The organism is Methylobacterium sp. 285MFTsu5.1 (assembly GCF_000383455.1).
Classification (GTDB): Bacteria; Pseudomonadota; Alphaproteobacteria; order Rhizobiales; family Beijerinckiaceae; genus Methylobacterium.
On the sequence record NZ_KB911299.1, the window covers coordinates 1 to 47151 of the forward strand.

Annotated in this window: 51 protein-coding genes and 1 tRNA gene; 29 read left to right on the top strand and 23 right to left on the bottom strand. The window is 72.8% G+C overall.

Translation table 11 applies throughout. The annotated features are described in order from the left end of the window. The 4 genes from H288_RS0127570 to H288_RS0127585 form a co-directional block, all read left to right on the top strand. Window positions 1–601 (top strand): methyl-accepting chemotaxis protein (locus tag H288_RS0127570; protein WP_020095804.1); only part of this gene is annotated, 601 nt, incomplete at its 5' end. 143 nt (window positions 602–744) lie between these two features. Continuing rightward, complete coding sequence (locus tag H288_RS0127575; RefSeq protein ID WP_026605341.1) at window positions 745–1161, top strand: FKBP-type peptidyl-prolyl cis-trans isomerase; 417 nt, start codon at window positions 745–747, stop codon at window positions 1159–1161. 36 nt (window positions 1162–1197) lie between these two features. Continuing rightward, window positions 1198–2568: a Wadjet anti-phage system protein JetA family protein gene (locus tag H288_RS0127580; RefSeq protein ID WP_020095806.1), complete on the top strand. Its 1371-nt coding sequence runs from the start codon at window positions 1198–1200 to the stop codon at window positions 2566–2568. Continuing rightward, complete coding sequence (locus tag H288_RS0127585; protein WP_020095807.1) at window positions 2561–3187, top strand: DUF4194 domain-containing protein; 627 nt, start codon at window positions 2561–2563, stop codon at window positions 3185–3187. The genes H288_RS0127580 and H288_RS0127585 overlap by 8 nt, the downstream gene beginning before the upstream one ends. Window positions 3188–3356: 169 nt before the next feature. On the opposite strand, the gene H288_RS0127590 is transcribed toward H288_RS0127585, so the two are convergent. Next, window positions 3357–5033, bottom strand: coding sequence for a methyl-accepting chemotaxis protein (locus tag H288_RS0127590; RefSeq protein WP_020095808.1), 1677 nt, complete (start codon window positions 5031–5033; stop codon window positions 3357–3359). Window positions 5034–5209: 176 nt separating this feature from the next. On the opposite strand from H288_RS0127590, the gene H288_RS0127595 reads away from it, so the two are divergent. After that, entirely contained in the window at window positions 5210–8647 is a 3438-nt protein-coding gene (locus H288_RS0127595) for an SbcC/MukB-like Walker B domain-containing protein (RefSeq protein WP_020095809.1), read from the top strand. Window positions 8648–8717: 70 nt separating this feature from the next. Here the strand turns inward: H288_RS0127595 and H288_RS0127600 are convergent, their stop codons facing one another. Continuing rightward, complete coding sequence (locus H288_RS0127600; RefSeq protein WP_020095810.1) at window positions 8718–8933, bottom strand: hypothetical protein; 216 nt, start codon at window positions 8931–8933, stop codon at window positions 8718–8720. A gap of 411 nt (window positions 8934–9344) precedes the next feature. Between H288_RS0127600 and H288_RS0127605 the strand changes: the two genes are divergently transcribed. From H288_RS0127605 to H288_RS0127615, 3 genes are read left to right on the top strand one after another with little or no spacing between them, the layout of a single operon-like run. Continuing rightward, a complete protein-coding gene (locus H288_RS0127605) occupies window positions 9345–10475 on the top strand; it encodes a trypsin-like peptidase domain-containing protein (RefSeq protein WP_026605342.1) in 1131 nt (376 codons plus the stop codon). Next, complete coding sequence (locus H288_RS0127610; protein WP_020095812.1) at window positions 10472–10720, top strand: hypothetical protein; 249 nt, start codon at window positions 10472–10474, stop codon at window positions 10718–10720. Before H288_RS0127605 ends, H288_RS0127610 begins: the two co-directional genes overlap by 4 nt. 3 nt (window positions 10721–10723) lie before the next feature. Beyond that, window positions 10724–11485, top strand: coding sequence for a DnaJ domain-containing protein (locus H288_RS0127615; RefSeq protein WP_020095813.1), 762 nt, complete (start codon window positions 10724–10726; stop codon window positions 11483–11485). Window positions 11486–11623: 138 nt separating this feature from the next. Here H288_RS0127615 and H288_RS0127620 read toward each other — a convergent pair whose 3' ends face one another. Next, the gene (locus H288_RS0127620; protein WP_026605343.1) at window positions 11624–13090 is read right to left on the bottom strand and encodes a D-alanyl-D-alanine carboxypeptidase; all 1467 of its coding nucleotides are present in this window, start codon (window positions 13088–13090) and stop codon (window positions 11624–11626) included. 338 nt (window positions 13091–13428) lie between these two features. Here H288_RS0127620 and H288_RS0127625 point away from each other — a divergent pair, with 338 nt between their 5' ends. From H288_RS0127625 to H288_RS0127645, 5 genes are all read left to right on the top strand, one after another. Continuing rightward, complete coding sequence (locus tag H288_RS0127625; RefSeq protein ID WP_020095815.1) at window positions 13429–13773, top strand: phasin family protein; 345 nt, start codon at window positions 13429–13431, stop codon at window positions 13771–13773. 205 nt (window positions 13774–13978) lie between these two features. Then, window positions 13979–14365: an ATP-dependent Clp protease adapter ClpS gene (clpS, locus tag H288_RS0127630; RefSeq protein ID WP_026605344.1), complete on the top strand. Its 387-nt coding sequence runs from the start codon at window positions 13979–13981 to the stop codon at window positions 14363–14365. Between the two features lie 38 nt (window positions 14366–14403). Continuing rightward, on the top strand, window positions 14404–16890 hold the full coding sequence (gene clpA, locus H288_RS0127635) for an ATP-dependent Clp protease ATP-binding subunit ClpA (protein ID WP_026605345.1): 2487 nt from the start codon (window positions 14404–14406) through the stop codon (window positions 16888–16890). Between the two features lie 92 nt (window positions 16891–16982). After that, window positions 16983–17267 carry a hypothetical protein gene (locus H288_RS0127640; RefSeq protein ID WP_020095819.1) on the top strand — a complete coding sequence of 95 codons (285 nt, stop codon included), beginning with the start codon at window positions 16983–16985 and terminating at the stop codon, window positions 17265–17267. Window positions 17268–17332: 65 nt separating this feature from the next. Continuing rightward, window positions 17333–18631 (top strand): FAD-dependent oxidoreductase, encoded by a 1299-nt coding sequence (locus tag H288_RS0127645; RefSeq protein WP_020095820.1) that lies wholly within the window; start codon window positions 17333–17335, stop codon window positions 18629–18631. A gap of 21 nt (window positions 18632–18652) precedes the next feature. On the opposite strand, the gene H288_RS0127650 is transcribed toward H288_RS0127645, so the two are convergent. Genes H288_RS0127650 through egtB form a run of 3 tightly spaced genes read right to left on the bottom strand, consistent with a single transcriptional unit; the run spans window position 18653 to window position 22006 of the window. Then, the gene (locus H288_RS0127650; protein ID WP_020095821.1) at window positions 18653–19717 is read right to left on the bottom strand and encodes an adenylate/guanylate cyclase domain-containing protein; all 1065 of its coding nucleotides are present in this window, start codon (window positions 19715–19717) and stop codon (window positions 18653–18655) included. A 27-nt stretch (window positions 19718–19744) separates the two neighbouring features. Next, window positions 19745–20719 carry an L-histidine N(alpha)-methyltransferase gene (gene egtD / locus H288_RS0127655; RefSeq protein WP_020095822.1) on the bottom strand — a complete coding sequence of 325 codons (975 nt, stop codon included), beginning with the start codon at window positions 20717–20719 and terminating at the stop codon, window positions 19745–19747. A gap of 18 nt (window positions 20720–20737) precedes the next feature. Then, window positions 20738–22006: an ergothioneine biosynthesis protein EgtB gene (gene egtB / locus H288_RS0127660; protein ID WP_020095823.1), complete on the bottom strand. Its 1269-nt coding sequence runs from the start codon at window positions 22004–22006 to the stop codon at window positions 20738–20740. A 294-nt stretch (window positions 22007–22300) separates the two neighbouring features. On the opposite strand from egtB, the gene murI reads away from it, so the two are divergent. Further along, window positions 22301–23176 carry a glutamate racemase gene (gene murI / locus H288_RS0127665; RefSeq protein WP_020095824.1) on the top strand — a complete coding sequence of 292 codons (876 nt, stop codon included), beginning with the start codon at window positions 22301–22303 and terminating at the stop codon, window positions 23174–23176. Window positions 23177–23289: 113 nt separating this feature from the next. Next, window positions 23290–24006 carry a cache domain-containing protein gene (locus H288_RS0127670; protein ID WP_020095825.1) on the top strand — a complete coding sequence of 239 codons (717 nt, stop codon included), beginning with the start codon at window positions 23290–23292 and terminating at the stop codon, window positions 24004–24006. A gap of 59 nt (window positions 24007–24065) precedes the next feature. Here H288_RS0127670 and H288_RS0127675 read toward each other — a convergent pair whose 3' ends face one another. Both H288_RS0127675 and H288_RS0127680 read right to left on the bottom strand, forming a co-directional pair. Further along, window positions 24066–24257: a hypothetical protein gene (locus tag H288_RS0127675; protein ID WP_020095826.1), complete on the bottom strand. Its 192-nt coding sequence runs from the start codon at window positions 24255–24257 to the stop codon at window positions 24066–24068. A gap of 425 nt (window positions 24258–24682) precedes the next feature. Next, window positions 24683–24895 (bottom strand): hypothetical protein, encoded by a 213-nt coding sequence (locus tag H288_RS0127680; RefSeq protein WP_020095827.1) that lies wholly within the window; start codon window positions 24893–24895, stop codon window positions 24683–24685. Between the two features lie 242 nt (window positions 24896–25137). Between H288_RS0127680 and H288_RS0127685 the strand changes: the two genes are divergently transcribed. The 4 genes from H288_RS0127685 (at window position 25138) to H288_RS0127700 (ending at window position 27491) form a co-directional block, all read left to right on the top strand. Continuing rightward, window positions 25138–25350 carry a hypothetical protein gene (locus H288_RS0127685; protein ID WP_020095828.1) on the top strand — a complete coding sequence of 71 codons (213 nt, stop codon included), beginning with the start codon at window positions 25138–25140 and terminating at the stop codon, window positions 25348–25350. A 106-nt stretch (window positions 25351–25456) separates the two neighbouring features. Beyond that, the gene (locus H288_RS0127690) at window positions 25457–25714 is read left to right on the top strand and encodes a hypothetical protein (RefSeq protein ID WP_020095829.1); all 258 of its coding nucleotides are present in this window, start codon (window positions 25457–25459) and stop codon (window positions 25712–25714) included. A 133-nt stretch (window positions 25715–25847) separates the two neighbouring features. Further along, window positions 25848–26489, top strand: a complete 642-nt coding sequence (locus H288_RS0127695; protein WP_020095830.1) for a DUF47 family protein — start codon at window positions 25848–25850, stop codon at window positions 26487–26489. A 15-nt stretch (window positions 26490–26504) separates the two neighbouring features. Beyond that, window positions 26505–27491 (top strand): inorganic phosphate transporter, encoded by a 987-nt coding sequence (locus H288_RS0127700; protein WP_020095831.1) that lies wholly within the window; start codon window positions 26505–26507, stop codon window positions 27489–27491. A gap of 30 nt (window positions 27492–27521) precedes the next feature. On the opposite strand, the gene H288_RS0127705 is transcribed toward H288_RS0127700, so the two are convergent. The 4 genes from H288_RS0127705 to H288_RS0127720 all read right to left on the bottom strand — a co-directional run bounded on the left by H288_RS0127705 (window position 27522) and on the right by H288_RS0127720 (window position 30512). Continuing rightward, window positions 27522–27875, bottom strand: a complete 354-nt coding sequence (locus tag H288_RS0127705; RefSeq protein WP_020095832.1) for a hypothetical protein — start codon at window positions 27873–27875, stop codon at window positions 27522–27524. Window positions 27876–27959: 84 nt separating this feature from the next. Further along, window positions 27960–28223, bottom strand: a complete 264-nt coding sequence (locus H288_RS0127710; protein WP_020095833.1) for a hypothetical protein — start codon at window positions 28221–28223, stop codon at window positions 27960–27962. A 181-nt stretch (window positions 28224–28404) separates the two neighbouring features. Beyond that, complete coding sequence (locus H288_RS0127715; protein WP_020095834.1) at window positions 28405–29778, bottom strand: HAMP domain-containing sensor histidine kinase; 1374 nt, start codon at window positions 29776–29778, stop codon at window positions 28405–28407. Next, on the bottom strand, window positions 29778–30512 hold the full coding sequence (locus H288_RS0127720; protein ID WP_020095835.1) for a response regulator transcription factor: 735 nt from the start codon (window positions 30510–30512) through the stop codon (window positions 29778–29780). The genes H288_RS0127715 and H288_RS0127720 overlap by 1 nt, the downstream gene beginning before the upstream one ends. Window positions 30513–30663: 151 nt before the next feature. On the opposite strand from H288_RS0127720, the gene H288_RS0127725 reads away from it, so the two are divergent. After that, a complete protein-coding gene (locus H288_RS0127725; protein ID WP_020095836.1) occupies window positions 30664–31743 on the top strand; it encodes a tartrate dehydrogenase in 1080 nt (359 codons plus the stop codon). 25 nt (window positions 31744–31768) lie between these two features. Here the strand turns inward: H288_RS0127725 and H288_RS0127730 are convergent, their stop codons facing one another. Continuing rightward, entirely contained in the window at window positions 31769–32824 is a 1056-nt protein-coding gene (locus H288_RS0127730; protein ID WP_020095837.1) for a zinc ribbon domain-containing protein, read from the bottom strand. A gap of 210 nt (window positions 32825–33034) precedes the next feature. Between H288_RS0127730 and H288_RS0127735 the strand changes: the two genes are divergently transcribed. The 4 genes from H288_RS0127735 (at window position 33035) to H288_RS36320 (ending at window position 34433) form a co-directional block, all read left to right on the top strand. Then, complete coding sequence (locus H288_RS0127735) at window positions 33035–33496, top strand: anaerobic typically selenocysteine-containing protein (RefSeq protein WP_020095838.1); 462 nt, start codon at window positions 33035–33037, stop codon at window positions 33494–33496. 22 nt (window positions 33497–33518) lie between these two features. Then, window positions 33519–33920, top strand: a complete 402-nt coding sequence (locus H288_RS0127740) for a DUF393 domain-containing protein (RefSeq protein WP_020095839.1) — start codon at window positions 33519–33521, stop codon at window positions 33918–33920. Between the two features lie 4 nt (window positions 33921–33924). Next, window positions 33925–34140, top strand: coding sequence for a hypothetical protein (locus tag H288_RS0127745; protein ID WP_012317770.1), 216 nt, complete (start codon window positions 33925–33927; stop codon window positions 34138–34140). A gap of 158 nt (window positions 34141–34298) precedes the next feature. Further along, window positions 34299–34433 carry a hypothetical protein gene (locus H288_RS36320; RefSeq protein ID WP_267965754.1) on the top strand — a complete coding sequence of 45 codons (135 nt, stop codon included), beginning with the start codon at window positions 34299–34301 and terminating at the stop codon, window positions 34431–34433. 467 nt (window positions 34434–34900) lie between these two features. Here the strand turns inward: H288_RS36320 and H288_RS0127755 are convergent. Together H288_RS0127755 and leuC are read right to left on the bottom strand one after the other, a co-directional pair. Further along, window positions 34901–34985 (bottom strand) — tRNA-Leu (locus tag H288_RS0127755). Between the two features lie 67 nt (window positions 34986–35052). Further along, window positions 35053–36465: a 3-isopropylmalate dehydratase large subunit gene (leuC, locus tag H288_RS0127760; protein ID WP_020095841.1), complete on the bottom strand. Its 1413-nt coding sequence runs from the start codon at window positions 36463–36465 to the stop codon at window positions 35053–35055. Window positions 36466–36709: 244 nt separating this feature from the next. Here leuC and H288_RS0127765 point away from each other — a divergent pair, with 244 nt between their 5' ends. Then, window positions 36710–37675 carry a 2-hydroxyacid dehydrogenase gene (locus H288_RS0127765; protein WP_020095842.1) on the top strand — a complete coding sequence of 322 codons (966 nt, stop codon included), beginning with the start codon at window positions 36710–36712 and terminating at the stop codon, window positions 37673–37675. Next, window positions 37672–38577 carry an AprI/Inh family metalloprotease inhibitor gene (locus H288_RS0127770; protein WP_020095843.1) on the top strand — a complete coding sequence of 302 codons (906 nt, stop codon included), beginning with the start codon at window positions 37672–37674 and terminating at the stop codon, window positions 38575–38577. The genes H288_RS0127765 and H288_RS0127770 overlap by 4 nt, the downstream gene beginning before the upstream one ends. Window positions 38578–38619: 42 nt before the next feature. Here the strand turns inward: H288_RS0127770 and H288_RS0127775 are convergent, their stop codons facing one another. From H288_RS0127775 to H288_RS0127790, 4 genes are all read right to left on the bottom strand, one after another. Next, the gene (locus H288_RS0127775; protein WP_020095844.1) at window positions 38620–39234 is read right to left on the bottom strand and encodes a cytochrome b; all 615 of its coding nucleotides are present in this window, start codon (window positions 39232–39234) and stop codon (window positions 38620–38622) included. Window positions 39235–39301: 67 nt separating this feature from the next. Beyond that, window positions 39302–39868, bottom strand: a complete 567-nt coding sequence (locus H288_RS0127780) for an NAD(P)H-dependent oxidoreductase (protein ID WP_020095845.1) — start codon at window positions 39866–39868, stop codon at window positions 39302–39304. 184 nt (window positions 39869–40052) lie between these two features. Continuing rightward, on the bottom strand, window positions 40053–40712 hold the full coding sequence (locus H288_RS0127785; protein WP_020095846.1) for a methyltransferase: 660 nt from the start codon (window positions 40710–40712) through the stop codon (window positions 40053–40055). A gap of 2 nt (window positions 40713–40714) precedes the next feature. Continuing rightward, window positions 40715–41878 (bottom strand): glycosyltransferase, encoded by a 1164-nt coding sequence (locus H288_RS0127790; RefSeq protein WP_020095847.1) that lies wholly within the window; start codon window positions 41876–41878, stop codon window positions 40715–40717. A gap of 137 nt (window positions 41879–42015) precedes the next feature. Here H288_RS0127790 and H288_RS0127795 point away from each other — a divergent pair, with 137 nt between their 5' ends. Continuing rightward, entirely contained in the window at window positions 42016–43227 is a 1212-nt protein-coding gene (locus tag H288_RS0127795) for a DNA topoisomerase IB (protein ID WP_043713252.1), read from the top strand. 35 nt (window positions 43228–43262) lie between these two features. On the opposite strand, the gene H288_RS0127800 is transcribed toward H288_RS0127795, so the two are convergent. Both H288_RS0127800 and H288_RS0127805 read right to left on the bottom strand, forming a co-directional pair. Further along, entirely contained in the window at window positions 43263–43949 is a 687-nt protein-coding gene (locus H288_RS0127800; RefSeq protein WP_020095849.1) for a response regulator transcription factor, read from the bottom strand. 212 nt (window positions 43950–44161) lie between these two features. Continuing rightward, window positions 44162–45058 carry a diguanylate cyclase gene (locus H288_RS0127805; RefSeq protein ID WP_020095850.1) on the bottom strand — a complete coding sequence of 299 codons (897 nt, stop codon included), beginning with the start codon at window positions 45056–45058 and terminating at the stop codon, window positions 44162–44164. Between the two features lie 74 nt (window positions 45059–45132). On the opposite strand from H288_RS0127805, the gene H288_RS0127810 reads away from it, so the two are divergent. Then, window positions 45133–45489: a hypothetical protein gene (locus H288_RS0127810; protein ID WP_026605347.1), complete on the top strand. Its 357-nt coding sequence runs from the start codon at window positions 45133–45135 to the stop codon at window positions 45487–45489. On the opposite strand, the gene H288_RS0127815 is transcribed toward H288_RS0127810, so the two are convergent. Together H288_RS0127815 and H288_RS0127820 are read right to left on the bottom strand one after the other, a co-directional pair. Further along, the gene (locus H288_RS0127815) at window positions 45461–45850 is read right to left on the bottom strand and encodes a hypothetical protein (RefSeq protein ID WP_020095852.1); all 390 of its coding nucleotides are present in this window, start codon (window positions 45848–45850) and stop codon (window positions 45461–45463) included. The two genes, H288_RS0127810 and H288_RS0127815, sit on opposite strands and share 29 nt — an antisense overlap. Window positions 45851–45999: 149 nt before the next feature. Further along, window positions 46000–46230: a hypothetical protein gene (locus H288_RS0127820; protein ID WP_026605348.1), complete on the bottom strand. Its 231-nt coding sequence runs from the start codon at window positions 46228–46230 to the stop codon at window positions 46000–46002. Between the two features lie 306 nt (window positions 46231–46536). Between H288_RS0127820 and ruvB the strand changes: the two genes are divergently transcribed. Further along, window positions 46537–47151 (top strand): Holliday junction branch migration DNA helicase RuvB (gene ruvB / locus H288_RS32945; RefSeq protein ID WP_020095854.1); only part of this gene is annotated, 615 nt, incomplete at its 3' end.

Below are 47151 nucleotides of genomic sequence, written 5' to 3' on the forward strand. Positions count from 1 at the left end.
CGACGGCTCGGCCGGCCTCGCGCGGGCGGCGGTCGCGGAGGCCGACCGGACCGGCGCGCTGGTCCGGGACCTGAGCGAGGCCGTGGCGCGGATCGGCGACGTGGTCGGGCTGATCTCGACCATCGCGGGCCAGACCAACCTCCTGGCGCTCAACGCCACGATCGAGGCGGCGCGCGCGGGCGCGGCCGGCCGCGGCTTCGCGGTGGTGGCCACGGAGGTGAAGGCGCTGGCCGAGCAGACCGCCCGGGCCACGGAAGAGATCGCGGGCCAGATCGGGCGGGTGCAGGCCTCGACCGGGCAGGCCGTCGCGGCGATCGGGACGATCACGGCCCGGATCCGGGACATCGACGGCGTGGCGACGACGATCGCGGCGGCGGTGGAGCAGCAGGGCGCGGCGACCCGCGAGATCGTCCGCAACGTCGGCCAGGCGGCGCAGGGCGCGGCTGCGGTCACCGGCCACGTCGCCGGCGTCGCCGCGGCCTCCGGCGCGACCGAGGCGGCGGCGGGCGAGGTTCTGGGTGCCGCCGCCGCCCTGTCGGCCCAGGCCGCGCACCTGACCGAAGAGGTCGGCCGCTTCCTCGACGGCGTCCGGGCCGCCTGAGCGCGCCCCCAAGCGCGCCTCCAAACGCGCCGTGGGGCGCCCTTTGGGGGCGCCGCCGGCCGCCTCCCTGGCCTGGACGGGTCCGAGGCGATAGAAGGCCTCCCGACGGCCGGCGCGCACGGCGCCGGCTCCAGGGAGAAACCATGCCTCGCCTGTCCCCCCTTTTCGGAGCCGCGTTGATCGCCATGACCACAGCCGCCAATGCCGAGACCGTGACCACCCCGTCGGGCCTCAAGTATCAGGACGAGGTCGTCGGCACCGGGCCCGAGCCGAAGGCCGGCCAGACGGTCACCGTCCAGTACACCGGCTGGCTCGACGAGGGCGGCAAGAAGGGCAAGAAGTTCGACTCGTCCCGCGACCGCAACCAGCCCTTCAGCTTCCCCCTCGGCGCCGGCCAGGTGATCAAGGGCTGGGACGAGGGCGTCGCCACCATGAAGACCGGCGGCAAGCGCACCCTGATCATCCCGCCGCAGCTCGGCTACGGCGCCCGCGGCGCCGGCGGCGTGATCCCGCCGAACGCCACGCTGATCTTCGACGTCGAGCTCCTCGGCGCGAAGTAAGCGGCACGGCTGCGCGACGGCAGGAATTTCGACACGATGCTGTTCGCGCAGCTGTCCGACGAGCTGTTCAAGCCGCTGGCCTCGCCGAGCCGCGGCTTCAACGCGGCCCTGCTCCTGCACCTGCACCGGCGCGTCCTCGGGGCCGAGCCGGTGCGCAAGGCCGAGCTCCTGGCCGAGATCGGCGACTTCGCCGCCGGCTGGAGCGACCCCGAGGTCAGCGGCGACGAGCCGATCTCGGCCGACCCGGCCGAGCGCCGCACGGCGCTCTACCGGCGCCTCCTCGACACCGGCTGGCTGATCGAGCGCCGCGAGCGCTACGTCCCGGTCGCGGAGTTCGACCCCGAGGCCCGCCTCCTCCTGGAGGAGCTGTCGCGGCTGGAACGGGGCGAGACCCGCTCCTACGGGGGCGCCGTCCTGGAGGTGCTGGGCGGGCTCGAGAGCGCCCTGTCGGACCCGGCGAACCGATCCGAGGCGCTGTCCAACGCCGCGCGGGGCGCGGCCGCCTTCCTGTCCCACGTGCGCGGCCTCGCGGCCGGCATGCGCAAGGTCGAGGAGCGCATCCTGCGCGAGCCCGACCGCGCCAAGACCTTCCGGCTGTTCTTCGAGGATTTCGTCGAGCGCCACCTGATCAGCGACTACCGGACGCTGCACACCCGCTTCAACCCGTTCCGCTTCCGCGCCAGCGTGGTGCGCGAGGCCGGCCGGGCGCTGCGCGACGCCCTCACGGTCCGGGCCCTGGCCGAGGGCCTGATCCGCGAGGGGCGGAGCGCCGATCTCGACACGGCGCAGCGGGCCGTCCGGGCGGATCTCGCCCAGATCCTCGCGGTCTTCGAGGGCCTCGACAACCACCTCGACGCCGTCGACGCCGTGGTGGCGCGCCTGGAGCGCCGGATCGCCTCCGCGCTGCACGTGATGGACCGCCCGGACCCGAGCGGCGTCGAGCGCGTCGCCGCGATGCTGCGCGCCGTCGGCGGGTCGGAGATCGCCCCCGAGGTGCCGGGCGACGTCTCGCTGCTGCGGCCGCCGATCGGGCACGCGCATCTCCAGGCGCCGCGCGCCCGCAAGTCGGCCATCGACATGGAGCCGCTGCCCGACATCGAGGACGACCCCGTGGTCGACGCCTTCGCGGCCGCCAAGGCGGAGTTCCGGCGCCGCACCACCGTGACGCCCGAGAGCATGAGCGCCTTCGTGGAGGCCCGGCTCGGCAAGGCGGTGCGGCTGCGCGGGTCGCAGATCGCCATCGCGGGCGTCGACGACTTCATCGTGTTCCAGCGCCTGCGCGAGATCGACGTGCTGTTCGACGCCAAGCTCGGCGCGCGCTACGCCCTGACCCGGCTGCCCGAGCGCGTGGTCAACGGCTGGCTGGACTGCCCGGATTTCCTGCTGGAGCGCCGTCCCCGTGCTTGAGGGCTTCCGCGCGATCATCGACGGCGACGAGCCGCCGCCGCCCGGCGCCCGGGCGCCGGACGCCGAGGAGCTGTGCCGCGCCCTCCAGGTGCTGCTGAAGGGGCAGGTGATCTACGCCGAGACGCAGGGCATCGGCCGCTCCTACGAGCTCGCCCGGCACTACGCGCCGTTCTTCACCGACTACTTCGCCTGCCTCGGCTACGCGCTGACCGTGTCGCACCGCGACCAGATGGTCTCGCTGAGCCCGGCCGCCGACGCCCCGCGCCACGACATCGTCTCGGAGCGCCTGCGCAAGGACGAGACCCTGGTGCTGCTGGCGCTCCGGCTCCTCTACGAGGAGGGCCTGCGCGACCACCGGGCCGGAACGGACGGGATCGTCGACTGCACCACCGACGAGATCGTCGAGAAGATCCGCGCCGTGGCGCGCAACGAGCCCCCCGAGGAGGGCCGGCTCGCCGACATCCTGCGCCTCTACGCCAAGCGCGGCGGCCTGCGCCTCGGCGAGCGCGACCGGGTCGAGCGGGTCACGCCGCTGTCGCTCCTGCCGGGGCTGACGGTGCTGGCCTCCGACGCCTGGATGGAGCGCCTGCGGGCGTGGTCCGAGGCCGGCGAGGCCTGATTCCGTCGTTCGGTCGACCAGTTCGGCGCCGTCTTTGCGAGCGGAGCGAAGCAATCCAGCCGGCGCCACGATTGCCGGCGTCGTGCTGCCCTGGGTCACTTCGCTGCGCTCGCGATGACGGGGTGAGATACGTCAACCGCGACGTGCGGCCGAACCCACGTGACCGCGCTCAGGCCGCCCGGACCGTCGCCAGGAAGTGCTCGACCTCGCTGCCGAGATGGGCCGCCTGGCGGGCCATCTCGGAGGCCGAGGCCAGGACCTGCGCGGCGGCCGCGCCGGTCTCCTCGGCGGCGCCGGCGACGCCGCTGACATTGACAGTCACCGACTCGGTCCCGGTCGCGGCCTCGGCGACGTTGCGGACGATCTCCTGCGTGGCCGCGCCCTGCTCCTCCACCGCCGCCGCGATGGAGTTGGCCATGCCGCTGATCTCGCGGATGCGGCCGGCGATGCCGTCGATGGCCTGGACGGCCTGGCCGGTCGAGCCCTGGATCTGCGCGATCTGGGCCGAGATCTCGGCCGTCGCCTTGGCGGTCTGGTCGGCCAGCGCCTTCACCTCGGTGGCGACGACCGCGAAGCCGCGGCCGGCGACGCCAGCCCGGGCCGCCTCGATCGTGGCGTTCAGCGCCAGCAGGTTGGTCTGGCTGGCGATCGCCGAGATGAGGTCGACCACCTCGCCGACCCGGCGCGCGCCGGTGCTCAGGGCCTGGACGAGGTCGGCCGTGGCGGCGGCCTCGCGGACGGCGGCCTGCGCCAGGTCCGCCGAGGAGCCGACCTGGCGGCCGATCTCGTTGACCGAGGAGCCGAGCTCCTCGGCCGCCGCCGCGACCGTGGTGACGTTGGAGGAGGCCTCCTCGGCCGCCGCCGCCGCGCTGGTGGACTGGCCGGCCGTCTGCGTCGCCGTCGCGGTGAGGCTCTGGGCCGTGGACTGGAGCTGCGTCGCCGCCGACGTCACCGAGCCGACGATGCCGCCGATGGCGGATTCGAACCGGTCGGCGAGTTCGCGCGTCGCCTGCCGGCGCTGCGCCTCGGCGCCGGCACGGGCCTGCGCGGTCTCGGCCTCGAGGGCGCGGGCGTGCAGCAGGTTCTCCCGGAACACCGCGACGGTCGCCGACATGGCGCCGATCTCGTCCCGCCGCGCCGCGTAGGGGATCTCGGCCTGGGTGTCGCCGTCGGCGAGCCGCCGCATGGACAGCGTCATCCCGGAAAGCGGCCGCGACACGCCCGTGAAGGCGTACAGCATGGCGCCGAGCGCGATGACGAGGCTGACGAGCAGGCTCACGACGGTCGTCCGGACCGCGTCGGCCTGGCTGTCGCGGGCCGCGCGTCCGGCCGCCTCGCCGTTCCGGATGTTCAGGTCGGCGAGGGCGCGGGTCGCGCTGGATGCCGCGAGGTAGTTGGCGTTCATCGGCCCGCGGAAATAGGCGAGCGCCTGGTCGTGCTGGTCGGCCGGGAAGGCGCGCAGACGGGTCCAGTCGGCCTGCTGCACCGCCAGCTTGGCGAGCAGGTCGTCGTAGATCCCCTGCTCCTCCTTCGACGCCACCAGGCTGCGGTACGCCTCGGCCTTGGCCTGGCGGTTCCGCATCATCTCGTCGGCGTTCTTCAGGCTGGTCTCGCGCTCGGCGTCGGTATCCGCCGTCACGTAGCGGAACTGCCACAGTCGCGAGCGCATCACGAGGGCGTTGATCGCCTGGGCCTCGTTGATCGACGGCACGGCGTTGTCGATCAGCTCCGCGAGCCGCTGGTCGACCGCCTGCATCTTGTAGAGGGTCACGCCGCCCTGAACGATCGCCGCCAGGAGCAGGAGGGCGAAGAGGCCGCTGAGTTTTGCTTTGAGACTGAGACGCATCGGTCGGTTCCGGTCGTGCAGGCGAGACCCGCAGGACATGAACGGGTTGTGCTAACAGGGTTATAACCTGAGGTAGGATCAGGCTTCACGGGTTCGCGTGTGTCGGCTTGCATACGCGGCCGAGTCCGGCCAACTGGGCCGCTCATTCCCCGCCACCGACCCGACCCACCGACACCGTGTACGTCCTCACCGACATCGCCATCTCGAACTGGTACCTGATCCGCCGCGAGCAGATCCGCCTGCGCGGCGCCGCGGCGCTGGTCGGGCCGACCGGCGCCGGGAAGTCGACGATCTTCGACGCGGTCGGCACGGTGCTGGCCGGCAACAACGCCAGCCGCCTCGCCCTCAACGCCTCGGCCTCCGGCCGCAGCGCCCGCACCGTGCGCGACTACTGCCTGGGCTGGATCAGCGACCCGGCGGAGGGCGGCCGCCCGACGCGGGAATCCTGCGAGACCGTGCTGGTGCTGGTCTTCGAGAACCCCGATTCCGGCCGCGTGGTCTCGGTCGGCCTCGCCCTGGCGGCCCGGGCCGCCGAGCCGAAGGAGACCGTGCTGTCGCGCTTCATCGCGGTCGGGCACAGGTTCGAGGTCTCCGACTACGCCCGCACCGCCCCCGGCGGCACCTACACGGCGCCCTGGAGCGAGATCGCCGCGGAGCTGCGCGCCCGCGCGTCGAGCTTCACCGAGTACCGCACCTCCGGCGAGCGCTTCACGGCCGACGTGCTGGCGACCCTGCGCGAGGGCGCGCCGGCGCCGGAGCCGCGCCACTTCCTGCGCAGCTTCGCCAACGCGGTGGCGTTCAAGCCGATCTTCGACACCAGCGCCTTCGTGCGCGCCTTCGTGCTCGAGCCGGAGCCCCTCGACGTCGAGCGCGTGCGCCACTCCATCGCCAACTGGCGGCGCCTCCGGGAGACCATCGCCGAGCTGGAGACCCGGCTCGGGCGCCTGCGGCGCCTGCGCGACCGCTACGAGGCCTGGGGCGAGGCGGTCCTCGCCGCCGCGACGCACGAGCTGCGGGCGGCCAGCGCCGATCTGCGCCGCCGCAGCCTCGACCTCATCGCCGTCCGGGGCCGCCTCCGCGAGGGCGCCGACACCCTGCGCATCGCCCGCGAGCGCGTCGCGGCGAGCCGCGGCTACGTCCGCGAGATCGACGGCGAGATCGCCGAGAAGAAGGCGCTGGCCGCCGCGGGCGCCGCCGAGGGCCGGCTCGCGGCCTCGACGCTCGGCCTGTCCATGCTGGAGCGCGACCGCAAGGAGCTGATCGGCCGGATCGGCGACCTCGTCGCCCTCGTCGGGCAGATGGCCAAGCTCCAGCCGGTCACCCCGATCCTGCGGCAGAGCTGCCCGCAGGCGGCCCGCCTCGCCGAGGCCTGCGCCCGGGCTGGCCTGCGCCGGGACGCCTCGCCCGAGGAGATCCTGCGCCCCGACGGCCCGCTGGCCGAGCTGGCCGACGGGCTGGCGCGCCTGCCCGACTTCGACGAGGCCCTGGAGCGGGCCGCCGAGGACGCGGCGCTCAAGGCCCGCGCGCAGGAGAGCGAGGCCGAGCGCACGGCGCCGCGCACCGGCGGCGGCCCGGCGGCGCGGCTGTCCTCCGATACGGTGGCGTTCCGCGGCGAGCTGGAGCGACGCGGGATCGACGCGCTGCCGATCTGCGAATTGGCCGAGATCGTCGACCCGACCTGGGGGCCGGCCCTCGAAGGGCTGCTCGGGCGCGCCCGCGAGGCCCTGGTGGTCGCACCGGACCGGCTGAGCGAGGCGCTCGGCGTGCTGCAATCCGGCCGCGACCGCTACAGCCGCTGCATCCTGGTCAAGACCACCGACACCGCCAAGCAGCGCGCCCGCCGCTACGACGACGGTCCGCTCACCGTGATCGAGACCAGCGACCCCCACGCCGAGGCGTTCCTCGGCGTGCGGCTCGGCGGCTACGACCTCGCCCGGGACGATGCCGAACTGGCGCGCCTGTCCCGGGCCGTGGCGCCCAGCGGCCGGACCACGGCCGGCATGGCCTACACCGTCACCCGCAGCGTCGACCTGCTGATGACCCGCGGCCATCGCGGGCCGACCGCCGACAGCCGCCGCGCCCACGAGATCGCCGTCGCGGAGGCGCGGCGCCTGCGCGGCGAGGCCGCGGTCCTGCGCGAGGCCGCCCGGACGGCCGCCGCGATCCGGGCCCGCGTCGCCCGGGGCCTCGACGCGGTGGAGGCCCTGCGGGCCGAGCTCGACGGGCTGGAGGGGCGGCGGCGCACGCTCCAGACCGAGCGGGAAGGCATCGAGAAGCGCGACACGGCCGGGCTCGCCGCCGAGATCGCCGCGCTGACCACCGAGCGGGTCGGCTACCTGCGGGAATTGTCGGAGGAGCTGGAGCCGAAGCTCGACCGCCTGCTCGCCGACGAGGCGGCCCTGCGCGCCCGTCTGGGGCCGGTGCGCGAGGCCGTCCGCGCCGCCCTGTCGGCCCGCCGCGCGGCCCTGCGCCAGCTGAGCGCGGGCGACGCGGCGCGGGTGCGCCTCGCCCGCGCCGAGCCCTTCGACCTCGGCGCGGTCGCCGAGGCGCGGCGGGCGCTCGCCGGCCTCGACGCCAAGGCGGCCGGGGCGCGGGTGAGCGCCGAGCGCGGTCTCGCGCGGGATTCCGCTGAGGCCGCCCGCTCGCACGGGCGCATCGCCGAGCGCGAGCTGGCGGAGGCCTGCGCCGCCTGGCGGGTCGAGAACCCCCTCGCCTCGGGCGACGCCCCGGCGATCGACGGCTTCGCCTGGGTGCGCCGGGAATACGAGGCGGTCGAGGGGCACGAGCTGCGCCGCTACCGGGCGCAGGCCGAGCGGGCCGAGTCCGAGATGCGCCGCCTCATGACCGAGGACCTGCTGACGCGCCTCGCCGACCGGTTCGAGCGGGTCCATGCCCGGCTCGCGGCCCTGAACGAGCGGCTCTCGGCGCGCAGCTTCACCGGCCAGACCTACGCGTTCGAGGCGGCGGTGGACCGCCGCTACGCTGCCGTCCACGCGCTGGCCACCGAGACCGCTCGCTCGCCCGAGGCCGCGCAGGCGCTGCTCGCCGGCGAGGCGGAGGGGCCGATGGCGGCCGCGCTCGAGGAGATCACCGCGCTGATCGCCGGCGCGGACGACGCGGCGCGGCTCGCCGATTACCGCAACTACTTCGTCTACGAGATCGGCATGCGCGACCGGGCGGGCAACCGCACCACGATGTCGGCCCGGGCGCTGCGCGGCTCCGGCGGCGAGGCGCAGGCGCCGTTCTACGTGGCGATCGCCGCGTCGCTCGCCAGCGCCTACTACCCGGGCGACCGGCCGGGCGACGAGAATCCGGGGCTGGGCCTGTGCCTGCTCGACGAGGCGTTCTCGAAGCTCGACGTGCGCAATAGCCAGGCGCTGGTCGATCTCTACCGCGCCTGGGGGCTGCAGCTGCTGATCGCCGCCCCCGAGGACAAGCGCACGACGCTGACCGAGGTGATGGACACGATCGTGACGGTCTACAAGAGCCCGGATCTGACCTCGGTCCGGATCGAGGCCGAGCACCCGCTCGAGGCGGCCCGGCGGGCGCTGCACGCGATCAACCCCGATCAGGTCGGGATCGAGGGCTTCCGCCAGTCGGACGCCGCGGAGTGAGCCCGCGGGGCACCGGGGCGGGGCTTCGCGCCGCCGTCCCCGGTATCCCCGTTCTCCGGGAGATCGATCGTCAGTTCAGGTAGGTGCGGATCCAGTTCGGCGAGAGGATCTCGCCCTCTTCGGTGATGATCCAGGGCTGCTTGGCCGGGTCGGCCAGGGCGCCGGCCGCGGCGGCGATCGCCTCCCGCAGGGTCCGGTAGCGCTCGGGCTGCGCCAGCGGGGCGGTCGCCGGGGCGGTGCGCCAGATCGTCAGATCCGCGGGCCGTTCCAGAGCTTCGGTTTCCATGGGTACTCGTCCTTCCGAACCGTTTTGGACCGTTCAGATCGCCGCCGCCGGGCTCTGCCGAGGGGCTGCGGCGATCGATGGTCTGGGCGTCAATGCAAGCATCTCTGCGGCAGCTTTGCGATCAATTCGGGCGGTTCTCGAAACCAGCATCCGGTGCCGAGGCACGAGTTCGGGCGCGGTTCGGTGTTCCATGTCCGTATTGAGCGCGACTGAGCTGCCCTGGACTTGCGAGAATTGTGGCTCCTGAATGATGACCATTCCGTTAGCCAGTCTGCGCCGGTCGCCGACGTGCGCCAGAACACGTCAGGGGCCTGTCGGCGGCGGCGCCTCTCTGTGTTGACGCCCCGATCCTGAACGCGCACTTAAGGCTCGGCCTGTCGGGGCCTGCCTACGCTTCTCTCGGAGTCACCCGTGCCGGATCGTACCGTGCGCATCGTCCTCGCCGCGGTCCTGGTCCTGCTGGCGCTCTACGTCGCCCAGCCCTACCTGCAGCCGCTGCTCTACGCGGCCGACACGCCCCGGGCGATCACGGCCCGCGGCGATCTGGCGCCGGCCGAGTCCTCGACGGTCGCGCTGTTCGAGCGCGCGAGCCCGTCCGTCGTTCACGTTTTCGCGCAGGGCGCCGCGCAGAACCGCGACCTGCTCGACCTCGACGACCAGGGCGGCGAGCAGGGCGGGACGCAGACCGGCACCGGCTTCGTGTGGGACGGCGCCGGTCACATCGTCACCAACACCCACGTCGTGCAGAACGCCGCGCGGAGCGGCGGCTCGGTCTCGGTCCGGATGAGCGACGGCGAGGTCGTGCCCGCCACCCTCGTCGGGATGGCGCCGTCCTACGACCTCGCGGTCCTGCAATTGGGGCGGGTGCGGACCATGCCGCCGCCGCTGGCGATCGGCACCTCGGCCGATCTCAAGGTCGGGCAGTCGGCCTTCGCCATCGGCAACCCGTTCGGCCTCGACCACACGCTGACCACCGGGGTCATCAGCGCCGTGCGCCGCCGCATGCCGACGAGCGAGGGCCGCGAAGTGTCCGGCGTCATCCAGACGGACGCGGCGATCAACCCGGGCAATTCCGGCGGCCCGCTCCTCGATTCCGCCGGCCGGCTGATCGGCGTCAACACCGCCATCGTGTCACCGTCCGGCGCCAGCGCCGGCATCGGCTTCGCGATCCCCGTCGACGTGGTGAACCGGATCGTGCCGGAGCTGATCAAGGCCGGCCGCGTGCGCAATCCCGGCATCGGCATCATCGCCGCCCAGGAGGCGGCCACCGCGCGGCTCGGCATCGACGGCGTGGTCATCGTGCGGGTGCTGCCCGGCTCCCCGGCCGCGCAGGCCGGTCTGCGCGGCGTCGACCCGCAGACCGGCGACCTCGGCGACGTGATCGTCGAGGCCAACGATCGCCCGGTCCACCGCCTCGCGGACCTGACCGCGGCCATCGAGGAGGCCGGCCTCGGCGCCGGCGTGACCCTCAAGGTGGAGCGCGACGGCCGGATCCGGCAGGTCCGCGTCACCACCGCCGAGGTCGCGGAGAACCGGCGATGACGCGCGCGGCCCTCCTCCTGACCCTGATCCTCCTCGCCGCCGCCGCGCGGGCCGGCGAGGCGCCGACGCGCGCGCGCCTCTGCCCGGAGAACCTGCCCGAGGGCGTGCGTCTCCCGCCGCAGCCCGGCTGCGACGCGAGCGTGCGCCCGCCGACGCCGCGCCGGCCGGGCCACTTCGATCTCGGGGATGGGACGAGCATCCAGATCGGCGGGAGCGCGTCCGCCCTCTACGGCGTGCGGCGCTGAGCGATGGTGCTGTTCGCCGGCCTGCTCGCCTGCCTGACCCTGTGGTGGCTGTCGAAGAACTCGGGCGGCCTCGGCCGGAGGCTCCGCGGCGGTCTCCGGGCTGGCCTCGGTGCCGCCCTCGGGCGGGCGCGTCTGCCGACCTTCGGCGCCTTCGCGCTGCTCGCGGCCGGGTTCCTGCTCCTGCGCGGGAACTTCGTCCTCGCGGCACTGCTCGGGCTGAGCGGCGTCTGGATGATCGAGGGCCAGGCCGCCATGACCGCGCGGCTGCGCCGGCTGATCCGGCCGGGATCCGGCGAGCGCCCGCGCGACCCGGAGGACCGCCGCTTCCGCACGGTCCTGATCGACGCCCTCGTGCGCCCGGACGGCAGCCTGCGCACGGGCCGCGTCATCGCGGGGCCGGGCGCCGGCGCGTGGCTCGACAGCATGCCCACCGGGGCCGTGGTCGAGCTGCTGCGGCTCTGCCGGATCCGCGACGCCGCCGGCGCCGCCCTGCTAGAGCCGTATCTCGACCGCCGGTCGCCCGGATGGCGTGTAGACGCTGAGGGCGATCGCGACCCGCGGCCGCGCCGTCCGCCGCATCCAGGGGCGATGACGCAGGAGCAGGCGTACGAGATCCTGGGGCTTCAGCGCGGGGCGACCGCTGAGGAGATCCGGTCGGCCCACCGGTCTCTCATGAAGCGCGCCCACCCCGACCAGGGGGGCAGCGCCGAGGGCGCGGCGCGCGTCAACGCGGCCCGGGACAGGCTTCTGAACCGACATCGCTGAACTCCACGCGCGTTGTCAGAGAGTTACCGATCGTCGGCCGCGGACGAACTCGGTCGCGGCCGTTCCGTAACCGGCGCGCGGGCGCGCCGGTGGCTCGCGAAACGCGGCGCGCGGGCGCGCCGGCGGGTCTCGCGGGTCTCAGCTCCGGGTGGCGAAGCAGCTGAAGCCGCTTCGCTTCAGGGCCGAGCAGGCCTCCTGGGCGGAATCCTGCTCGGAGAAGCCCGAGAAGCGGGCGCGGAACAGCGTGGTGCCGCCGTGCTCGACCTTGACCGTGTAGGGCGCGGCCTTCGACAGGCTGCCGCCGACCTTGGCGCGCGCTTCCGAGAGCATCGTCCGGGCCTTGGACTCGTCGTCCATGGCGCCGAGCTGGATCACCCAGGCGGTCGGGACGACGCGGGCGCCGGAGACCGCCTTCGGCGGCTCGTCGCGCTCGAGGGAGGCCACCCGGGCCGTGGACTTGGACGCGCCCGGGAAGGGCGGCTGGGCGTTGCCGCCGCCGGCATAGGCCTGGGCCGCCTTCGGGATCCCCTGCGGGCCGGGCTTCCAGGTGCCGCCCGGCGTCGTCGTCTTGGCGGGGGACAGGTCGAGGGGCTCGCCGGTGGTGCCGGTTGTCTCGACGTCCTCGTCGTCCGCCGAGGCGACCTGCGTGCGGGTCCGCGAGACCGCGTCGGCGACGACCGCCGGGCGGGCGCGCTCGGCGACCTCGGTGACCGGCGCCGAGATCCGGGCGCCGGCATAGGCGCGCGGCAGGCTGGCGCGGACGAGGTCGGCCATGATCCGGTCGCGGCTCGCGCCGGACTTGCCGCCCAGCACGATCGCCACGATCTGGCGCCCCTCGGACTTCGCCGCGGTCATCAGGTTGAAGCCGGAATCCCGCGTGTAGCCGGTCTTGATCCCGTCGACGCCCTGGACGTTGCCCAGGAGGCGGTTGTGGTTGCCGATCACCCGGCCGCGGAACGCGAAGGACCGGGTCTGGAAGTAGCGGTAGTAGTGCGGGAACCGGTCCTGGATCGCCCGGGCCAGCACGGTCAGGTCACGCGCGGTGGTCAGCTGGTCCGGATCGGGCAGGCCCGAGGCGTTGGCGTAGTGCGTGCGGCTCATGCCGAGGGCGTGGGCCTTCGCGGTCATCATCTGGGCGAAGCGCTCCTCGGAGCCGGCGATGTTCTCGCCGATGGCGCAGGCCACGTCGTTCGCCGACTTCGTCACGATCGCCTTGATGGCGTCCTCGACCGAGATGGTCTGGCCGGGGCGCAGGCCGAGCTTGGACGGCGCCTGGGCGGCGGCGTGGGCCGAGATGGTCAGGTCGGAATCGAGGGCGAACTTGCCCCGCTCCATCTGCTCGAACAGCATGTAGAGCGTCATCACCTTGGTGATCGAGGCCGGGTGCCGCAGGGCGTCCTCGTTCACCGCGTGCAAGGTCTTGCCGCTCTTCACGTCCACGACTATCGCCGCGTAGGGCGGGTTGTAGCCGCCGCCGGCGCGGGCGTGGTGGTGCCGACCGCGCCGGGCGTCGGCCGGTGAGGCCATGGCCGTCAGGACGGCGGCGGCCAGGATCGCGGCCGGGAGCGCTGGAATCGTCCGGGAGCGGCCTACTACGCTACGCATCACGCCTGATTGCCTCGCGAGACCGGATCTGGCCGGTCGTATCCCCTGCAGAGCCTTCCGCCGATCACGTGGCCCCGCTGCATCAGTGGAGAGTTAGGCAAGTGCAGTTACAGGCCCGTTAATGCGATCGCGGCGAGTGCCGGATCGTGCCGGTCCGGCATCCGCTTACCGGCCGTTCCCGACCCGCTGTTGCCGGTCGGCCATGCCGTGCCGGTTGCGGCCGGCCGCTCTTACAGGCCCGAGCTTGACGCTGGCTGTCGTGCCGCACACTCTCCCGGCGATCCGAAACTGTCGGTCGCGGATGGCGGGCCGGCTCGGCGGCGGACCGGAGATCGGCGATGCAGAAACCCCCTGCCCTCCCCCTGAGCCCGGTCGCCTCCGGCTTCGGGACGCCCCTGCGGCGGTTCGGGATCGCGAGCCGCGCGGCCCAGACCCTCGGCATCGAGTATCTCGACTCGGTCAAGAAGGCCCTCGACGACCTCGGGGCGACCTGGGGGGCGCTGGCGGTGGCGCGCAGCCCGACCGAGATCCTGGCGGTGCAGGCCGCGTACCTGCAGCGGGCCGGGGAGCGCGCCGCGGCTCGCTCGGCCGCCGCCGGCGACGCGATGCTGGGCCTGACCGGCGCGTTCCTGCGGCCGAAGGCGCTGGCACCGGCCGCGGCCCGTCCCGGCCCGGCGCGCTAGCGGGTCGGCCATCATGCGCCGGGGACACGCGGTGCAGGGCGGACAAGTGCGCACAGGCGTCTGGCGAAGTCGGCTCACCGTCTGTAGATTAAACGGCGTGGAGCTGAGCGCTGCTCCCGGCAGGCCAGGATCAGGATCGGCCGTGAGGGCCGGCGGCGCCCGCTCCGAGCAAGGGATCGGTTCGACGCACATGAGACAGGTCCCCATGCAGGGCACCGCGAGTTCGACCAGGGAGCACCGGCCGGCGCGTATCGCGGTCACGGCATCCGGTTCGCGCACGCCCGGGGGCGACGACCGGTCCAACACCGCGATCATCACGCGCACGAAGCCGCGGACCAAGCGGCCGAGTCTGTACCGGGTACTCCTTCTGAACGACGACTATACGCCGATGGAGTTCGTGGTCCTGGTGGTCGAGCGGTTCTTCAACAAGAGCCACGAGGACGCCTACCAGATCATGATGCACGTGCATCAGAACGGGGTCGGCGAGTGCGGGGTCTTCACCTACGAGGTGGCGGAGACCAAGGTGACGCAGGTCATGGACTTCGCACGCAAACACCAACATCCTCTCCAGTGCGTTATGGAAAAGAAATAGGCGCCGCTCGCGGTAGGCACGAAGGACAGAGGCCAGCTTTGCCAAGCTTCTCACGCAGCCTAGAACAAGCCCTCCACCGCGCCCTGGCGCTCGCCGGGGAGCGCCGGCACGAATACGCGACGCTGGAGCATCTCCTGCTCGCCCTGGTGGATGACCAAGATGCGGCCGCGGTCATGCGCGCCTGCAACGTCGAGATCGACACGCTCAAGCGCAGCTTGGTCGACTACGTCGACACCGAGCTCTCCAACCTCACCGGCGATGGCCGGCAGGACGCCAAGCCCACGGCCGGGTTCCAGCGCGTGATCCAGCGCGCCGTGATCCACGTCCAGTCGTCGGGCCGCGAGGAGGTGACCGGCGCCAACGTGCTGGTGGCGATCTTCGCCGAGCGCGAGAGCCACGCCGCCTACTTCCTGCAGGAGCAGGACATGACCCGCTACGACGCGGTCAACTACATCAGCCACGGCATCGCCAAGCGGCCCGGCGCCTCCGAGGCGAAGCCCGTGCGCGGCGCCGACGAGGAGGGCGCGTCCGAGCGTCCGAGCGACGAGGGCGATCCCCGCGGCGCCAAGAAGAAGGGCGACGCGCTCGACGCCTACTGCGTCAACCTCAACAAGAAGGCCCGCGACGGCAAGATCGACCCGCTGATCGGCCGCGAGAGCGAGGTCCAGCGGACGATCCAGGTCCTCTGCCGCCGGCAGAAGAACAACCCGCTGCTGGTCGGCGATCCCGGCGTCGGCAAGACCGCGATCGCCGAAGGTCTGGCGCGCAAGATCATCCAGCACGAGGTGCCGGAGGTGCTCGCCGACGCGACCGTCTTCTCCCTCGACATGGGCACGCTGCTCGCCGGCACCCGCTACCGGGGCGACTTCGAGGAGCGCCTCAAGCAGGTCATGAAGGAGATCGAGGCGCACCCGAACGCGATCATGTTCATCGACGAGATCCACACGGTGATCGGCGCCGGCGCGACCTCGGGCGGGGCCATGGACGCGTCGAACCTGCTCAAGCCGGCGCTCGCCTCCGGCACGCTGCGCTGCATCGGCTCGACCACCTACAAGGAGTACCGCCAGTACTTCGAGAAGGACCGCGCCCTGGTGCGGCGCTTCCAGAAGATCGACGTCAACGAGCCGTCGATCCCCGACACGATCGAGATCGTGAAGGGCCTGCGGCCGTACTTCGAGGAGTTCCACAAGCTCAAGTACACGACCGAGGCCGTGAAGGCCGCGGTGGAGCTGTCGGCCCGCTACATCAACGACCGCAAGCTGCCCGACAAGGCGATCGACGTGATCGACGAGACCGGCGCCTCGCAGATGCTGGTGCCGGAGGCGCGCCGCAAGCGCACCATCGGCATCAAGGAGATAGAGGCGACCATCGCCACGATGGCCCGGATCCCGCCGAAGACGGTCTCCAAGGACGACGCGGTGGTGCTCCAGCACCTGACCGAGAACCTGAAGCGCGTGGTCTACGGACAGCCGAACGCCATCGAGGCCCTAACCTCGGCGATCAAGCTGGCCCGGGCCGGCCTGCGCGACCCGGACAAGCCGATCGGCTCGTACCTGTTCGCGGGCCCGACCGGCGTCGGCAAGACCGAGGCCGCCAAGCAGCTCGCCGCCTCGCTCGGCGTCGAGATGCTGCGCTTCGACATGTCGGAGTACATGGAGCGCCACACGGTGAGCCGCCTGATCGGCGCGCCCCCCGGCTACGTGGGCTTCGACCAGGGCGGCCTGCTCACCGACGGGATCGACCAGCACCCGCACTGCGTGCTCCTCCTCGACGAGATCGAGAAGGCGCATCCGGACCTGTTCAACATCCTGCTGCAGGTGATGGATCACGGGAAGCTGACCGACCACAACGGCAAGCAGGTCGATTTCCGCAACGTCATCATCATCATGACGTCGAACGCGGGCGCCTCGGACCTGGCCAAGGCGGCCTACGGCTTCACCCAGTCGAAGCGCTCCGGCGACGACGTCGAGGCGATCAACCGGCTGTTCGCGCCGGAATTCCGCAACCGGCTCGACGCGATCATCTCGTTCGGCCACCTGCCGAAGGACGTGGTGGCGAAGGTGGTGGACAAGTTCGTCCTCCAGCTCGAGGCGCAGCTCGCCGACCGCAACGTCACGATCGAGCTCTCCGACGAGGCCCGGGACTGGCTGGTGGAGCACGGCTACGACGACGCGATGGGCGCGCGCCCGATGGCCCGGCTGATCCAGTCGACCATCAAGACGCCGCTCGCCGACGAGGTCCTGTTCGGCAAGCTCAAGGACGGCGGCGCGGTCCGCGTGGTCGTCCGCAAGCCGGAGGACGGCGAGGCCAAGGCCGGCGCCAAGGACAGCCTGGGCTTCGACTTCCCGGCGGGTCCCGTGACGCCCAAGCCCGAGAAGGACGTGACCAACGCCGCCAAGCGCCACAAGCGCGCCAAGCCCCGCACCGCGGCCCGGAAGAAGACGCCGAAGGACAACAAGGGCGGCGGCGGCAGCTCGGGCGGCGGCGTCCGGACCGTGCCGAAGGTGCCACTCGTGCGCGCCTAATGGTGTGCAGGCCGGCTGGCGGCCTTCCGGACTCGGGGGCCGCCGGTCTATGACCGCCGCGACGCGCATGCGCCGCGGCGAGGAGGCGCCCGATGACTGACAACCTGCACGAGGGACCTCTGTCCCCCGTCGCGCAGCCGGCGCCCCCCAAGAAGCTCACCCGGCGCGAGGAGCGGCGCCGGCGTCGCCAGCGGCGCCGCCGCGGCGAGGAGGTGCTGGCCTGGGTGCTCGTGCCGTTCATCTGCTTCGGCATCTACTGGGGCATCGCCGCCGGCTTCGACTTCTTCGGCACCTCGCCGGGCCAGGTCTGGGACCAGCTGATGCAGGTCAAGGCCATGATGGAGAAGCGTTCGGGTCCCCAGGGCGCGCGCGGCTAGCGCGCCGCCGCGGGTCCCGGCGCGGGGGAGGCGACGCCTCCGGACGGTTCCGAGCGGGCGCGCCCATGACACCGACCCGTCGATCGCTGCTCGCCGCCCCCCTCCTGGCGATGCCGGCCCTCCGGGCCCGCGCCGGCGGCGGATCCGTGGTCGTCGTCGGCGCCGGGGCCGCGGGGCTCGCGGCCGCCGCCCTCCTGCGGGCGGCAGGGCAGAGTTTCACCCTCGTCGAGGCCCGGGACCGGATCGGCGGCCGCGCCTTCACCGACCGGGCGCTCGGCGACGCGTGCCGGTTCGACGCCGGCGCCGAGTACATCCACTGGGCCGAACGCAATCCCTGGGCGCCCATCGCCCGGGCGGCCGGGGCGCACGTCGCCCGCGAGGACGGCTGGGCGCGCCGGCTCGTCGTCGACGGCCGTCCCGCCACCGTCGCCGAGGCGGCGCGGCGGCGTGCCGGCTTCTCCGGCCTCGACGCGCTGCTCGCCCCGAAGGGCGGCGACCCGTCCCTGGCGGAGGCGGCCGGGGCCGGCGGCCCCGACGCCGCCCTGGCGGCGGCCGGCCTGAGCCGGCTCTCCCTCGGCGAGGATCCCGAGCGGGTCTCGGCCGTGGACTACGACCGGCTCTGGTCCGGCTCCGACCTCTGGATCGACGGCTACGGCGACCTCGTGGCGCGGCACTTCGCCGACCTGCCGGTCAGCCTCGGCTGCCCCGTGCGGGCGATCGACTGGTCGGGCCGCGGGGTCCGGGTCGAGACGGCGCGGGGCACGATCGCGGCCGCCGCCGCCATCGTCACGGTGCCGGTCGGCGTGCTGAAGGCCGGGGCCGTGGCGTTCGCGCCGGACCTGCCGGACGCCGCCCGGACGGCGCTCGACGGCCTGTCGATGGGCGCCTACACCAAGATCGGCCTGCGCCTCGACCCCGCGCGCCTCGACGGTGCCGACCTCGGCGACGCGGTCTCGGTGGCGACGGGCGGCCCGACGATCTACTTCGAGATGCAGCCCTTCGGCAGGTCCCTGGCGGTGGCCAATCTCGGCGGCGACCTCGCGCGCGACCTGTGCCGGGCCGGTGAGGCGGAGGCGGTGGCGCTCGCCACCGAGCGCCTGGTCGCGGTCCTCGGCGGCGGCGCCCGCAGCGCCGTCCAGGCCGGGCGCCTCGCCGGCTGGTGGACGGACCCGCACGCCCGGGGCTCCTACTCGATCGCCGCCCCCGGCCACGCGGAGGCCCGCGACCGCCTGCGCGCGCCGGTCGGCGGGCGCGTGTTCTTCGCCGGGGAGGCGCTGGCGGGCGGCGGCGCCATGACGGTGGGCGGGGCGACCCTCGACGGCGAGCGCGCCGCCCGGGCGGTGCTGAAGGCGCTCGGCGCCTGACGGGCTCGTCGCCGCGGCGGTTCACGCGGTCGCGGCGCGGCTCGGCAGCGGTCGCGCGGGTGCCGCGACGGCGGTCCGGCGCCGGATCGCCGCCACCGCCAGGGGCTCGGCGCGGCCGCGCAGGGCGTGGGCTCCGAGATCCTCCGCCACGAGGTCGTCCGGCAGCGGGCCGAGCCGGGCGAGGAGGTCGGCCGAGACGAGGACGTCGACGCCCAAGGTCTTCGACAGGGCCTCCAGCCGGGCCGTCGTGTTCACGACGTCGCCGAAATACGCGATCTTGTGCCGCTCCAGCCCGATCTCGGCGGTCACGACCGGGCCGCAATGCAGCGCGGCGCGGAACTGCGGCACCTGCCCGAAGCGATCCCGCCAGCTCTCCGCCTCGGCGGCGAGCCGCTCCTGGAACGCGAAGACGCAGCGCAGGCAGGCGGCGTCGCGCAGGCCCCGCTCCATCGTCCAGGTCACCAGCGCGAGGTCGCCGACGTAGTCGTCGATCGAGCCGCGGGCGCGCGCCACCGGCAGCGCCAGGGCGTTGAAGACCTGCCCGAGATAGGCCTGCGCCGCCCGGTCGCCGTGGCGGTCGGCGAAGCGCGTCGACCCGGTCACGTCGAGGAAGAGGAAGATCCGCTCCTCGCTGATCGGCCGGTGGTAGCGCCCGATCAGCAGGTTCGCGAAGACGCCAGGGCCGATCAGGTCGCGGACCCGGAACACGAACACCACCAGGGCCGAGATGCCGAGCGCGTAGAGCAGGCCGGACTGCGACATCAGCATCGCGTTCCGCTCGCTGTACATGAAGCGGAACAGCTGGTTCAGCACCGTGCTGGCGACCGCGTTCCCGACCACGATCAGCGCGATGTAGAGCGCCACGGTGGCGAGCAGGAACAGCGGCGTCGCGAGGCCGCGGATGCGGTCGCGCAGCCGCGGCGCCAGCAACTGCCGCTCGTAGAGCAGGATCGGCGTGCCGATGATCGCGCCGCGGATCGCCGTCCCGGTCAGCGGGGCGATCCCGAAGATCACCCCGTAGAGGAGCCCCGCCAGGGCCCCCAGGGCGGGCGCCACCAGCAGGAACCAGCGCGGGCCGAAGCGCATGGATCCGCGTGCCCCGCCCGGCCCCGCTCAGTCCAGCCGGAGCGCGTGGACCGAGAACAGCTGGTCCGGGTCGGTCCAGACCGTCAGCCACGTCCAGCCCGCCCGCTCGGTCAGCGCGCGGAACGTGGCCGGCGTGTACTTGTAGCTGCTCTCGGTGTGGATCGTCTCGCCCGCCGCGAACGCGAAGGTGTCGGCGCCGACCCGCACCGCCTGGGCGTCGCGGGCGACGAGATGCATCTCGATCCGCGAGGCGTCGGTGTTGAACACCGCCCGGTGGCCGAAGGCGTCGGGCTCGAAGCGCCCGGCGAGTTCCCGGTTGATCCGGGTCAGGAGGTTGAGGTTGAAGGCGGCGGTGACGCCCTGCGCGTCGTCGTAGGCGGCCTCCAGCACCGCCGCGTCCTTCACGAGGTCGACGCCGACGATCATGTGGGCGCCCGGCCCCAGGATCCGGCCGAACCGGCGCAGCAGATCCTCGGCCTCGTGCGGGTCGAAGTTGCCGATGGTCGAGCCCGGGAAGAACCCGGCGCGCGGCAGGCCGTTCAGGCTCTCCGGCAGGTCGAAGTCGCGGGTGAAGTCGGCCACGACCGGCTCGACCCGCAGGTCCGGGAAATCGCCCCGCAGGACCTCCGCCTGCCCGCGCAGGAACTCGCCGGAGACGTCCACCGGCACGTAGGCCGCGAGGGTGTCGAGGTGGCGCAGGAGTCGGCGCAGCTTCACGGTCGAGCCGCTGCCGAACTCCACCAGCGCCGCGTGGGCCGGCAGCAGCGCGGCGATCTCGGGCCCGCAGGCGTCGAGGATGCCGATCTCGGTCCGGGTCGGGTAGTATTCCGGGAGCCGGGTGATCGCCTCGAACAGCGCGGACCCGGCCTCGTCGTAGAAGTATTTCGGCGACAGGGCCTTCTGGGGCTTGGACAGGCCCGCGCGGACGTCGTCGAGGAAGCTCAGCGGCGGCGCGTCCAGCGTGACCGGCGTCGCGTCGGCGAAGGTGGGCTTGATGGTCAAGGGCGGCTCCGGGGCGCGTCAGGCGGCGTCGGCGAGGCGCAGGCCGGTGAACTGCCAGCGCTGGTGCGGATAGAAGAAGTTGCGGTACGGCAGCCGGGCATGGCCCTCGGGGGTCGCCACCGACGAGCCCCGCAGCACGAACTGGTTGGCCATGAACTTGCCGTTGTACTCGCCGAGAGCCCCCGGGAGCGGCCGGTACCCCGGGTAGGGGACGTAGGCGCTGCGGGTCCATTGCCAGACGAGGCCGAAGGCGTCCGGCAGGCCGCCGTCGCGGGCCGCGACCTCCCACTCGAACTCGGTCGGCAGGAAGCGGCCGGCCCAGCGGGCGTAGGCGTCGGCCTCGTAATAGCTGACGTGGGTGACGGGGGCGTCGAGGTCCACCGGGCGCTCGCTGCCCAGCGTCATGGTCGCCCACCCCTCCCCGTCCCGGCGCCAGTAGCCGGGGGCCTCCCAGCCCTCCGCCGGTCCGGCATACCAGCCGTCCGAGAGCCACAGCTCCGGCTTGGCGTAGCCGCCATCCTCCATGAAGGCGAGCCACTGGCGGTTCGTCACCAGCGCCCGGTCGAGGCGGCCGGCCGGGATCAGCGTCTCGTGCCGGGGCGACTCGTTGTCGAACGAGAACCCCTCGCCCGCATGCCCGATCCACGCGATCGCGCGGTCGAGGGTGACCTGGCCGGCCTGCGCCGCCGCCTTCGGGAAGCGCCAGTCCGGGTCGTAGGCCGGGTTCAGCGGGTTCTGCGCGAAGGCGTGCAGGATGTCGGTGAGGAGGAGCTCCTGGTGCTGCTGCTCGTGGTAGAGGCCGATTTCCAGGATCGGCAGCACCGCCTCGAGCGCGCGCTCGGAGGCCTGGCCCAGCAGAGCCTCGACCGCCCGGTCGATATGGGCGCGGTAGGCCGCGACCTCCGCCATGGTCGGGCGGGTGATCATGCCGCGCTGGATGCGCGGCTGACGGGGACCGGCCGCCACGTAGTACGAGTTGAACAGGTAGTGCAGCCGCGCGTCGTAGATCGCGTAGCCCGGCAGGTGCTCCCGTAGCAGGAACTGCTCGAAGAACCACGTGACGTGCGCCCGGTGCCACTTGGTCGGGCTGGCATCGGCCATCGACTGGACCTGCTGGTCTTCCGGCGAGAGCGGCGCGGCGCGGCGCTCGGTCTCGCTCCGGACCTGCCGGTAGGCGGCGATCCAGGCGGCCCGGTCGATCGGCCGGGCCGTGACGTGCGGCGGCGGGAAGGCCGGTGTCGCGGGGTCGCGTCTCTCGTCCGGGCGCAGTGCGGCTGTCGCTGCCATGACGATGATCCCTTTTTTCGGGCCTGACCGAGAACCGTCTTCTCGACCCCGGCCGGCGCGCAGAAGATATGTTCCGGCCGTGTTCCGACAACCTCTGCAAGAGCGGACGCGGCGGCTTCGCGTGCGCCTGGTCGGCGCGCGGTCGCCGCTCGGCCCACCGGGCCTCTTCGCCGCGTCGGCGCGCCGGTTAACGGAACGGGTTGGGGATCACGGGTCTTTCTCTCGCCGCAGTGACACCGCCTTAACCCTCGCTGCCGAGATTTTGGGACGCTCTTCGAGGAGTCCGGGGTTCTCATGCGGATCGATCTGATGGCCGGGGCCAGCCTGTCCGCCGCCGCTCTGCGCTGCGCCGCAGAGCCGACCATCCTGGTGTTCGATTCCGGCCTCGGCGGCCTGACCGTCCTCGACGCTGTGCGGCGCGCCCGCCCGGATGCCCGCTACGTCTATGTCGGCGACGACGCCGCCTTCCCGTACGGCCGGCTCTCGGAGGCGACCCTCGTCGCCCGCGTCCTCACCGTGATGGAGCGGCTGGTCGCGACCCACCGGCCCGACCTCGTGGTCATCGCCTGCAACACCGCCTCGACGCTGGTGCTCCCGGCGCTGCGCCAGCGCTTCACGACGCCCTTCGTGGGGGTGGTCCCACCGATCAAGCCCGCCGCCGAGGCGACGCGCTCGCGGCTCGTGACCCTGCTGGCGACGCCCGGCACGGTGGCGCGCTCCTACACCCACGACCTGATCGCGACCTACGCGGGCTCCTGCGCGGTGACGCTGGTCGGCTCGCAGAACCTCGCCGGCTTCGCGGAGACCGAGCTCGCGGGCGCGCCGGTGGACGACGCCACCCTCGCCGCCGAGATCGCCCCCTGCTTCGTCACCGAGGCGGACGGGCGGCGCACCGACGTGGTCTGCCTCGCCTGCACCCACTATCCGCTGCTGCTGCCGCGCCTCCAGGCGGTCGCGCCCTGGCCGGTGACCTGGATCGACCCGGCGCCCGCCATCGCCCGGCGCGTCGTGCAGCTGATCGGCCCCCTCCCCCGCGAGGCGGACCGGCACGGCTCGGCGCTCGGCGCCTTCACGGCCGGCACCTGCCTGACCGACGCCCTGCGCGCGGCCCTCGCCGCCCGGGGCATCGGCGACGTCACCGTGGAGGCGGTGCCGCTGCCGATGCAGTGAGGCAGTGCGGCGTCTCTCGCCCTGTCATCCCTTGTTCGGGTGATGACCGGTTCAGGCTGACAGGTCTCTCATTCCACCGGTTCGACACGTCATGTTGAAAGCGGGAGAGGCCGATGGCGTCCAGGGCTTCGAGACTGGCGATCCTCGCGCTGCTCGGACTGGGACCGGTCGCGCCGGCCCGGGCCTGCGGTGACGGTGAGGCTCCGGTATCCTGCGACGATCCGAGCCCGAATGGCTTCGCCTCCTGGATGCTCGGCCGCGTCGATCGGGCCCTGAAAGCCGACCGGACCCGGGCGCTCCAGGACTTCACCGACGGCACGCGCGGGTTCCGCACCACCGACACCTACGTGTTCTGTATCGATGCGGACGGCGTCATGACCGCCCACCCGAACCCGATCTTGAAGGGGCACGACGTCCGCGACCTGCACGACCGGACCGGCCACCACTTCATCCGCACGATGCTGGACACGGCCAGGCCCGGCCAGATCTCGGTGATCCGCTACCTGTTCCCCAAGCCGGGCAGCACCGTCGAGGAGCCCAAGACCACCTACTACACCCGGGCCGGGGACCAGACCTGCGCGGTCGGCGTGTACGACGCCGACGTCGCGGCCCCGACGGTCGCGACGCCCGAGGGCCGCGTCGCCCTGCTGCGCCAGAAGCTCGACGGCCAGATCCCGAGCAGTGCCCGCGCGGACTGGACCGCCTTCCTGGAGGCCCTGAACGCGCAGGGCGACGAGAAGGCGACGGCGATCGCCGAAGCCCGGCGCGAGCTGAGGGCGGCCGCGAGTGCGCTGGATCAGGCCGGGCTCGGCGCGGCGCGCGGCGAGTAGGCGGGGCGGCCGGGGGCGGCTCGGGCGCCGCGTCGGGGTCGCCTTTCAGGCCGTGCCCGTCACCGCAGGATCTGGGCGCCCGCGATCTGCGCCGTGGCGACCGGGGCCGCGTCGGCCTCGGCGGGCACGACCAGATGGACGAACAGCATGCCGGCCGCGACGATGAGCGCCAGGGCGAGGATGCGCCACAGTTCCAGGATCGGCTCCTGCGCCGGGGCATCCTGAATCGCTCGGTTCGTCTCGCTCGGCATCGCTTCCGCTTTCCCGCCTGTGACCCTCCGGATCGGACACCCGGAGGATGAACGCTTGGTAAAATCCGCCCCGATCGGCCCGGCCCGCCGAGGCGGGCTCGGCGGGGAGCGGGGGGCCGGCGTCGGGATCGTCGCCGCCACCGCGAGGCAGAGGGAGCGGGCGCTGGCGATCGCCTCGCCGACCGGGGCCGTGTCGCAGCGGAATGGGGCCGCAGCGGGACGGGCCCGGTCCCGCGGCGTGCGGTGCCGCACCCGCTGACGTTGCGGCCGGGGCGCGGTCCCGGTCACGAGGCCGAGCGCGGAGGCCGCACCCCGTCGTCTCGGATTCACCCGCACGTCCCGGAAGCGAGAGGGACGGGCTCGGGTGAGACGTCGATGGCCGGCGCGGATCCGGGCCGGTCCCGGCGCCGGCAGGTCCGGTCGACCTACGCGGCGGCCGGCAGGGCGGCGACCTCGCAGCTGTCGGCGCGCAGGCGCCAGTCGACCACCCGGGCCCCCGCGCAGAGCAGCGCCTTGGCCTGCCAGACGGCCGACACCTCCGATGGCGCCCGGACCAGGATCGCGCGCTGCCGCACCCGGTGCTCGTGGCCGGTATCGTCCGCGACGGTCTTGTAGAAGGTGACGCGATAGAGGCGCATGGTCCGGGCTCCGGTTGGGCGCGGGGATCGTGGGAGACCGGGGCGGCGCGCGCATTGATCCCGCGCAAGGACGGGACGCCCGCCACGCGCGCGGGCGTCGCGGGTGGGCGCAATCAGTTGTCGACAGTTGAATACGGGGCGATACAGGGCGTTGATTACATTCGCGGGAATGGTCTAGCTTCATCAGCAATCGTCCGCAGTCCGGAACGGTCCGCGGCGGGGCTCCAGACCGGGAGTGCCTGATGTTCGAGAGCGTGTTCTGGGGTGCGGTACTCGTCGCGCTGATCGGTTCGGCCGCGCTGGTGGCGATCGGCGCCAGCGTCCAGCCGCGGTTGGGTCGCAAGATGGAGATGGACGCGCGCCTCGCCGATCCGCGCCGCACCTTCGGGCGCAAGCGGCGCTGGGCGCGTCCGCCGCGGACGATGCGGCGCCCCGGCCTGCTCCCCATGCGGTGACGGCCGCTGCACCAAAGACGTACATCTCCCGCCGCCGGCTCGCGTGATAGCTACCTGTTCACTGCGGGAATGCAGTGTTCACGCCGGGCTGGAGGGATCGGTACTGATGAGCGTGCGTCAGATTTGTGATCAGGTTCGGATCGCCGAGCAGGCCTTCACCGCCGCGCTCGGCAACATGAAGGCCGCAGGCCTGCGCGAGTCGCTGACCCGCGAGCTCCAGGAGATGGAGAGCGCCGAGATCGACGCCGGGCAGGACGCGGCCGCGGCGCGGTCGGCCTCCTGGAAGCGGGTCAAGATGCTGCACGGGCTCGGCTACCCGGTGGATTTCGGCTGGCTCCACGCCGCCGCCATCCCGGTCCGCTGAGCGGCGCCGGCCGGCGCCGCCCCGCTGGCAGATTGTTTGCCGGCTCCCGGATCGGGTCGGCGCTCTCGCCCGTTGTGCCTGCCGGGTGCCGTCGCACCCGGCCGCCGCGCCGACCTCTCGATCCGGACACGCCATGCTGGCTTGGTTTCGCGCCCTGATGCCGCGGGAGGACCGGTTCTTCGATCTCTTCGAGCGTCACGCGCGGACGCTCGAGGACGGCGCGGCCGCCCTGCGAGGACTTCTCGACGGGACTCAGGCCGTCCCGTCGGCCTACGCGGCGATCGCGGCCCACGAGGACGCGGCCGACGGGATCACCCGCGAGGCGCTGCTGGCGGTCCGCCGGACCTTCATCACGCCGTTCGACCGCGGCGACATCCAGGCCCTGGTCGGCTCCCTCGACGACGCCATCGACCAGATGCTCAAGACCGCCAAGGCGGTCCAGCTCTTCGAGGTGACCACCTTCGAGCCGGCGATGCGCGAGATGGGCGCGGTCATCCAGGAGGCCGCGCAGGTCACCGCCGAGGCGCTGCCGAAGCTGCGGGCCCTCGGCGAGAACGCCGCCGCGCTGAACAGCCTGACCGAGCGCGTCATCGAGCTGGAGGGGCGGGCCGACGACCTGCACAATGACGGGCTGAAAGCCCTGTTCAAGGCCTCGGGGCGGGACCCCATGGCCTTCCTCGTCGGGTCCGAGCTGTACGGCCACCTGGAGAAGGTCATGGACCGGTTCGAGGACGTGGCGAACCAGATCAGCAGCATCGTCGTCGAACATGTCTGAGCCGCAGGTCGCCGCGTGACGCTCCTCGTCGTCCTCATCGTCCTCGCCCTGGTCTTCGACTTCCTGAACGGGCTGCACGACGCCGCGAACTCCATCGCCACGATCGTGTCGACGCGGGTGCTGGCGCCCCGCTACGCCGTGTTCTGGGCGGCGTTCTTCAACTTCGTGGCCTTCCTGGTCTTCGGCCTGCACGTCGCCGGCACGGTCGGCTCGGGCATTATCGACGTCGCGACGGTGGACGACCGGGTCATCATGGGCGCGCTCGGCGGCGCTATCACGTGGAATCTGGTCACGTGGTACGCCGGCATCCCGTCCTCCAGCTCCCACGCCCTGATCGGGGGCCTGCTCGGCGCCGGCATCGCCAAGGCGGGGGTCGGCGTGATCGTCTGGCCTGGCGTCATCGCCACCAGCGCCGCCATCGTCCTCTCGCCCGCCCTGGGCTTCGCCCTCGGGCTGCTGCTGATGCTGGCCGTCTCGTGGATCTTCGTCCGCTCGACGCCGCACGCCGTGGACCGCGTGTTCCGGGGCCTCCAGTTCGTCTCGGCCTCGCTCTACTCCCTCGGCCACGGCGGCAACGACGCCCAGAAGACCATGGGCATCATCGCGGCCCTGCTCTACGCCCACGGCGAGAGCGGGGCTTTCCACGTGCCCCTCTGGGTGGTGCTGTCCTGCCAGACCGCCATGGCCCTCGGCACCCTGATGGGCGGCTGGCGCATCGTCCACACGATGGGGTCGAAGATCACGCGGCTGTCGCCCATGCAGGGGTTCTGCGCCGAGACCGGCGGCGCCGCGACGCTGTTCGCCGCGACGGCCTTCGGCATCCCGGTCTCGACCACCCACACGATCACGGGCGCCATCGTCGGCGTCGGCGCCGCCCGCCGGGTCTCGGCGGTCCGCTGGAACGTCGCGCAGGGCATCGTGATCGCCTGGGTGATCACGATGCCGGCCGCGGCCCTGGTCGCGGCCCTGACCTACGCGGCGTCGGGCCTCGTCCTGCCGTAGCGGACGGGCGCGGCCGGATCCGGCACGGGGTCACCAGCGATGGTGCCAGCCGCCGTGGTGCCAGCCACCGTGCCAGCCCCGATGCCAGCCGCCGCGCCATCCCGCATGCCATCCCCCATGCCAGCCGGCATGGCGGAAGCCGCCCCAGCGATAGCCGCCGCCCCACGCGAAGCGTCGGTGCCAGCGGTAGCCGTAGTGCCACCGGTCGCCGACGCGCGGATAGACCGGAACGTAGACGAACGGCCTGTAGCCCAGATTCGGCCGGCACCAGCCGTAGACGTTGCGGTGGAAGCCGGGCCCGCAGCCGTCGCGCGCCTCGGCGCTCGAGCCGGCCAACAGAACCCCCGCGGCGAGCGCCACGGGCAGGACGAGAGTGCGGATCATGATTCAACTCCGGGAGTGTCTCCACGGGAACCCGGCCGCGGGGCCGGACGCGGAACGGGGGACGCGATCGAGCGTCCCGGCGTCTCAGTTCGGCCAGCAGCGGCGGCCGTAGGGGCCGATGTGGAAGCCCGCCGGGCACGAGCGGCCGCGGATGTAGCCGCCCCACTGGCCGCCGGTGCGGCAGCCGCCGTACGGGCCGCGATGGCCGTAGGGACCGCAGCCGCCGTAGACCTGGATGATCCGGGCGCCGTCGGCGCCGTCGGAGACGGCGTCCTGCACCAGCGGCAGCGCCGAGGCGGGCACCGCGAGGCTCACGACGAGGGCGGCGGGAGCGAGAACCTTCAACATCGGTGATCTCCTTCTGCTCGATCGGTCAGCGCGGCCCGGGGCCGGCTGCCGCCGCCGGGACGGAGGATCCGCCGCGGCGTGTGAGCGAAGGTTCGTCCGCGCGCGCTGCCCGGATGTGACCGGGGAGCGCCGTCCTGTAACGATGTGTAACGGCCGGTTGCGGGCCCGTTGCGGCCCGCCGTCAGGACAGGCTCGGCAGGGTCACGACGAGCCGCGCGCCGCCGTCCGCGCCGGCCTCCGCCACCACCGTGCCGCCGTGGGCCTCGGCGATCTGCCGGCTGATGGCGAGGCCCAGGCCTGTCCCGCCGGTCTGTCGGCTGCGCGAGCGCTCGACCCGGTAGTACGGGCTGAACACCGCCGTCCGCTCCGCCTCGGGAATGCCCGGCCCGTCATCCTCGACGACGATCCGGCACACCGTCCCGGCCCGGCTCACCCCCACCGCCACCGAGGAGCGTCCGAACTTGACGGCGTTCCCGATCAGGTTGGCCACGACCCGGCGCAGGGCGACCGCGTCACCGGCCACGGTGGCGTCCCGCACCTCCTCGCCGGTCAGGCTGATCGTGGCGCCCTGGGCGGCGTGCTCGGCCACCTCGACGGCGACGAGATCGGCGAGATCCACCGGCGCCCGGGTCGCCTCGACGGCGGTGCCGCGGGCGAACCCCAGGGACGCCTCGATCAGCTCGGTCATGGCGTCGAGATCCGCCACGAGCTTGTCCCGGAGCATCGGCTCCGCCACCACTTCGGCGCGGAGGCGCAGCCGCGTCAGGTAGGTCTTGAGGTCGTGCGAGATGGCGCCGATCAGCAGCGAGCGCTCGGCCATGAGGCCGGCGATCCGCTCCTGCATGCCCTGCACTGCCTGGGCGAGACGCCGGATCTCGGGCGCCCCCCGGGGCGCGCTCACCCGCTCCGGGGCGCGGCCGTCGAACCGGGAGACCGCGTCGGTGAGGCGGCGCAGCGGTGCGAGTTCGTGGCGCGTGCCGACCAGGACGAGACCGGCCGCCGCGGCGCCGAGCACCGCCACCCAGAGGCTCAGCGGCTGGCCGAACAGCCACGGCATGAGCGAGCGATGATGCTCGGCCGCGCTGATCACGGCGTACCGGCCGTCGGGCAGCCGGTAGGTCGCCAGCGCGAGGCGTCCGATCGGCCCGGCGCGCTCGGCCTGCGCGATGTTGGCCGGATCGACGCCGCGGCGCAGCAGGGCGGCGTCGGTGTAGGCCTGGACGCGGTCGGCCGGCTCGGCCGTCATCCGCCGGATCCGGGTTTCCAGGCGGGGCTCGCGGATCAGGTCGACGGTGTCGGGCGGCGCGTCGACGATCTCGGCCCGCAGCACCTCGCCGCTGACCGCCTTCAGGATGGCCGGCCTCTGGGCGGGATCCGCGTCGCGCAGCAGCGTCATGATGCCGGCGGCCTGGTCGACCCGCGGGAAGCGCGAGCCCGAGGGCAGCCGCTCCTCCCGGCGCTGCCAGTGATCCAGGGCCACGGTGGCGAGGACGAGCAGGGAGAGGGCGCCGAGCAGGAGCAGCATGATGCGCCCGAGGAGCCCGACGCGGCCCATCACGGCGTTCCGGAGCGGACCGGAGCGGCCAGGATGTAGCCGGCATTGCGCACGGTCTTGAGCAGGGACGCGGCCTGACTGCCCGAGGCGTCGAGCTTGTGCCGCAGGCGGCTGACCTGGACGTCGATGGTGCGGTCGAAGGCGTCAGCGGTCCGGCCCCGGGTCCAGTCGAGGAGCTGGTCGCGCGAGAGCACCCGCTGCGGCCGAGTGACGAAGCAGTGGAGCAGGTCGTACTCGGCGCTGGTCAGCGGGATCTCGGCGGCGGGATCGCCGGTGATCACGGTGCGGGCCGCGAGATCGACGACGAGGTCGGCGACACTGAGACGCTCGGAGGCGGCCGCGGCGGGATGGCCGCCGGCGCCATGGGCCCGTCGCAGGACCGCGCGGATCCGGGCCAGCAGGACCCGCGGGTTGAACGGCTTCGAGACGTAGTCGTCGGCGCCCATCTCCAGGCCGAGGACCCGGTCGATGTCCTCGTCCTTGGCGGTCAGCATCACGACGGGCGGCCCACCGGCGTCGCGGAGGCGGCGGCAGATGGAGAGGCCGTCCTCGCCGGGCAGCATCCAGTCGAGGACGACGAGGTCGGGCGCGGGGCCCGCCGCGATCAGGCGGTCGAGGGCCGCGCCGCCGTCGAGGGCGACGGCGCGGAACCCCTCGCCCTCCAGGTAGCCGGCGAGAAGGGCGCGGATGTCGGGATCGTCCTCGACGATGGCGATGGTGGTGCCCTCGTGCATGCGGCGAGCATAGGGGCGGCCGGTGGCACGGCAACGCGAAACTGCACAGTGTCACAAAACGTTACACGTCCCGATCCGGACACCGAGCCCGCGCCCACCGTCACGCGCTCGCTTTCTCGTCTCGCCCCCGAAGACACACGAGAAGACACCCATGACGAAGACCTACACCATCGCGGCCATCCCCGCGGACGGCATCGGCGTCGAGGTCATCGCCGCCGGCATCGAGGTGCTCGACGCGCTGGCCGAGAAGACCGGCTCCTTCGCCTTCCAGTTCGACCATTTCGATTGGGGATCGGACTACTACAAGAGGCACGGCGCGATGATGCCGGCCGACGGCCGTGACCAGATCCGGAACCACGACGCGATCTTCTTCGGCGCGGTCGGGGCGCCGGACGTGCCCGACCACATCACCCTCTGGGGCCTGCGGCTCGCGATCTGCCAGCCCTTCGACCAGTACGCCAACGTCCGCCCGACCCGGATCCTGCCGGGCATTACCAGCCCGCTGCGCCACGTCTCGGGTCCGGAGCTCGACTGGGTGATCGTGCGGGAGAACTCGGAGGGCGAGTACGCCGGCGTCGGCGGACGGGTCCACCAGGGCCATCCCAACGAGGTCGCCACCGACGTCTCGATGATGACCCGCTCGGGGGTCGACCGGATCATCCGCTACGCGTTCGAGCTCGCCCGCTCCCGCCCGCGCAAGCTCCTGACCGTCGTCACCAAGTCGAACGCCCAGCGCCACGCAATGGTGATGTGGGACGAGATCGCCGCCGCGGTCGCGAAGGACTTCCCGGACGTGACCTGGGACAAGATGCTGGTCGACGCCATGACGATGCGCATGGTGACGAAGCCCGAGACCCTCGACACGATCGTGGCGACGAACCTGCACGCGGACATCCTGTCGGACCTCGCGGCGGCGCTCGCCGGGTCGCTCGGCATCGCGCCGACCGCCAACATCAACCCGGAGCGGACCTACCCGTCGATGTTCGAGCCGATCCACGGCTCGGCCTTCGACATCGCCGGCAAGGGCATCGCCAACCCGGTCGCGACCTTCTGGACGGCGTGCCAGATGCTGGAGCACCTCGGAGAGAAGCCGGCGGCCGACAGGCTGATGCGCGCGGTCGAGCGGGTCACCGCGGATCCGAACCTGCACACGCCGGACCTCGGTGGCACGGCGACGACCCGTCAGGTCACCGACGCGGTCATCGCGGCGATCCGGGGCGACAACGCCTGAGGCGTGCCCGGGTGCCCGGGCGGCGTCAGGGCGCCTCGCTCGCGAGATCCGGGCTCCGGGTGCCGCAGGCCCGGCAGAAGCGCTCGAAGGTGCTCTTGCGCTGCGCGCAGGACGGGCAGTGCGCGAAGATGCCGAGCCCGCAATGGGGGCAGAAATTCGTGCTCGCGTCGTCGAGGGCGATCGGCCGCTCGCAGCCCGGGCACGCCTTCTTGGCGAGGCGCGCCAGGGCCTGGTCGGTGGCGATCTCGGTCCGCCGCTCGGCGTCCGGGCGCGCCTCCACCACGGCCTGCCGGGCGCGGTAGGCGTGCAGCGCGTTGATCGCCGCCCGGCCCGCGACCAGGGTGACGATCACGCCGACGCCGTACTGCACGTAGCCGCCGTAGCTCGGCATGTAGGGCACGAGCTCGACGAAGAACGCGAAGGCCGCCGCGAAGGCGAAGCCCCACACGAAGGGCCAGTTGCGGGTGCGGCGGCGCTTGAGCAGGAGCCATCCGGCGAGGGCCAGCAGCGGCAGCGTCAGGGCGAGGCGATAGCCGAAGACGCGCAGCTCCTGGCCGCGCTCGGCCGCGTCGAGGCGCGTCTGCGCGGCGGCCCGCAGATCGGTGTCCACGCGCAGCTGCGCCGCCTCGCTCTCCGACAGGTCGAGCCCCGTCCGCGCCAGGGCCGCGAGCCGCTCCTCGATGGTGCGCTCGGCGGCCTTCAGCGCGTCGAGCTGCTGCGTGCGCGCGATGAGCCCGGGATCCTGGTCGACCCGCTGCGTGGCGTCGCGGGTCTTCAGCCAGTTGGCGAAGGTCTCGCGCGCGCCCTCGGAGGCGGCCTGCGCAGCCTCGAGGGCGAGCTGGTCCTGCTCGACCGTCCGGCGGTTGTCGTCCTGCTCCCGGCGGATCTGCTTGAGGGCCTCGGCCGACGCCGTGCCCTGGTCGGTGTCGAGGAACTGGTCGAGGGTGTAGCGGTGCTCCACCTGCGGCAGATCGCCGACGACCAGCGATCCGAGTCCGATCAGGAACCACGCGAAGACCAGCGCGACGAGCCAGAGCGCCAGCGTGAACCAGCGCTCGGAGAGCCTTGAACCGGACCGCACGCGAATCGACCTCACTCAAAACCGAAGCGGGTCCTTATACCGCGTGACGCCCCCGGGATATGCCGGCTGATCCGGCGGCGGGACCCGCGGGCGCGATCGCTGGCATCCGCCCGGGTGCGGCGTTGCGCCCGGGAACGTCGCTGACCGCGCCGCCTTTCCCGGCGGTGTGCTCGGCGGAGCGCGCTGCCCCTCCAATCCGGACGTATCGACATGCTGACACTCGCGCGCGGATCGGCGACGCTCCTGGCACTCTCTGCTGTCCTGGCCGCAGGGCCGGCCCTGGCTCAGGGCAAGCCCCTGCCGCCGCCCGCCACTGACGCGATGCCGCCCGTGGAGCTGACGATCAGCCTGAAGGACGGCAAGCCGGTCTGCGACCCGGCCGAGCTCAAGCTTCCGGCCGACACCAACGTCGCGCTGAAGATCGTGAGCAGCGCCGACGCGCCGGTGACGATCACCGCGCCCGGGCAGTTCGAGAACGGCCTCGTGCTGCACGCCGACGGAGACCTCGTGCATGTCGCCAGCGAGAAGGGCTACACGGTCAAGCAGAACGGCAAGGGCACGCTGCGCCTGCGGACGATGAAGGCCGGGCAGGAGGAGTACGCCTGCACCAGCACGCGCAACGCCGACGCGCCCTTCAAGGGCAAGCTCGTCCTGAGCCCGCCCGCGAACTGAGCCCCTGAGCACCGGCGCGGCCATGGCCGAGGATCGCTCCGACGGGCGGCTCAGCATCTACTACGACGGCGGCTGCCCACTGTGCCGGGCCGAGATCGACCAGTATCGCCGGTGCGCCGGCGCGGACCGGCTCGCCTTCGTCGATGTCGGCTCCGGGGCGCCCGAGCCGGCGCTCGGCGCGGATCTCGACCGAGCCCGGGCCCTGCGCCGTTTCCATGTCCGGACCGCGGACGGGCAGCTGATCTCCGGCGCCGCCGCGTTCGTGCGCCTCTGGCAGACAATGCCCGGCTGGCGCTGGCTCGGCCGCCTGGTTGACCTGCGCGTCCTCGGTGTCCGGCCGATTCTGCCGGTCGCCGAGCTGGCCTACCGGCTGTCGCTGCCGCTGCGGCCGCGCCTGGCCCGGCTGATGGCCCGCCGCCGGTGAGCCGATGGCGACCCGCTGCGTCCACTATGTCGGCTTCCGGGACGACCGGTACTGGAACGCCTACCGGATCTTCGGCGGCCCGCGCGTGATCCACCGGCGCTGGGATTTCTACGCGACCCGCGACGTCGGGCCGGACGACGTGGTGGTGTTCGCCGAGGGTGACGAGACGCAGCCCGTCGCGGACAGGAACGCCACGGACCTCGACGAGCGCTGGCTGTAGCGGTCACGCGGGGCGTGCCCCTGCCGGGAAATGGGCTCCCGCGGATGCCGCCGCGTCTCCGTGCCGGAGGAAACCCCAGCACCTTAAGAGGTATTGCGTCCCCACAACAATTCGCGAGAGTAGCGGTGAGCTTCCACTCGCAATCGAGGAGGTCCGCGGTGGTCGAGATCCGTATATCGGAGGACAACGACGGCCGCTGGACGGTCTACGCGCCGGGGCTGGTGGTCACCGATCTAACGCACGAGGAAGCCCAGGCGTTCGCGGCGAGCTACCGGCGCGTCACCGCAGCGTGATCGGGAGAAGCCGGCGCGGCCGTGCCGGCGGGTTTGCGTGGATCCCCGGAGGGATGTCACGCCGCCGCGAGCACGGCGCTGTCGCAGCGCGGGGCACGAAAAAACCGCCACGGCCGGAGCCGGGCGGTTCGAGGTGATCTCGCTGGGGGAATGTCGAGACCTCGTCTACGCGCGGGATGGCAGCGCGGTTCCGGTCTCCAGGTCGAACGGTGCCCCCTGAGGCCCGGACGACCACTCCTACCGCCGTGCCTCCTCGCCGCTCCGTGATCGCATGGCTCGCCACAGCCGAGGAAACGGCGGCACAGCGCCGGGGCCGGTCGGTCGAACGGGGCGACCGATACGCGGACAGTGGGTCGGGCTTTGACGGCCCGAGAGGCGGGACGGGCGCCCGCATCCTCGGTCCGCAGATCCCGCACCCCAGAAACAACAAAGCCCGCCAATGCGTTGGCGGGCTGCTGTCAGGCATTTGGTGCCCAGGAAAGGACTCGAACCTTCACCTCTCGCGAGACTGGTACCTGAAACCAGCGCGTCTACCAATTCCGCCACCTGGGCTCGCCGTCGGCCATCGGCCGGCGACGGCTCCGTTTAGGCAACGGAGCCGCCGGCGTCAATCGCGATTTCAGCCCTGCGGCCACTCCCGGATGTCGACGAAGTGTCCGGTGACCGCCGCGGCCGCCGCCATGGCTGGGGACACGAGGTGCGTGCGTCCGCGGGGACCCTGGCGGCCCTCGAAGTTGCGGTTCGACGTCGAGGCGCAGCGCTCGCCCGGACGCAGCTTGTCCGGGTTCATGCCGAGACACATCGAGCAGCCCGGCTCGCGCCAGTCGAAGCCCGCCGCCTTCAGGATCTTGTCGAGACCCTCGGCCTCGGCCTGCGCCTTCACGAGGCCGGAGCCCGGCACGATCATCGCCGAGACGCCCTCGTGCACCTTCCGGTCGCCGACGACCCGCGCGACCTCGCGCAGATCCTCGATGCGGCCGTTGGTGCAGGAGCCGATGAAGATCCGGTCCAGGGTGATGTCGGTGATCCGGGTGCCCGGCGTCAGGCCCATGTAGGCGAGCGCCTTCTCCTTCGACTGCCGCTTGTTCTCGTCGGCGATCTCGGACGGGTCCGGGATGCGGCCCTGGATCGAGATCACGTCCTCGGGGCTCGTGCCCCAGCTGACGATCGGCGGCAGGTTGGCCGCGTCGAGACGCACCTCGCGGTCGAAATGCGCGCCGGCGTCGGTGACGAGGCTCTCCCAGTAGCGGCGGGCCGCGTCGAAGGCCGCGCCCTTCGGCGCCTTCGGGCGGTCCTTCACGTAGGCGAAGGTCGTCGCGTCGGGGGCGACCATGCCGGCGCGGGCACCGCCCTCGATCGACATGTTGCAGATCGTCATCCGGCCCTCCATCGAGAGCGCGCGGATCGCCTCGCCGGCATACTCGATGACGTGGCCGGTGCCGCCGGCGGTCCCGATCTCGCCGATGATCGCCAGGATGATGTCCTTCGCGGTCACGCCGGGCGGCAGCGTGCCATCGACGGAGACGCGCATGTTCCGGGCCTTGCGCTGCACCAGGGTCTGAGTGGCGAGCACGTGCTCGACCTCCGAGGTGCCGATGCCGTGGGCCAGCGCGCCGAAGGCGCCGTGCGTCGAGGTGTGCGAATCGCCGCACACGATCGTCTGGCCGGGCAGCGTGAAGCCCTGCTCCGGGCCGATGATGTGGACGATGCCCTGGCGGCGGTCGAGGGCGTCGTAGAACTCGATGCCGAAGTCTCGCACGTTCTCGGCGAGCGCCTCGAGCTGCGTGCGGCTCTCGGGATCCTCGATGCCCTGCGAGCGGTCCGAGGTCTGGACGTTGTGGTCCACGACGGCCAGCGTCTTCTCCGGATGGCGCACCTTGCGGCCGGCCACGCGAAGACCCTCGAAGGCCTGCGGGCTCGTCACTTCGTGGACGAGGTGCCGGTCGATGTAGAGGAGGCTGGAGCCGTCCGGCTGGACATCGACGACGTGGTCGTCCCAGATCTTGTCGTAGAGGGTGCGCGGGCTGGTCATCGGTCTTCGTCTTCGGCGATTGGGGTCGGTGCAGAACTCTCGCGATGATGCGTGGTCCTTAGTAGGCATCGCGCGCGGTTTTCGAAAGAGGCGAGCCCTGTGCCGGCCGAACGGCCGCCCGGCTGATCGGCGCGGTTGTCACCGCCGGCCGCTCCTGCGCGCTGGCGCCCCACCCCGCACAGGCTCTATGGCGGGACGGGGGAGGCGGCCGACACCGACGCGCGGCCGAACGAGGGAGTGAACGATGGCTGAGGCCCCGGTCGAGATCCTGTTGCTCCGGAAGATGCACCCGTTGGTGGAGAAGGCCTTCGCGGGGCGGTACGGGGTCCACCGGCTGGCGGAGGCCGCGAACCCGGAGGCCCTGCTCGCCGAGATCGGCCCGCGGATCCGGGCGCTCTGCGTCGGCGGCGGGGTGGACGGGGCGCTGATGGACCGGCTGCCGAACCTCGAGCTGATCGCGAATTTCGGCGTGGGCTACGACGCCGTCGACGCCGCTGGGGCGCAGCGGCGCGGCATCGTCGTCACCAACACGCCGGACGTCCTCACCGACGAGGTCGCCGACCTCGCCCTCGGCCTCACCCTCGCCACCCTGCGGCGGATCCCCCAGGCCGACCGCTACCTGCGAGACGGCCACTGGCCCAAGGCGCCCTTCCCGCTCACGGCATCGCTGCGCGGGCGGCGGGTCGGCATCCTCGGTCTCGGCCGGATCGGGCGGGCGATCGCCCACCGCCTGGAGAGCTTCGGCGTCGCGATCGACTATCACGGCCGCAGCCGGCAGGCCGACATACCCTACACATATCACGATACGCTGATCGGCCTCGCCCGTGCGGTCCACATCCTGATCATGGTGGCGCCCGGCGGTGCCGACACGCGCAACCTCGTGGACGCGGCCGTGCTGGAGGCGCTCGGTCCCGAGGGCATCCTGATCAACGTCGCCCGGGGCACCCTCGTCGACGAGGCGGCGCTGACCGCGGCGCTGAAGGCGGGCACGATCCTCGGCGCCGGCCTCGACGTCTTCGAGAACGAGCCGCACGTGCCCGCGGACCTCGCCGCCCTCGACAACACGGTGCTGCTGCCGCATGTCGGGTCGGCCTCCGAGCACACCCGCGCGGCGATGGCCCAGCTCGTCGTCGACAACGTCGTCTCGTGGTTCGAGGGACGGGGTCCGCTGACGCCCGTCGCCGAGACACCCTGGAGACCGACCGCGTGAGACAGGCTAAGGCCGCCCTGCTGGCCGCATCGGCGCTGATCGCGACCGCCGCGATCGTCCGGCCGGCCGCCGCCCAGGACGTGCCCGCCGCCACCGAGGAGGCCGCACCGCCGTCCCCTCCTCCGGCCGCGGAGACGCTCGCGGCGCCCCCGGCTCCGACCGCGCCGCCGAGCCTCCCCGAGAAGCTCGGGCAGGTGCCTGGAACCTGGGACCTGTCGCGGGACGGCACCAACCGCCGCTGCGTCATGACGCTGGTGCTCGACAGCGGCGAGGCGGGGCAGCGGCTGCGCTTCCCGGCCGGATGCCGACGGGCCCTGCCGGTCCTGAACGGGGTCGCCGGCTGGCTCTTCGTCGACGGGGCCGTCCGCCTCGTCGACCGCAACGTCCGCCCGGTCCTCGATTTCGCCAAGCGGCCGGACCAGCGCAGCCTCGTCGCCCAGGCCGAGGGCGGCGAGCGCTACAGTCTCGTTCCCCTCGACATCGTCGCGATGCGGCCGGCCGACGCGGCGGCGGCGCCCGAGACCGCGCCGACGGATCCGGCGAGCCCGGCACCCTCCCCGCTCCAGACCGCGGCCCCGGTGCCGGCCGAGCTGCAGCCGCCGCCGACCGCCTCGACCGCCTCGGCGGGGCCGGCGCCGGGGCTCTACGCCCTCGACCGCTTCCAGCAGCGCGATACCTGCCGGATCAACCTCGACGGGGTCGGCGGCGGCGTGCACATCGTCCCCGGCTGCCACGACAGCGGCCTGGAGGTGTTCGATCCGGTGCGCTGGCGCTACGCGAAGGGCCGGATGACGCTGACCGCCAAGCGGGGCCACAGCATCGACCTCGTGCCGAGCGGCGACGGCCGGTGGCGGCGCGATCCCGAGGTCGGCACCACCTTCGTCCTGCGCCGCGTCGATTGAGCGCACCGCGCGACGGCGGCCGCGCGCTCGATGACGGGCGCGTCAGCGCGACGAGCCGCGCCCGTCCTGGACCGGCAGCATCCGCTCCAGCAGACCGTCGCGGCGGATCACCAAGTGCCACGCCGTGCCGGCGATGTGCAGCAGGACCAGGGCGTAGACGAGCCACTGGCCGAACACGTGGATCGACTCGAAGATCTTCTGCGTCGCGTCGTCCTTCGGCAGTCCCGGGATCGTGAACAGCCAGAAGTACGGCGTGTCGCGCCCGGACAGCGCGCTCAGCAGGTAGCCGCTGATCGGCATGATTAGGAAGATCGCGTAGAGCAGGAAGTGGTTGACGCGCCCGATCAGCGTCAGGAGCCGGGGCGCATGCGGGTCCGGCGGCGCCGGCCGGATCATCCGCCAGAGGATCCGCACAACCACGATCGCGAGGATCGTCAGGCCGACCGACTTGTGCAGCACGAACATGCTGCCCTTGGCGGGTGTCGGCGGCAGGCTGATCGCGACCCAGGCGAGCGGCAGCACCGCCAGGACGAGGGCGGCGTTCAGCCAGTGCAGCGCCTGCGAGACCGGATGGTAGCGTGGCAGTCCGGATGCCGTGACGTAGGTGGCGGGCAGCGCGGTCGGCGCCTTGCCGGCCGTGAGCGGAGAGCCTGACATGATCCCTCGCGGAAGAGCGTGGTCCCCCTCCGATCTAGGGCCCGCCTCAGGCCGGGGGAGTCTTCCGTCAGCCGGATGCGCCGGACGAGGCCGTCCGCGACACGTCGAGCAGGGCTGCGAGTTCCGCGGCCGCGGCGCGCAGCCGGATCGCCACGGTCTCGTCGACGATGCGGCCGTCCACCAAGTCGTCCGACCCGGCATAGACCGAGGTCGGCGCGACGTGGGCCGCGAAGAAGCCGAACAGGGGTCGGAGCCCGTGCTCGACCACCAGGGCGTGGCGCAGGCCCCCGCCCGTCGCGGTCAGCGCCACCGGCATGCCGATCATCCGGGCCGGGTCGACGAAGTCGAAGACGTGTTTGAACAGCCCGGCATAGCCGCCCTGGTAGACAGGCGTCCCGACGATCAGCGCGTCCGCCGCCTCGATCGCCTCGACGAGGCGCGCGGCGGGCGCCGAGAGATCGTCGCGCTGCGTCGCGCCGAGGCCCGGGCCGGCATCCATCAGGTCGTACACGGCGAGGTCGATCCCGCGCAGGCGACCGAGTTCGGCGCCGAGGGCCTCGACCAGGATGCGGGTGCGCGAGGGTCGCTTGGCGCTGCCCGAGAAGGCGACGACGCGGGCACGGCTGGGCTTCACACTCGACTCGACACTCACCACGAAACCTTCCGCCGCAGCACGCCCTGATCCGGGACTCCGAACACCCTGGCGCATGCGCGGCACGCGACGCGGGTCGATTCGACGGTAACGCATTCCCGCGCCGGATAAAGCCTCGGCGCGGCCGCGCGGGCGGCGGTTCGGCGGGACCATCTCGGCGGATCCGTCATCCGCGGAGCCGCCAGACGTGGCTGCGCTTGATCTCGGAATCCTCCAGCGCGCGCGAGACCGGAACCTCGTAGGTCGCGAGGCAGTCGAGGCGGTCCCGCGGAAGGTAGGTGCGGCCCGGATCGCCGATCAGCACGGTGACGCCGCGCGCCTGCAGGCGAACGAGCCAGGCGGTCACGGCCTCGGCGAGGTCGCGCTCGTAGAACACGTCGGCCGCCAGTACGAGGTCGGCCCGGGGATCCGTGGCGAGGAGATCGTCGGCGATCGCGGCGACGCGGTCGCCGACGCCGTTGGCCGCGGCGTTGAGCCCGATCGCCGCGACGGCGAAGGGGTCGAGGTCGCTGGCGACGACGTGGCGCGCCCCGGCGCGGGCCGCCGCGATCGCGACGAGGCCGGACCCCGAGGCGAAATCCACCGCGCGCGCGCCGTCCGCGACGTCCGGGTTGTCGAGGACGTAGCGGGCGAGCGCCTGGCCGCCCGCCCAGGCGAACGCCCAGAACGGCGGCGGCAGCCCGATCGCCTGCAACTCCTCCTCGGTCCGCTGCCAGAGATCGGTCGCCTCGTCGGCGACGTGCAGGCGGATCTCGGGCGCGTGGGGGACGGGCAGCAGGCGGGTGTTGGCGCGGATGAAGCCGGCGGGATCGTCCGGTGCGCGCACGGTCAGGCCTCCAGCAGGTCGCGCCACACGGCGCGGACCTGGTCGGTCACCGCGGTCTCGGTGAAGCCCCCGGTCTCGATCCGCGCTCGCGCGGCCGCGCCCAGGCCGGCGACGAGACCGGCATCGCCGCTCAGGCGCGCCAGGGCGGCGGCCAGAGCCGGCGCGTCGTCCGGGGGAACGAGCAGGCCCTCGACGCCGTCGCGCACGAGGCTGCGGCAGCCCGGGACGTCGGACGCGACCAGCGTCCGGCCGCAGGCGGCGGCCTCCAGCAGCGTCCGCGGCAGGCCCTCCCCCCCGCGCGAGGGCAGGCAGGCGACGTGGTGGCCGGCCCAGACCCCCGCGACGTCGGTCGTCGGCCCGTGCCAGACGATGCCGTCGCGGCTCCAGGCGCGCAGGGTGTCGGCGCCGATCGCCCGCCGGTTCGACGGGTCCGGCGCGCCGTACAGCGCCAGCTCCACCGGCGCGCCCTGGCTCCGAGCGAGGCGGACGGCCTCGACGGCGACGTCGATCCCCTTCGACCACAGCATCCGGGCGACGACGGCCACCCGCAGCGGCGGCATCGGCGGCAGCGGCTGCGGGACGAGGATTGCGGGATCGACGCCGGCGCCGCCCACCACGGTCACCGACCGGTCGAGCGGGTCCAGGCCCAGGGCCAGGGCGTCGTCGGGGTTCTCGAAGAGGAAGCGCGTCCGCGACGAGGCCAGCGGCCCCCGGATCAGCGCCCGCAGGGCGAGGCGCGCCGCCCGGCCGAGGCGGTCGCTCCGGGCGCCGACGAGGCCGAGGCCGGTCAGGGCGAAGACGCGGGACGGGATGCCCGCCATGGCGGCGGCCGTGCCGCCGACCAGGATGCCGCGCAGGGCGATGCAGTGGACGATGTCGGTCTTCAGCGCCTTCAGGATCGCGGCGAGCTGCCCGGCCGCGTAGCCCGCGGCCATCGGGTTGAGGCTCGCCCGCTCGGCCTCCAGGTTGACGACCTGCGCGCCGGTCGCCTCGATGGCGGCCCGGTGGAGGCGGACCCGCGTCACCACCGCGACCGAGAGACCCATGCCGACGGCGGCGCGGGCCATCGGAAGGAAATGCGAGGCGAAGAACCAGTCCTCGGTCACCACGAAGACCAGGCGGCGCATCGGAACGGGCAGGTTCCCGGGTTCGGCATCGGACTGCATCCGTCCCCTCTAGCACGGCGGCGGGGCCCGTCCTGCGACGGATGTGCAGGCCCGGAACGGCGATCCCGTGCCGCCGGTTGTCCAAGGCCTTCTCGCCGGGCGAGGCAGCCCGGCGGCGTCGATGGGAGGGGCTGTTCATGGCGTGCGTCGAGACGGCGGAGAGCGGCGGAGACCTCCGCGCCGCGGCCGAGGAGGCCGGGCTCGTCTACGTCGATGACGGCCGGCCCGGGCTGACCCGCCGCCGCAGCGGCACCGGCTTCCGCTACTGCGACGCGAAGGGCGCGCCGGTGCGCGACAGGGCCGTGCTGGCCCGCATCCGCGGCCTCGCGATCCCGCCGGCCTACACGGATGTCTGGATCTGCCCCCGCCGCAACGGCCACATCCAGGCGACGGGCCGCGACGCCAAGGGGCGCAAGCAGTACCGCTACCACCCGGACTTCCGGCAGGCGCGGGAGGCCAACAAGTTCTCGCGGATCATGGCCTTCGCGGACGCGTTGCCGGGCATCCGCCGGCGCGTCGACGCCGACATGAGGCGGCCGGGCCTGCCCCGCGACAAGGTGCTGGCCACCGTGGTCCACCTGCTGGAGACCACGCTGATCCGCGTCGGCAACGACGATTACGCGCGGACCAACAAGAGCTACGGCCTGACGACCCTGCGCGACCCCCACGTCCGGATCGAGGGTTCGGCCCTGTCGTTCCGCTTCAAGGGCAAGAGCGGCAAGACCTGGGACGTGTCGCTGAAGGACCGGCGGGTCGCCCGGATCGTCAAGGCGTGCCAGGACCTGCCGGGCCAGGAGCTGTTCCAGTATCTCGACCCGGACGGCACCCAGCGCGACGTCACCTCCTCGGACGTGAACGCGTACCTGCGCGAGATCACCGGCGAGGATTTCACCGCCAAGGATTTTCGGACCTGGGCCGGCACGGTGCTGGCGGCGCTGGCGCTGCGGGAGTTCGAGAGCTTCGACAGCGAGGCCGGAGCCAAGCGCAACATCCGCGCGGCCATCGAGAACGTCGCGGGCCGCCTCGGCAACACGCCGACGATCTGCCGCAAGTGCTACATCCACCCGCAGATCCTCGACTGCTACCTGGAGGGCGGCCTGCTCCTGCAGGTGAAGGACGCGGTCGAATCGGAGCTGAGCGAGGACCTGTCGAGCCTGCGGCCCGAGGAGGCGGCGGTGCTGGGACTCCTGCAGGCGCGCCTCTCTGCCGCCGAGGACGCCGTCAAGGCCGGAGGTCGGGTCAAGCCGGCGGGCGCGCGGAAACGCGGGGCGAAGACGCCAGAGCGGTCCAAGAGCGGGACGGCGGCCAAGCGCGCGTCCGGAGCCCGGAAGGCGGCCGCGGCCGCTTAGGGGGGCGGTCTCGCCGAGATCGCCCGATCCCCCTCTCAGTGCCGGGACTGGTTGTCGTTGCCCGAGGACCGGTTGTCGGTGCCGCGCCGAACCTGATCGCTGGAATCGACCACGGGGGCCAGGCCGAGCTGGCGGGCCAGCGAGACGAGGTCCTTGAGCCGGCCGGTCTGGGTCTTGCGCCGCAGGTTGAGCCGGTGGGTCTCCACCGTGCGCACGCTGAGCGCCAGCCGCCGCGCGACCTCCTTGTTGCTGAACCCGGAACTCAGAAAGCGCAGCACCTCGGCCTCGCGGGGCGTCAGCCCGAGGCTCTCGCCGGCCTCCGGCGGCATCGCCACCGGCTGCTCCGGCGGGACCAGCACGTCCGAGCCCTCCGCCAGCGCCAGCAGCGCCGCGCCGAGGTCCCGCGGCGACTTGGAGCGCGCCACGAAAGCGTCGGCGCCGGCGGCCAGCAGGGCGCGCAGGTCGTCCGCCGTCAGCGCGCCGAAGGCGACCAGCGTGCGCAGCGCCGGCTGGCGCTCCTTCAAGGCGACGATGCGGGCGATCCCGTCGGCCAGCCGGATCTCGTCGAGGAAGACCAGGGCGACGCTGCTGCCGGCGTCGGCGCGATCGAGATCGGCCTCGCCGATGGTGTGGAATTCGGGCATGTGCTCGAGGGTGGCGCGAACCGTCGCGCTCAGGTCCTCCGGCTCATCCAGGATCAGGACGCCAACGGCCGTACTCATGACCTCGCACCTCTCTCTCCCGGCTTGATACAGGCGGCCGGGATCGAAGGCGAAGTTCCAAGATCCGTTCCAGCAACAACTCGCGAATATTAAGCTTTATATTGGCCGAATCGCTCCCCAGAAACGGATACTCGGCGAATCAATGCGCCGATCTGGGACGACGGTGGGACACCGCTCGACGGACTGTGCCGATCCGGGACGGGCGGTCCGGCTCAGCCCGCGACGGCGCGGATACCCTCGCTGTGATCCGGCACCACCCGGTTCCGGCCGCCGCCCTTCGCCGCGTAGAGCGCGACATCGGCCCGCTTGACCAGGGCCTCGACGCTGTCGCCGTCGCGCCACGTGCTGACGCCGAAGCTGCAGCTCAGCGCGATCGGACCCCGCGTCCCGCTGATCCGCAGGGCCTGGACGTCGGCGCGCAGGCGCTCGGCCTGCGCCACGGCCTCCGCGAGCCCGCGGCCGGGCAGGATGACCGCGAATTCCTCGCCGCCGAGGCGTCCCGCGATCCCGGCACCGGCGATCAGCTCGGCCACGGCCTTGATCGCCACGTCGCCGACATCGTGCCCGTGCTCGTCGTTGATGCGCTTGAAGTGATCGATGTCGAGGAGGATCGCCGAGACGGCGCCCGGCCTCGGGTCCCGTGCCGCGGCGGCCCGCGCGCGCTTGAAGAAGGCGCGCCGGTTGTAGGAGCCGGTCAGCGGGTCCGTCTCGGCGAGGCGGATCAGCTCCTCCTGCATGGTGGTCAGGCGCTCGGCCGCGCGCAGGCGCGCGTTCAGCTCCTCGGCGCTCGGCGGCTTCTCGATGAAGTCGTCGGCGCCGCTGTCGAGGGCCTCGGCCAGGCTGCGGACGTTGCGGGCCGACGACATGGTGATGACGTGCAGCGGCCCGCGGGATTCGGCGAGGAGCCGGGCCGACCAGCAGAGTTCGAGCCCGCAGAGCGGCCGCACCTCCAGGCTGGTGATGAGGACCCGGACCGCGGGCGTCGCCGCCAGGAACTCCAGCGCCCGCTCCGAATCCGTGAACGGGTGCACCGCGTGGCCGCGCGGCTCGATCAGGGACGCGATGATCTGCAGCACGACGCGGCTCGAGTCGACGATGACGATCTGCATGGCCTGACCCGCACCCGATATCCGCGGTGTAAGCTGGAAGGCTTAACCGCCCCCCAACGGAGCTGAACCCCGGTATGAGCGTGGCCATTACCACTCCGGATCGGCGCTATATCGTTGTCCGGGCGCGTCTGTGGCGCCGCGCGAATCCCGACCTGTCGGAAACTTGTCGGGCCGCGCTGGTGCAGCGCCTGATGGCGGCGCGCCGGGGCGTGAAGGAGGCCAAGCGGGCCGAGCGCGCGGGCGAGCCGGGCGCCGCGGAGGCGCTCGCCGCCGCCAGGGCCGAGGTCGATGCGGCGAAGGTCGGACTCGGCGAGCGCGGGCCGGTCTGGTGGACGGACGGCGCGCCCGACCTCAACCGGCACCTCGTCCGCAACACGCCCTACGCGGCGTGGTTCGCGACGCTCAGCGCCGGGGAACCTGAACCGCGATGACCCGGGCCCCGGCGACCGGGTCGGCCCCGACGGCGCGCGCGCCGCGGCGGCCGTAGGGGGCAGCGTTGATCACCGTCAGGGTCGGCTCGGCCGCCGGAGCGGCCTGGATGCCGGTCACCGTCGGGACGCCGTAGGTGCCGTAGCTCCAGGGCGTAGGCACGATCTGGGTCGGGCGCGGCACGCGGGTCAGCGGGGCGCCGATATAGGTGCCCCGCACGAACTCGCCGGCAAAGCCCGGATCGGCGGCGTAACCGGGCGCGTAGGCGACCGGAGCGTAGGGATCGGCGCTCCGGAAGGTCTGCGCCGACGCGGGCGCCGCCGCCGCCAGAGCGAGCAGGGTCACGATCGTCCGGTTGGCCATGGGTCCGGCTCCGAGGGGTGTCGGCGGGCGCGGTGCGCGCCGGGTGCGGGGCCAACAGACCGGATCACCGGCCGTTCCGCGTCTCCAGTCGCGCAGAGTGCGTAACGGTCCCGTCATGCCCAGCAGATCGGCCCCCGGGTGCGCACCGGTCAGCGGCAGGTGGTGATCCGCCGGACCACCCAGCCCTCGCCCTCGATCCACAGACGGCGGCGGGCCCGGCTGCAGGTGACGTCGTCCTCCCGCTCCGCCGATACGGGATGAACCTGCGGGTTGGCCTCGGCGACTTTGGTCTCGGCCGGGCCGTTAGCGGCCTGGGCCGCGAGCGGAACGGCGAGCATGACGGTGCCGGCTGCGGCGGCAGCGATCGTACGGAGTTTCATCGGGGAGAAGCGCCCTGCGGCCATGCTTGGAGGTTTGGTCCAGGAATGCGCGGGCCGGCGGTTCGGTTGCATCCCGGTTGTGTCGATCGCGACGGCCCGTGCGCTCGCTCACATCGCCGGTGGCGCCACACGGGCTGACGCCCGGCCACGACACCTGGCCACGACACTTGGCCACCTTGCCCGGCCGCGGCGCTTAGACTTCCCGGCTTTCACGGGTAAGGAAGAACAAAACCGGACGCGCCGGTGCCCAGCCGTCCTGCGATACCGCCCATCGCGGGCCGCGGCACGGTCCACGAAGCAGGGTTCATGAGCAAGTCGAAGCCTCCGACCAACGCGCTCCTGACACCGGAGAAGCGCACCGAGGACGTCGATCAGACGATCCGCCCCCTGAGCCTGTCCGAGTTCATCGGTCAGCGCGCGGCGCGGGCGAACATGCAGGTGTTCATCGAGGCGGCGAGGAAGACCGGGCAGGCGCTCGACCACGTGCTGTTCGTCGGGCCGCCGGGCCTGGGCAAGACCACGCTCGCGCAGATCGTGGCGCGCGAACTCGGCGTGAACTTCCGCTCGACCTCCGGGCCGGTCATCGCCAAGGCCGGGGATCTGGCCGCCCAGCTCACCAACCTGGAGGAGCGCGACGTCCTGTTCATCGACGAGATCCACCGGCTCAACCCGGCGGTCGAGGAGATCCTCTACCCGGCCATGGAGGATTACCAGCTCGACCTGATCATCGGCGAGGGCCCGGCGGCGCGCTCGGTCAAGATCGAGCTGCCGAAGTTCACGCTCGTTGGCGCCACGACGCGGGCGGGGCTGCTGACGACGCCGCTGCGCGACCGGTTCGGCATCCCGATCCGCCTGGAGTTCTACGAGATCGACGAGCTGGAGCAGATCGTGGCGCGCGGCGCGCGGGTGCTGGGTCTGGGC

Excerpts from the sequence above, each read along its gene's own strand:
- H288_RS0127615 (WP_020095813.1), top strand. The coding sequence starts at position 10,724 with ATGGTGCTGTTCGCCGGCCTGCTCGCCTGCCTGACCCTGTGGTGGCTG.
- H288_RS0127765 (WP_020095842.1), top strand. The coding sequence starts at position 36,710 with ATGGCTGAGGCCCCGGTCGAGATCCTGTTGCTCCGGAAGATGCACCCG.
- H288_RS0127675 (WP_020095826.1), bottom strand. The coding sequence starts at position 24,257 with ATGCCGAGCGAGACGAACCGAGCGATTCAGGATGCCCCGGCGCAGGAG.
- H288_RS0127790 (WP_020095847.1), bottom strand. The coding sequence starts at position 41,878 with ATGCAGTCCGATGCCGAACCCGGGAACCTGCCCGTTCCGATGCGCCGC.
- H288_RS0127670 (WP_020095825.1), top strand. The coding sequence starts at position 23,290 with ATGGCGTCCAGGGCTTCGAGACTGGCGATCCTCGCGCTGCTCGGACTG.
- H288_RS0127580 (WP_020095806.1), top strand. The coding sequence starts at position 1,198 with ATGCTGTTCGCGCAGCTGTCCGACGAGCTGTTCAAGCCGCTGGCCTCG.
- H288_RS0127735 (WP_020095838.1), top strand. The coding sequence starts at position 33,035 with ATGCTGACACTCGCGCGCGGATCGGCGACGCTCCTGGCACTCTCTGCT.
- H288_RS0127645 (WP_020095820.1), top strand. The coding sequence starts at position 17,333 with ATGACACCGACCCGTCGATCGCTGCTCGCCGCCCCCCTCCTGGCGATG.
- H288_RS0127705 (WP_020095832.1), bottom strand. The coding sequence starts at position 27,875 with ATGATCCGCACTCTCGTCCTGCCCGTGGCGCTCGCCGCGGGGGTTCTG.
- H288_RS0127690 (WP_020095829.1), top strand. The coding sequence starts at position 25,457 with ATGAGCGTGCGTCAGATTTGTGATCAGGTTCGGATCGCCGAGCAGGCC.
- H288_RS0127795 (WP_043713252.1), top strand. The coding sequence starts at position 42,016 with ATGGCGTGCGTCGAGACGGCGGAGAGCGGCGGAGACCTCCGCGCCGCG.
- H288_RS0127740 (WP_020095839.1), top strand. The coding sequence starts at position 33,519 with ATGGCCGAGGATCGCTCCGACGGGCGGCTCAGCATCTACTACGACGGC.
- H288_RS0127725 (WP_020095836.1), top strand. The coding sequence starts at position 30,664 with ATGACGAAGACCTACACCATCGCGGCCATCCCCGCGGACGGCATCGGC.
- H288_RS0127800 (WP_020095849.1), bottom strand. The coding sequence starts at position 43,949 with ATGAGTACGGCCGTTGGCGTCCTGATCCTGGATGAGCCGGAGGACCTG.
- H288_RS0127625 (WP_020095815.1), top strand. The coding sequence starts at position 13,429 with ATGCAGAAACCCCCTGCCCTCCCCCTGAGCCCGGTCGCCTCCGGCTTC.
- H288_RS0127820 (WP_026605348.1), bottom strand. The coding sequence starts at position 46,230 with ATGAAACTCCGTACGATCGCTGCCGCCGCAGCCGGCACCGTCATGCTC.
- H288_RS0127600 (WP_020095810.1), bottom strand. The coding sequence starts at position 8,933 with ATGGAAACCGAAGCTCTGGAACGGCCCGCGGATCTGACGATCTGGCGC.
- leuC (WP_020095841.1), bottom strand. The coding sequence starts at position 36,465 with ATGACCAGCCCGCGCACCCTCTACGACAAGATCTGGGACGACCACGTC.
- H288_RS0127575 (WP_026605341.1), top strand. The coding sequence starts at position 745 with ATGCCTCGCCTGTCCCCCCTTTTCGGAGCCGCGTTGATCGCCATGACC.
- H288_RS0127805 (WP_020095850.1), bottom strand. The coding sequence starts at position 45,058 with ATGCAGATCGTCATCGTCGACTCGAGCCGCGTCGTGCTGCAGATCATC.
- H288_RS0127715 (WP_020095834.1), bottom strand. The coding sequence starts at position 29,778 with ATGGGCCGCGTCGGGCTCCTCGGGCGCATCATGCTGCTCCTGCTCGGC.
- H288_RS0127695 (WP_020095830.1), top strand. The coding sequence starts at position 25,848 with ATGCTGGCTTGGTTTCGCGCCCTGATGCCGCGGGAGGACCGGTTCTTC.
- H288_RS0127810 (WP_026605347.1), top strand. The coding sequence starts at position 45,133 with ATGAGCGTGGCCATTACCACTCCGGATCGGCGCTATATCGTTGTCCGG.
- clpS (WP_026605344.1), top strand. The coding sequence starts at position 13,979 with ATGCAGGGCACCGCGAGTTCGACCAGGGAGCACCGGCCGGCGCGTATC.
- H288_RS0127815 (WP_020095852.1), bottom strand. The coding sequence starts at position 45,850 with ATGGCCAACCGGACGATCGTGACCCTGCTCGCTCTGGCGGCGGCGGCG.
- H288_RS0127650 (WP_020095821.1), bottom strand. The coding sequence starts at position 19,717 with ATGCGCTTCGGCCCGCGCTGGTTCCTGCTGGTGGCGCCCGCCCTGGGG.
- H288_RS0127620 (WP_026605343.1), bottom strand. The coding sequence starts at position 13,090 with ATGCGTAGCGTAGTAGGCCGCTCCCGGACGATTCCAGCGCTCCCGGCC.
- H288_RS0127680 (WP_020095827.1), bottom strand. The coding sequence starts at position 24,895 with ATGCGCCTCTATCGCGTCACCTTCTACAAGACCGTCGCGGACGATACC.
- H288_RS0127745 (WP_012317770.1), top strand. The coding sequence starts at position 33,925 with ATGGCGACCCGCTGCGTCCACTATGTCGGCTTCCGGGACGACCGGTAC.
- H288_RS0127775 (WP_020095844.1), bottom strand. The coding sequence starts at position 39,234 with ATGTCAGGCTCTCCGCTCACGGCCGGCAAGGCGCCGACCGCGCTGCCC.
- H288_RS0127610 (WP_020095812.1), top strand. The coding sequence starts at position 10,472 with ATGACGCGCGCGGCCCTCCTCCTGACCCTGATCCTCCTCGCCGCCGCC.
- H288_RS0127640 (WP_020095819.1), top strand. The coding sequence starts at position 16,983 with ATGACTGACAACCTGCACGAGGGACCTCTGTCCCCCGTCGCGCAGCCG.
- H288_RS0127720 (WP_020095835.1), bottom strand. The coding sequence starts at position 30,512 with ATGCACGAGGGCACCACCATCGCCATCGTCGAGGACGATCCCGACATC.
- H288_RS0127710 (WP_020095833.1), bottom strand. The coding sequence starts at position 28,223 with ATGTTGAAGGTTCTCGCTCCCGCCGCCCTCGTCGTGAGCCTCGCGGTG.
- egtB (WP_020095823.1), bottom strand. The coding sequence starts at position 22,006 with ATGGCAGCGACAGCCGCACTGCGCCCGGACGAGAGACGCGACCCCGCG.
- H288_RS0127590 (WP_020095808.1), bottom strand. The coding sequence starts at position 5,033 with ATGCGTCTCAGTCTCAAAGCAAAACTCAGCGGCCTCTTCGCCCTCCTG.
- H288_RS0127685 (WP_020095828.1), top strand. The coding sequence starts at position 25,138 with ATGTTCGAGAGCGTGTTCTGGGGTGCGGTACTCGTCGCGCTGATCGGT.
- murI (WP_020095824.1), top strand. The coding sequence starts at position 22,301 with ATGCGGATCGATCTGATGGCCGGGGCCAGCCTGTCCGCCGCCGCTCTG.